58 protein-coding genes (2 of these 58 cut by a window edge) are annotated in these 56375 nt (G+C 59.8%); 31 read left to right on the plus strand and 27 right to left on the minus strand.

All coding sequences use genetic code 11. The features are described from left to right. Positions 1-554: the 5' portion of a tRNA dihydrouridine(20/20a) synthase DusA gene (gene dusA, locus BM155_RS10195; RefSeq protein ID WP_067154955.1), read on the minus strand. It extends 424 nt beyond the left edge of the window; only the first 554 of its 978 coding nucleotides appear in the window; the start codon lies at positions 552-554; its stop codon lies beyond the left edge, outside the window. A gap of 538 nt (positions 555-1092) precedes the next feature. On the opposite strand from dusA, the gene BM155_RS10200 reads away from it, so the two are divergent. After that, on the plus strand, positions 1093-1947 hold the full coding sequence (locus BM155_RS10200; protein WP_254773169.1) for a hypothetical protein: 855 nt from the start codon (positions 1093-1095) through the stop codon (positions 1945-1947). Between the two features lie 8 nt (positions 1948-1955). Further along, on the plus strand, positions 1956-2396 hold the full coding sequence (locus BM155_RS10205) for a DUF5991 domain-containing protein (RefSeq protein ID WP_139223218.1): 441 nt from the start codon (positions 1956-1958) through the stop codon (positions 2394-2396). 19 nt (positions 2397-2415) lie between these two features. Here the strand turns inward: BM155_RS10205 and BM155_RS10210 are convergent, their stop codons facing one another. Then, entirely contained in the window at positions 2416-3624 is a 1209-nt protein-coding gene (locus tag BM155_RS10210) for a glycerol-3-phosphate dehydrogenase/oxidase (protein ID WP_067154949.1), read from the minus strand. Then, the gene (locus BM155_RS10215; RefSeq protein WP_254773170.1) at positions 3608-4369 is read right to left on the minus strand and encodes a glycerophosphodiester phosphodiesterase family protein; all 762 of its coding nucleotides are present in this window, start codon (positions 4367-4369) and stop codon (positions 3608-3610) included. The genes BM155_RS10210 and BM155_RS10215 overlap by 17 nt, the downstream gene beginning before the upstream one ends. Before the next feature lie 348 nt (positions 4370-4717). Between BM155_RS10215 and motA the strand changes: the two genes are divergently transcribed. The 13 genes from motA to BM155_RS10280 all read left to right on the plus strand — a co-directional run bounded on the left by motA (position 4718) and on the right by BM155_RS10280 (position 20299). Next, positions 4718-5581, plus strand: coding sequence for a flagellar motor stator protein MotA (motA, locus tag BM155_RS10220; RefSeq protein WP_067157926.1), 864 nt, complete (start codon positions 4718-4720; stop codon positions 5579-5581). Positions 5582-5586: 5 nt separating this feature from the next. Continuing rightward, a complete protein-coding gene (motB, locus tag BM155_RS10225) occupies positions 5587-6444 on the plus strand; it encodes a flagellar motor protein MotB (RefSeq protein ID WP_067157923.1) in 858 nt (285 codons plus the stop codon). 2 nt (positions 6445-6446) lie between these two features. After that, on the plus strand, positions 6447-8537 hold the full coding sequence (gene cheA / locus BM155_RS10230) for a chemotaxis protein CheA (RefSeq protein ID WP_067154946.1): 2091 nt from the start codon (positions 6447-6449) through the stop codon (positions 8535-8537). Continuing rightward, positions 8534-9037, plus strand: a complete 504-nt coding sequence (locus BM155_RS10235) for a chemotaxis protein CheW (RefSeq protein ID WP_067154943.1) — start codon at positions 8534-8536, stop codon at positions 9035-9037. Before cheA ends, BM155_RS10235 begins: the two co-directional genes overlap by 4 nt. Beyond that, positions 9034-10692, plus strand: coding sequence for a methyl-accepting chemotaxis protein (locus BM155_RS10240; RefSeq protein WP_074902931.1), 1659 nt, complete (start codon positions 9034-9036; stop codon positions 10690-10692). The genes BM155_RS10235 and BM155_RS10240 overlap by 4 nt, the downstream gene beginning before the upstream one ends. 5 nt (positions 10693-10697) lie before the next feature. Continuing rightward, positions 10698-11558: a CheR family methyltransferase gene (locus tag BM155_RS10245; protein WP_067154940.1), complete on the plus strand. Its 861-nt coding sequence runs from the start codon at positions 10698-10700 to the stop codon at positions 11556-11558. A 122-nt stretch (positions 11559-11680) separates the two neighbouring features. Further along, entirely contained in the window at positions 11681-12739 is a 1059-nt protein-coding gene (locus tag BM155_RS10250) for a protein-glutamate methylesterase/protein-glutamine glutaminase (protein ID WP_074902934.1), read from the plus strand. A 43-nt stretch (positions 12740-12782) separates the two neighbouring features. Continuing rightward, positions 12783-14543 carry a methyl-accepting chemotaxis protein gene (locus BM155_RS17700; protein ID WP_067154937.1) on the plus strand — a complete coding sequence of 587 codons (1761 nt, stop codon included), beginning with the start codon at positions 12783-12785 and terminating at the stop codon, positions 14541-14543. A 24-nt stretch (positions 14544-14567) separates the two neighbouring features. Further along, positions 14568-14954, plus strand: a complete 387-nt coding sequence (gene cheY, locus BM155_RS10260; RefSeq protein ID WP_067154934.1) for a chemotaxis response regulator CheY — start codon at positions 14568-14570, stop codon at positions 14952-14954. A 29-nt stretch (positions 14955-14983) separates the two neighbouring features. Continuing rightward, the gene (cheZ, locus tag BM155_RS10265) at positions 14984-15676 is read left to right on the plus strand and encodes a protein phosphatase CheZ (protein ID WP_067154931.1); all 693 of its coding nucleotides are present in this window, start codon (positions 14984-14986) and stop codon (positions 15674-15676) included. A 487-nt stretch (positions 15677-16163) separates the two neighbouring features. Further along, positions 16164-17300: a flagellar biosynthesis protein FlhB gene (gene flhB, locus BM155_RS10270; protein WP_074902936.1), complete on the plus strand. Its 1137-nt coding sequence runs from the start codon at positions 16164-16166 to the stop codon at positions 17298-17300. 5 nt (positions 17301-17305) lie between these two features. Then, the gene (gene flhA, locus BM155_RS10275; RefSeq protein ID WP_067154926.1) at positions 17306-19378 is read left to right on the plus strand and encodes a flagellar biosynthesis protein FlhA; all 2073 of its coding nucleotides are present in this window, start codon (positions 17306-17308) and stop codon (positions 19376-19378) included. Positions 19379-19597: 219 nt separating this feature from the next. Continuing rightward, the gene (locus BM155_RS10280; protein WP_067154923.1) at positions 19598-20299 is read left to right on the plus strand and encodes an RNA polymerase sigma factor FliA; all 702 of its coding nucleotides are present in this window, start codon (positions 19598-19600) and stop codon (positions 20297-20299) included. A gap of 121 nt (positions 20300-20420) precedes the next feature. On the opposite strand, the gene traF is transcribed toward BM155_RS10280, so the two are convergent. The 6 genes from traF to flgA all read right to left on the minus strand — a co-directional run bounded on the left by traF (position 20421) and on the right by flgA (position 25238). After that, entirely contained in the window at positions 20421-21575 is a 1155-nt protein-coding gene (gene traF / locus BM155_RS10285) for a conjugal transfer protein TraF (protein ID WP_175487780.1), read from the minus strand. A 13-nt stretch (positions 21576-21588) separates the two neighbouring features. Beyond that, complete coding sequence (locus tag BM155_RS10290; RefSeq protein ID WP_067154917.1) at positions 21589-21951, minus strand: energy transducer TonB; 363 nt, start codon at positions 21949-21951, stop codon at positions 21589-21591. A 477-nt stretch (positions 21952-22428) separates the two neighbouring features. Beyond that, positions 22429-23673: an EAL and HDOD domain-containing protein gene (locus tag BM155_RS10295; protein WP_067154914.1), complete on the minus strand. Its 1245-nt coding sequence runs from the start codon at positions 23671-23673 to the stop codon at positions 22429-22431. A 60-nt stretch (positions 23674-23733) separates the two neighbouring features. Next, positions 23734-24183 carry a flagella synthesis protein FlgN gene (locus BM155_RS10300; RefSeq protein WP_067154911.1) on the minus strand — a complete coding sequence of 150 codons (450 nt, stop codon included), beginning with the start codon at positions 24181-24183 and terminating at the stop codon, positions 23734-23736. Positions 24184-24187: 4 nt separating this feature from the next. Next, entirely contained in the window at positions 24188-24460 is a 273-nt protein-coding gene (gene flgM / locus BM155_RS10305; protein WP_067154908.1) for a flagellar biosynthesis anti-sigma factor FlgM, read from the minus strand. Between the two features lie 100 nt (positions 24461-24560). Next, positions 24561-25238 carry a flagellar basal body P-ring formation chaperone FlgA gene (gene flgA / locus BM155_RS10310; RefSeq protein ID WP_074902940.1) on the minus strand — a complete coding sequence of 226 codons (678 nt, stop codon included), beginning with the start codon at positions 25236-25238 and terminating at the stop codon, positions 24561-24563. Positions 25239-25394: 156 nt separating this feature from the next. Here flgA and flgB point away from each other — a divergent pair, with 156 nt between their 5' ends. The 11 genes from flgB to flgL all read left to right on the plus strand — a co-directional run bounded on the left by flgB (position 25395) and on the right by flgL (position 35034). Beyond that, on the plus strand, positions 25395-25805 hold the full coding sequence (flgB, locus tag BM155_RS10315; protein ID WP_074902942.1) for a flagellar basal body rod protein FlgB: 411 nt from the start codon (positions 25395-25397) through the stop codon (positions 25803-25805). A gap of 18 nt (positions 25806-25823) precedes the next feature. Continuing rightward, on the plus strand, positions 25824-26225 hold the full coding sequence (flgC, locus tag BM155_RS10320; protein ID WP_067154900.1) for a flagellar basal body rod protein FlgC: 402 nt from the start codon (positions 25824-25826) through the stop codon (positions 26223-26225). Further along, positions 26225-26905, plus strand: coding sequence for a flagellar hook assembly protein FlgD (gene flgD, locus BM155_RS10325; RefSeq protein WP_067154897.1), 681 nt, complete (start codon positions 26225-26227; stop codon positions 26903-26905). Before flgC ends, flgD begins: the two co-directional genes overlap by 1 nt. A gap of 22 nt (positions 26906-26927) precedes the next feature. Further along, positions 26928-28118: a flagellar hook protein FlgE gene (gene flgE, locus BM155_RS10330; RefSeq protein WP_067154894.1), complete on the plus strand. Its 1191-nt coding sequence runs from the start codon at positions 26928-26930 to the stop codon at positions 28116-28118. 83 nt (positions 28119-28201) lie between these two features. Next, positions 28202-28957 carry a flagellar basal body rod protein FlgF gene (locus tag BM155_RS10335; protein WP_074902944.1) on the plus strand — a complete coding sequence of 252 codons (756 nt, stop codon included), beginning with the start codon at positions 28202-28204 and terminating at the stop codon, positions 28955-28957. A gap of 193 nt (positions 28958-29150) precedes the next feature. Then, positions 29151-29933, plus strand: a complete 783-nt coding sequence (gene flgG, locus BM155_RS10340; protein WP_067154889.1) for a flagellar basal-body rod protein FlgG — start codon at positions 29151-29153, stop codon at positions 29931-29933. A 13-nt stretch (positions 29934-29946) separates the two neighbouring features. Then, entirely contained in the window at positions 29947-30618 is a 672-nt protein-coding gene (locus BM155_RS10345; RefSeq protein WP_067154886.1) for a flagellar basal body L-ring protein FlgH, read from the plus strand. An 11-nt stretch (positions 30619-30629) separates the two neighbouring features. Then, entirely contained in the window at positions 30630-31727 is a 1098-nt protein-coding gene (locus tag BM155_RS10350; protein WP_067154883.1) for a flagellar basal body P-ring protein FlgI, read from the plus strand. After that, positions 31727-32044 (plus strand): rod-binding protein, encoded by a 318-nt coding sequence (locus tag BM155_RS10355; RefSeq protein WP_067154880.1) that lies wholly within the window; start codon positions 31727-31729, stop codon positions 32042-32044. Before BM155_RS10350 ends, BM155_RS10355 begins: the two co-directional genes overlap by 1 nt. Positions 32045-32202: 158 nt before the next feature. After that, positions 32203-33822, plus strand: coding sequence for a flagellar hook-associated protein FlgK (gene flgK, locus BM155_RS10360; RefSeq protein WP_067154876.1), 1620 nt, complete (start codon positions 32203-32205; stop codon positions 33820-33822). Positions 33823-33837: 15 nt separating this feature from the next. Further along, positions 33838-35034, plus strand: a complete 1197-nt coding sequence (gene flgL / locus BM155_RS10365) for a flagellar hook-associated protein FlgL (protein WP_067154873.1) — start codon at positions 33838-33840, stop codon at positions 35032-35034. Between the two features lie 115 nt (positions 35035-35149). Here the strand turns inward: flgL and fliR are convergent, their stop codons facing one another. From fliR to fliF, 13 genes are all read right to left on the minus strand, one after another. Beyond that, positions 35150-35935, minus strand: a complete 786-nt coding sequence (gene fliR, locus BM155_RS10370; protein ID WP_074902946.1) for a flagellar biosynthetic protein FliR — start codon at positions 35933-35935, stop codon at positions 35150-35152. After that, complete coding sequence (fliQ, locus tag BM155_RS10375) at positions 35936-36187, minus strand: flagellar biosynthesis protein FliQ (protein WP_367620072.1); 252 nt, start codon at positions 36185-36187, stop codon at positions 35936-35938. 14 nt (positions 36188-36201) lie between these two features. Beyond that, complete coding sequence (gene fliP, locus BM155_RS10380; RefSeq protein ID WP_082817514.1) at positions 36202-36960, minus strand: flagellar type III secretion system pore protein FliP; 759 nt, start codon at positions 36958-36960, stop codon at positions 36202-36204. Then, complete coding sequence (gene fliO / locus BM155_RS10385) at positions 36957-37346, minus strand: flagellar biosynthetic protein FliO (protein ID WP_074902948.1); 390 nt, start codon at positions 37344-37346, stop codon at positions 36957-36959. Before fliO ends, fliP begins: the two co-directional genes overlap by 4 nt. Further along, on the minus strand, positions 37343-37837 hold the full coding sequence (fliN, locus tag BM155_RS10390; RefSeq protein ID WP_067154862.1) for a flagellar motor switch protein FliN: 495 nt from the start codon (positions 37835-37837) through the stop codon (positions 37343-37345). The genes fliO and fliN overlap by 4 nt, the downstream gene beginning before the upstream one ends. Continuing rightward, positions 37834-38877: a flagellar motor switch protein FliM gene (gene fliM / locus BM155_RS10395; protein WP_067154859.1), complete on the minus strand. Its 1044-nt coding sequence runs from the start codon at positions 38875-38877 to the stop codon at positions 37834-37836. The genes fliN and fliM overlap by 4 nt, the downstream gene beginning before the upstream one ends. A gap of 13 nt (positions 38878-38890) precedes the next feature. Continuing rightward, the gene (gene fliL / locus BM155_RS10400) at positions 38891-39370 is read right to left on the minus strand and encodes a flagellar basal body-associated protein FliL (protein WP_067154856.1); all 480 of its coding nucleotides are present in this window, start codon (positions 39368-39370) and stop codon (positions 38891-38893) included. A 276-nt stretch (positions 39371-39646) separates the two neighbouring features. Beyond that, complete coding sequence (locus BM155_RS10405; protein ID WP_074902950.1) at positions 39647-40828, minus strand: flagellar hook-length control protein FliK; 1182 nt, start codon at positions 40826-40828, stop codon at positions 39647-39649. A 10-nt stretch (positions 40829-40838) separates the two neighbouring features. Then, entirely contained in the window at positions 40839-41303 is a 465-nt protein-coding gene (fliJ, locus tag BM155_RS10410) for a flagellar export protein FliJ (RefSeq protein WP_074902952.1), read from the minus strand. Positions 41304-41313: 10 nt separating this feature from the next. Then, the gene (gene fliI, locus BM155_RS10415; RefSeq protein ID WP_074902954.1) at positions 41314-42690 is read right to left on the minus strand and encodes a flagellar protein export ATPase FliI; all 1377 of its coding nucleotides are present in this window, start codon (positions 42688-42690) and stop codon (positions 41314-41316) included. Continuing rightward, positions 42687-43364 (minus strand): flagellar assembly protein FliH, encoded by a 678-nt coding sequence (locus tag BM155_RS10420; protein WP_074902956.1) that lies wholly within the window; start codon positions 43362-43364, stop codon positions 42687-42689. The genes fliI and BM155_RS10420 overlap by 4 nt, the downstream gene beginning before the upstream one ends. Continuing rightward, a complete protein-coding gene (gene fliG / locus BM155_RS10425) occupies positions 43357-44361 on the minus strand; it encodes a flagellar motor switch protein FliG (RefSeq protein ID WP_067154841.1) in 1005 nt (334 codons plus the stop codon). Before fliG ends, BM155_RS10420 begins: the two co-directional genes overlap by 8 nt. Then, complete coding sequence (gene fliF, locus BM155_RS10430; protein ID WP_067154839.1) at positions 44354-46066, minus strand: flagellar basal-body MS-ring/collar protein FliF; 1713 nt, start codon at positions 46064-46066, stop codon at positions 44354-44356. Before fliF ends, fliG begins: the two co-directional genes overlap by 8 nt. A gap of 228 nt (positions 46067-46294) precedes the next feature. Between fliF and fliE the strand changes: the two genes are divergently transcribed. Next, a complete protein-coding gene (gene fliE, locus BM155_RS10435; protein ID WP_067154836.1) occupies positions 46295-46612 on the plus strand; it encodes a flagellar hook-basal body complex protein FliE in 318 nt (105 codons plus the stop codon). A 69-nt stretch (positions 46613-46681) separates the two neighbouring features. On the opposite strand, the gene BM155_RS10440 is transcribed toward fliE, so the two are convergent. The 5 genes from BM155_RS10440 to BM155_RS10460 all read right to left on the minus strand — a co-directional run bounded on the left by BM155_RS10440 (position 46682) and on the right by BM155_RS10460 (position 53469). Next, a complete protein-coding gene (locus BM155_RS10440; RefSeq protein ID WP_067154833.1) occupies positions 46682-47035 on the minus strand; it encodes a flagellar protein FlaG in 354 nt (117 codons plus the stop codon). A gap of 689 nt (positions 47036-47724) precedes the next feature. Further along, on the minus strand, positions 47725-48546 hold the full coding sequence (locus tag BM155_RS10445; protein WP_067154831.1) for a hypothetical protein: 822 nt from the start codon (positions 48544-48546) through the stop codon (positions 47725-47727). Further along, on the minus strand, positions 48543-49115 hold the full coding sequence (locus BM155_RS10450) for an acyltransferase (RefSeq protein ID WP_067154829.1): 573 nt from the start codon (positions 49113-49115) through the stop codon (positions 48543-48545). The genes BM155_RS10445 and BM155_RS10450 overlap by 4 nt, the downstream gene beginning before the upstream one ends. A gap of 22 nt (positions 49116-49137) precedes the next feature. Beyond that, a complete protein-coding gene (locus BM155_RS10455; RefSeq protein WP_074902958.1) occupies positions 49138-52116 on the minus strand; it encodes an O-linked N-acetylglucosamine transferase, SPINDLY family protein in 2979 nt (992 codons plus the stop codon). Positions 52117-52269: 153 nt separating this feature from the next. Then, positions 52270-53469: a FliC/FljB family flagellin gene (locus BM155_RS10460; protein ID WP_067154824.1), complete on the minus strand. Its 1200-nt coding sequence runs from the start codon at positions 53467-53469 to the stop codon at positions 52270-52272. Positions 53470-53684: 215 nt separating this feature from the next. Here BM155_RS10460 and fliD point away from each other — a divergent pair, with 215 nt between their 5' ends. The 4 genes in view from fliD to fliK are tightly spaced (at most 15 nt apart) and all read left to right on the plus strand, a layout consistent with a single transcriptional unit that may run on beyond the window. Then, on the plus strand, positions 53685-55049 hold the full coding sequence (gene fliD, locus BM155_RS10465; protein ID WP_197462984.1) for a flagellar filament capping protein FliD: 1365 nt from the start codon (positions 53685-53687) through the stop codon (positions 55047-55049). A 15-nt stretch (positions 55050-55064) separates the two neighbouring features. Continuing rightward, positions 55065-55463 (plus strand): flagellar export chaperone FliS, encoded by a 399-nt coding sequence (fliS, locus tag BM155_RS10470; RefSeq protein ID WP_067154818.1) that lies wholly within the window; start codon positions 55065-55067, stop codon positions 55461-55463. Positions 55464-55471: 8 nt separating this feature from the next. Beyond that, complete coding sequence (gene fliT / locus BM155_RS10475) at positions 55472-55858, plus strand: flagellar protein FliT (RefSeq protein ID WP_067154815.1); 387 nt, start codon at positions 55472-55474, stop codon at positions 55856-55858. After that, positions 55855-56375: the beginning of a flagellar hook-length control protein FliK gene (fliK, locus tag BM155_RS10480; protein WP_067154812.1), read on the plus strand. It continues 661 nt past the right edge of the window; 521 of the gene's 1182 nt are visible here — the first part of the coding sequence; it begins with the start codon at positions 55855-55857; the stop codon falls past the right edge of the window. The genes fliT and fliK overlap by 4 nt, the downstream gene beginning before the upstream one ends.

The following is a 56375-nucleotide window of genomic DNA, read 5'->3' on the forward strand; positions in this document are numbered from 1 at the left end:
GGAATTTCGCGGTTTTCCTTCGGACTGAGTCCCTTTAGCCAGGCCTTGCGCGCGTGCACGATAAAGGTGCTGACACCCGCGGCGGCCTGGTGTTCCACAAAGCGGGTGAGGCCGGGATAGTCTTCCATATCGTCGATGCCGATGCGGTGCTTGACGGTGACCGGGATGGAAACGGCCGCACGCATGGCCGCCAACCCCTCAGCCACCAATTCTGGCTCCGCCATCAGACAGGCGCCGAAGCGGCCCGATTGCACCCGGTCACTGGGACAGCCGCAGTTCAGGTTGATTTCGTCGTAGCCCCAGTCTTCGGCGATACGGGCGCACTCAGCCAGCTCGCGCGGGTCGCTGCCCCCGATCTGCAGCGCAACGGGGTGCTCAGCGGCGTCGAACTGTAAGTATCGCTTTCTGTCACCGTGCAAAATCGCACCGGTTGTCACCATCTCTGAGTAGAGCATTGCGCGCTTACTCAGCAGGCGCCACATATAGCGGCAGTGCCTGTCGCTCCAGTCCAGCAGGGGGGCAGTACAGAATCGGTGTGGGGAGTGATTGGGCATGTCTCAACTATCGGTTGTGGCGGCCGCGGGGCGCGCAGGTCCACCATTGCGAACGGGGGACATATTATCCCCATCGGGCTGGCGAAAGCACTATGGCGCTTTGGATTAATTTACTAGGGAACCTCTGATTAATTCACTTCCTGACGTAAAAACGCTTTGGAGCCAGATGAGAAGCTCAGGTGATAGGAGGGGTATTTCCAAACCGTCGGATGCAGGGATGTATCCGTCGGAGCTACAGGGAAGTACTCGTGCGTTTTCGAAATGGCCAGCCTATTGCCTGAGCGCCCCGGAAGCGACCATAGTGTTGACGCGAACTAATCAGAGGTCCCCTAGTACTTCCCTGTCGCTTCCCTCGCTCTAGAAATACCCACAGCTGCACCTGGGCTTCTTATCTGGAGCCGGGTGCATTGCGCTGCATGGAGCGGGTAGCGCAATGAGCGAAGCAGGATTTTAGCGCCGAATTTGTGAACGGTTGATTGTTTTAAATAAACGCAGCTTTTTACACTGTTTTCCTTCTGGATTTCCATGGAAAAGGACTATGAAGACTCAGATGAAATTGACCGGATCGGTCGGCTTTCGGGCCCAAAACTTCCGCGATGACGTGCGGCTGGTGCAGGAGCTGCTGAACAGAGCTACCCGCGTTCCCTGGACATTGCTTGCCGTGGATGGCTTGGCTGGCCCGAACACCATCAACCGCATCAAGGATTTTCAGAGAAATGTAGTCGGTTTCTCCAAGCCCGATGGCCGGGTGGATGTGGGCGGCAGAACCTGGCGCAGTCTGGCGCGCTATGCGGAGGAAACGCCGGCACATTTCCGCGGTACCTTCTCGGTGCACCCGACGGAAACCGGTGTGCGCGCTGCGGAACCTGCCGCCCGCCCGGCGACCGACGCGATTGCCTGGGGCGCCAAGGTATCTCCCGCGTTCAAGCGCCGGGTCAGGGAGGTCGCCGCTAACCTCGGTATATCACCAGACTTCCTCATGTCCTGCATGGCTTTTGAAACTGGCGAAACCTTCAGTCCTTCAATTAAGAATGCCGCTGGCAGTGGCGCCACGGGGTTGATCCAGTTTATGCCGCGGACTGCCAAGGGACTGGGTACAACCACCGAAGCCCTGGCCAAAATGACCGCAGAAAAACAGCTGGATTACGTCGAAAAATATTTCCTGCCCTACAAAGGCAAGTTGAAGACATTGGAGGATATCTATATGGCGATTCTGTATCCGGCTGCGATCGGTATGGACCCCGCCGCCGCATTGTTCCGCCAGGGGAGTAAAACCTACGAGCAGAACTCGGGCTTTGACAAGAATAGGGACGGCGTCATTACGCCAGCCGAGATTTCGGTCAAAGTGCGGCAGAAATACGAAAAGGGACTGCAAAAGGGGTATCTGGGATGAGCACTACAATGGCTATGATAAAAAAGTTCTCGATCACGGCGTTTTGCGCCTTACTGTTCGCCCTCGCCGCTTGCCAGTCCCGTGCGGACTGGGAGGGGGTCTATCTGTTCAGCGAATCCCTGGGAGAGGACCCCGGCGGGGCGGTTATGCTGGTGGAGTATCGTCTGGAGCTTGGGGATGACCGCTGCCTGCTGGCGATCAGCGGCTACCAGTCAGACTCCCGTATTCGCTGTACGCTCGATGCCGGTGCTGAATCGGCGACAGTGCGCTTTCGCTCCTACGGCAATGGCGAAGTGAAAAATATCTACGGGGTGCAGGTCTATCAAGTGGACGAGCCGCTGTTCACGTTGCGTCACACACGTGATTCTGGGGTTCTGATTACCGAATGGGGCGCCCTGACGCCGGACTCGGTAGAGGAAAAAACGGGTAACTATTTCGTCCGTCAGTGATTGTGATGCCACGGGGGCATTAAAGGTTGCGCTCCTTTTCCGAAAGGCCAGTGGGAGAGGTGTGCGCCGCCTTCCCGCCGTCCCCGGTATCGTCCTCCTCCAGTGTTAGACGCAATTTTTTCACAACCTTGCGCGCCGTTGCCCGGTAGCTGGTGAGCTTTCCGCCAGCCACCGCCACTACCCGGGGCCGTTTTTCATTGTCGCTACAGATAAGTGTTTCCCGCGGCCGGGAAAAGGGGTTTTTTTCCATTTTCGGCAGTACCCGCAATCCGGTAAAACTATTGCAAATATCTTGTGTCTGCAGCGCGCGGGTCTGGGGAAAGTAGCGTTGCACCGTGCTCAGCAGGTAGCGTTCCTCCTCAATGGTGGGGGCCACGTCCCGCGGATCCCCGGAATAGTTGCGCTCAGTGGTGCCCACCAGCGTTCCGCCCCGCCAGGGCATAACGAACACCGCGCGTCCGTCCTCGGCTTCCACATAGAAGATCTGTTCACCCAGGGATAGGGGGAGCTCTATATGGGTGCCGGCCACCAGCTCGATTGCCGGCAGTCGTGCCTCCGGCGAGCAGAGCGCGTTGGTGCTTTCCACCCAGGGGCCGGAGCAGTTGACCAGAGCGCGGGTGCGCAGTGTGTTGAGCTGACCTTCAGAAAAGTAATCGACGCGCAAGCCGTTGCCGGACAGTTCGGCGCCGATCAGGCTGCCGGGGCAGATAAGCCGGGCGCCGAGTGCGACTGCTGAGTCCACCACATTGCGTGTGAGGGCGGCGTCATCGGTTTGCGCGTCGTAGTAGCTGAAGACCGCAACCAGTCCCTCGCGGTCGAGACCGGCGAGCCCATCCCATTCAGATTGCGGCACGGTGCGGAAGCGGGAATAGGCACCGGTCGCGCCGGTCAGCAGAGAGTAGAGGGTTAATCCCAGGCGCAGCACCCACGCAGACCTTTTACTGTGGCGGTACACGGGAATATAGAAGGGCACCATGCGCACCAGCTGCGGTTTGTGGTCGAGCAACCAGCGCCGCTCGCGCAGACATTCATAGACCAACTGGAACTGACCGCTTTCCAGATAGCGCAGACCGCCGTGGATGAGTTTGGAGGAACGGGAAGAGGTGGCCGCGGCTACGCCTACCTGCTCGAGGATCGCTACCCGATAACCGGCCTTTGCCAGCGCTTCTGCGGCACCGGCGCCCTGTATGCCCGCCCCCACCACCAGGACATCAAAATTCATAGACATCGCTGGCTTCCCGGGATCGCATCAGCAACGGCAGGTTGCCGGTGAGAATATGGTGGGCGCCGCGGGTGCGCCAGTGCACGGCTTCCTCGGCGGAGTTGATCTCATAGACCACCCACTGCCAGGGGCCCGGTGGCAACTTAGCCGTTTCTACACGCTTGTCGCGGATCAAAAGGTAGTCCGGCGCCAGAGTGACCACCTCGGGAGACAGGCAGCGTGCCACACGGTCCACTTTCAGTGCCACCCGGTGCCAGTTGCGGCTGCGCGCCAAGCGCAGGCAGTGGTGGTTTCCGGTTAGCAGAGCAAAGGAGTCTCTCTCGGCCCGCAGCAGTTCCATCAGTGTCTCCACGACCCGCGCAGTACCTAATCGCGTAAGGCAAGTGGCGCTCACTTCGATAAACCAGTCCAGGTGCCGGTGGCAGCTGGCCCAGTCGACCACTTGAATAAGGGGATTTAACGGTAGCTGGCGCAATTCCCGGTCGTGCAGCTGATGAAAGGCGCGCGTGCTGCTGTGGCCGGGCAGCTGAACTTGGTCGTCGTGGAAGCACCAGGGCGTTCCATCGGCACTGAAGCGGACATCTATTTGAATGGCGCAGGTGCCCAGGCCGTGAGCGGCCTCGAAGGCGGCGATGGTGTTTGCCGGTTGGCGGACTTTGTCGCCTCGGTGCGCAATCAGCATAAACGTCAGGTCCGGATAGCGGGTGTTATTGTCTTCTCGGCGCGAGTGGCAGAGAAATCGCAGGTCCATCTAGGGAAGCTCTGATTCGGTCGCCTCGCGATGGTAAAGATACTTTGAGGCTGGATGAGACACCCATCCTGTTGCCTGAGTGCCCCGAAGCCCATGACAGCTCCTGTGGGAATAAATCAGAGGTTCCCCAAAACGGCTTGGCGGTGGCCGCCGGCCTTACTGGAAAAATAGCTGGTGGTGGTGATGTTGCAAGCAGGGGTGGGCCCCGTTTGCAACGCCTGGACAGTCTGTGCCGCCGCGCAGCGAGCATGCGCGCGACTTTTTCTGCCGCCGACCCTCAAGCCCGCCGCCCGTCCGCCGATAGACAGGCTAAAGGCAGTGTATGCAGTCAGCGGAGGGATGCCGGTTGTGTTGATAGTTCTCGGATTTCTTATTGTCGCCCTCTCGGTATTCGGGGGCTTTTCTCTGTCCGGCGGGCACCTTGGGCCGCTGTATCAACCGATGGAAATTCTGATCATCGTTGGTGCGGCGCTGGGGTCCTTTATTGCGGGCAACAATGGCAAAGCCATCAAGGCCACTTTGCGTACCCTTTCGCGCATGAGGCGTACAGGCAAGTACGACAAAGACACTTATATGGACCTGATGGCGTTGCAGTACAAACTGCTCACCAAGATGCGCCGCGACGGTGTTATCGGTATCGAAAACGATATCGAAAACCCGCGAGACAGTGCGCTGTTTGCTGAGCACCCGCGCATTCTGAATGATCCTCTGATCATGGGATTTATTACCGATTATCTGCGCTTGATGGTGAGCGGCAGCATGGATCCTCTGGAGCTCGACGAATTGATGATGCACGAAATAGAGGCTTTCGAGCACGAAGCGCGGATTCCCGCCGATGCGCTGTTTAAAGTGGGTGATGGTCTGCCCGCCTTTGGCATTATCGCCGCGGTCCTGGGGGTGGTGAATGCTCTGGGGGCGGCGGATTCCGGCGTCGCCCAGATCGGGGTCATGGTGGCCCACGCTCTGGTGGGTACCTTTATGGGGATTTTGCTCGCCTATGGCTTTGTCAATCCCACGGCCAGCCGTATCGAGCGTCAGACGCGGGAGCTGGTGAAAATGCTGCAGTGCATTCGCGTCACGCTGCTGGCCAGCCTCAATGGCTATGCGCCGCAGCTGGCTGTGGAATTCGGTCGTAAAACTTTGGATACCGCCGAGAGACCTACCTTCGATGAGTTGGAGGGGTATGTGCGGTCCGGTCTGGTCAGTGCGTGATTGCCGTGGACAAGGTGGAACGCCGCATCGTTATCCGCCGCCCGCGCAAAGGGGAAGAGGCGTATCACGGTGGGAGCTGGAAAATCGCGCTCGCGGATCTGATGACGGCATTAATGTCGCTCTTCCTGGTGCTGTGGATTATCTCCGCTGCTTCTCCTCAGCAACTTGCGGGGCTGGCGGAATATTTCCGTACCCCCCTGGCGGTCGCGCTCAGCAAAGGTGATCGCGACAGCGCCAGCACCAGTGTAATCCCCGGAGGCGGTACGGATCCGGCCCATGTGGACGGTGAACGGGCGCGTGTGGATATGCGTACCCAACGACTGCCCACGGATGTGCGTCGCAGTCTGCTCGAACTGCGCCACCGCATAGAAACGGTGATGGAGGCCAAGGCAGAGCTGCGCGATTTACGCGAACAGACCCGCTTCGAAATGACCCCCGAGGGCATGCGTATCCAGCTGCTGGATACCGAGAGTCGCCCCATGTTCCGCCTCGGCAGTGATCGGGTGGAGCCCTATATGCGGGACTTGCTGCGCACCATGGCGCCGCTGCTCAATGAGCTGCCCAACCAATTGGCGATCAGTGGCCATACCGACAGTCTCACCTATGCCGCGGGCGATATTGGGTACAGCAACTGGGAATTGTCCGCAGACAGGGCCAACGCCTCGCGCAGGGAGCTGGTGGCTGGCGGTCTGGACAGCGCCAAATTGTTGCGTGTCACCGGTATGGGCGACCGTGTGCCCATACCGGGCAGTGCTCCCGGCGATCCTGTAAACCGGCGTATCAGCATCATGGTACTCAGCGATCAGGCAGCGGCGCGGATATTGGCCGGGCACTGGTCCGCTCCCCTCCAAGTGCGTAAGTAAAGATGGATATAACAGAATTTTACGACACCTTTTTCGAGGAGGCCGGTGAACTCCTGGCGGAGATGGAAACCCATCTGCTGGAGCTGGATGTGGACGCTCCCGACCCGGAACAGCTGAATGCCATCTTCCGCGCTGCCCATTCGATCAAGGGCGGTGCGGGCACCTTCGGTTTCGAGGCGCTGCAACGCACCACACACCTGCTGGAGAACCTGCTCGACTACACCCGCCGCGGCGAGCTGGCCCTGCGCCGCGACATAGTGGATACCTTTTTGGAAGCCAAAGACATGCTGAACGACCAACTGGAAGCCTATCGCAGCGGCTCCGAGCCGGACCCGGAGGCGTTGGAGCGGATATGTCAGACGCTGCAGCAGCTGGCTCTGGAGGAAATCGGTGAAGTTGCGGATGTGAACGGTGCTGCGCCGAAGCCTGCAGCTGTAGAAGCAGTGCCGAAGCCCGCAGCTGGAGAAGCTGGGCAGCCGCAGTCCGACGGTGCCGGTGGAGGCTACCGAGTGGTGTTCCTCAATGTGGCCGAAAAGGACCGTCAGCTGCTGATCGAAGAGTTGGGCAACCTGGGGGATATCAAGGGTCAGTCCGGCGGCGCCGAGCGCTACGAGGTGACCCTGTCCACCTCTCTGAGTGCGGATGATATTGAAGCGGTAATGTGTTTTATCGCCGAGCCGGAGCAGTTGGAGATCAGCCCCTTGGCGCAGGCCGGAGCCGCCGCGGATACCGGTAACGCCGGGCAAGCGACTGCGGGCACCGCCGAGGAAAAATCCTCTGAGAAAGTTGAAGAGAAAAAGGCGGCGTCCCCAAAGACATCGAAGCCGGGGCGGAGCGCTGCGGCGAAGGGCGCCGGAGGCGGCGAGTCCACCTCCATCCGCGTGCCGGTAACCAAAGTGGACCAGATCATCAACTTGGTGGGCGAGCTGATCATTACCCAGTCGATGCTCAACCAGGTGGCGTCGGAAGCCGGCGATCAGGTCCACGGGAAGCTGGAACACGGCCTCAATCTGCTAGCCCGCACTGCCCGCGACCTGCAGGAGGCGGTGATGTCGGTGCGCATGGTCCCCATGGACTATGTGTTCAGCCGCTTTCCGCGCCTGGTGCGCGATCTGGCCGGCAAGCTCGACAAAGAAGTGGAGCTGGTCACCGAGGGAAGATCCACCGAACTCGACAAGGGGCTCACCGAGCGCATTATCGACCCGCTCACGCACCTGGTGCGCAACAGCCTGGACCACGGCATCGAGTCGCCGGAGCGCCGCGAAGCCGCCGGCAAACCGCGTTGTGGCCGCCTGACCCTGTCCGCCACCCACCAGGGCGGCAACATTTTGATCGAAGTGAGCGACGACGGCGCAGGGTTGAACCGCGACAAAATACTCGCCAAAGCGCGCAGCAACGGTCTTCCGGTAACCGACAATATGCCCGACGACGAAGTGTGGCAGCTGATTTTCGCCCCCGGGTTCTCCACCGCCGAGGAGGTCAGCGATGTGTCGGGACGGGGCGTGGGCATGGACGTGGTCAAGCGCAATATCCAGTCCATGGGCGGTCACGTGGATATCCTCTCCCAGCCGGGGCAGGGCACCACCATCCGTATTGTGTTGCCGCTGACCCTGGCGATCCTCGACGGCATGTTGATCCGTGTGGGCGATGAAACCTTCATTCTGCCGATCAGCGGTGTCATTGAATCCCTGCAGCCACAAAAGGAAGACCTCTACCCCAGAACCGGTGGCGACCTGCTGCTCAAGGTGCGGGAAGACTACCTGCCGGTGGTGGCGGTGCACCGGGTTATGGATGTGCGCGGCGCCGTCGAAGACCCCACCGCCGCCATCGCGGTAATCGTGCAGGGCAAAGGGCGTCGCTACGCCCTGCAGGTGGATGAGCTGGTCGGCCAGCAGCAGGTAGTGGTCAAGAACCTGGAAACCAATTACCGCCGGGTCCCTGGCGTGTCCGCCGCGACCATTCTCGGCGACGGCAGCGTGGCTCTGATTCTCGACATCGCCGATCTGCACCGCCTCAGCCAGAGCATAAAAGAAAATCCCATCTTCGGGGCGCACGAAGCGGCCCGGAGCCGACAGGAGGCAGAAACAGTATGACCAACACCAGCGCACAGGAGATCGCCGCCGCTGAGAGCGGCAACCGGGAGTTTCTGGTTTTCTCCCTAGGGGATGAGGAATACGCCATCGATATCCTCAAGGTGCAGGAAATCCGCGGCTACGACAACGTCACCCGCATTGCCAATGCCCCGGACTTTATCAAGGGTGTGGCCAATCTGCGCGGTGTGATCGTTCCGATTGTGGATTTGCGCATCAAGTTCCGCCTGTCCAGCGCCGAGTATGACGCGCAGACCGTGGTGATCGTCGTCAACATCGCCGAGCGGGTGGTGGGCATGGTGGTGGACCGTGTCTCCGACGTGATGACGCTGAGTGGCGAGCAAATCAAGGCGGCGCCGGAATTCGGTGTCGGCCTGCCATTGGCTTATATCGAGGGGCTGGGCAATCTGGGTGAGCGCATGCTGGTGCTGGTGGATATAGAAAAGTTGCTCACCAGCGAGGAAATGGCGCTGGTGGATAAGGCCGAGGAGAATCAACAATGAGAAACAATCAGCCGGTCACCCAGCGAGAATACCTACTCAGGGATGACGACATTCTGATTTCCCGCACCGACTTGCGCGGCAAGATCACATACGCCAACCCCGCCTTCGTGGAAGTCAGCGGATACAGTCGCGAAGAGCTGATCGGTGCTCCTCACAATCTGATCCGCCATCCGGATATGCCACCGGAGGCATTCAAGAACTTGTGGGAGACCATCGAGCGTGGGGAGCCGTGGATCGGTCTGGTTAAAAACCGGCGCAAAAACGGCGACCACTACTGGGTCCGGGCCCACGTTACTCCGGTGATCGAAGAGGGGCGCATTGTGAGCTATGTGTCAGTGCGCACCAAGATCGACCGCGACACCTCCGCGCGGGCGGAGGAGCAGTACCGCGCATTGCGCGAAGGCCGCGGCGGCCATCTGGCACTGGACCGGGGGAAGGTGGTACCGCGCGGTCCGCGCGGTTGGTTGCGCCATCTCAGCCTTGCTTCCTTAAAGGTCCGCGTGGCGGCGTTGATAGCGGCGGCGGTATTGCTGCTAGGTGGCAGCGTCGTCCTCGGATGGCACGCGCTGGGGGCGACAGCCGAAGAGACCGCCAAGCTGATATTCGGCGGCCAGCTGGCGCTGTTGCTCCTCGGGGTGCCTCTGCTGGGATTGCAGGCGTTCTTTATCGGGCGCGGCGTGTTGCAGCCGATGCAGGAGGCGGAGACCTTCGCCTTTCATATCGCCGCTGGCAACCTGGACATGTGCCCGCCCAAGGCCGCTCGCGGCGAAGTGGGCCGTCTGGTGAGTGCGCAGGACATTATGCGGCGCAGCCTTGCCAATATCGTAAAAGAGGTCAACAAGAGTGTCGCCGTGGTATCTCCGGCCGCGCGGGATATCGCCATGAGTAATGAAGACCTGTCCCACCGCTCCGAACAACAGGCGGCCTCTCTACAGCAGACCGCATCGAGTATGGAGGAAATGACCGCCACTGTGGGCCAGAACGCGGACAATGCGCGCCAGGCCAGTGACCTGGCTGTGGATGCGTCACAGATGGTACGGGAGAGTGGCACCGCCATGGGCCAGGTTGTGGAGACCATGGGGCGGATCACTGCCAGTTCGGAAAAAATGGCGGCCATTATTGAGACCATCGACAGCATCGCCTTCCAGACCAATATCCTCGCTCTGAACGCCTCGGTGGAGGCGGCCCGGGCCGGCGAGCATGGGCGCGGTTTTGCGGTGGTGGCCCAGGAAGTGCGCAGCCTGGCCGGCCGTTCTGCCGACGCGGCGCAGGAAATCCGCAGCCTGATCGACAGCTCCGCACGGGAGATCGACAGTGGTGCCAGCCTGGTGCGGCGCGCGGAATCCTCAATCGCGGCGGTGGTGGAGTCCGTCACCCGGGTGAGCGATATCATGCAGGAAATTTCCACCGCCTCCTCCGAACAGAGTACCGGAATTAACCAGATCAACCAGGCGGTGGCGCAGATGGATGACATGACTCAGAAGAACGCCGAGCACGTCCAGTCCTCGGCGCGCACAGCCACCGCTCTGCAGTCCCGTGTCGAACAGCTCGCCCAGGCCATATCCGTCTTCCGCATGCCGGAGTTCAATGCAGCGGCAGCACCGCGGCGCGACTTTCCGGCCGATCGTTTGTCGGAGCAGACTGCCACGGAGTAATCGCGTTGACTGCCATTTTATCCGCAACCGCCCCACAGCTTGGGGCGGATGTTCCTGTTGAGCGGGACCTGATACTCACTGACACAGACTTTGCCCGCATTCGCGATCTGATCGCTCAGCGCGCAGGTATTGTGCTCACAGAGCACAAGCGTGACATGGTGTACAGCCGCATTGGGCGGAGAGTGCGTCAGCGTGGTCTGACGCACTTTGCCGACTATTTGGCAGAGCTGGAGCGGTACCCTGATGGCCCGGAGTGGGAATCCTTTGTCAACGCGCTTACCACCAACCTGACCGGATTCTTCCGCGAGGCGCACCATTTCCACCTACTGGCGGAGCACTTCCGCGGCCGCCGCGGACCTGTGCGGGTATGGAGCGCCGGTGCTTCCACCGGAGAGGAGCCCTATTCCATCGCCATGACGCTGGTAGAGACACTGGGGGATAGCGCCGATATCCGCATCCTGGGAACGGATATTGATACCGATGCGCTCGCCCGGGCGCGGGCAGCCGTCTACCCGGAAAAGCAGGTGCGCATGCAGGTGTCCAGCGCGCGGATACAGCGTTTTTTTCTCAAGGGAACAGGGGATCGCGCCGGCTTGGTGCGGGTGCGCCCACAGTTGGCCGGGCGGGTGCGCTTCGAAAAGCTCAATTTGGTTCAGGGCAGCTGGCCGATCAAGGGCAGTCTGGACGCTATTTTCTGCCGCAACGTGATGATTTATTTCGATAAGGCTGCCCAGGCGCGGATGCTGGAGCGTTTTGCCCCTTTGCTCAAACCTGACGGCCTGTTGTTTGTCGGGCACTCGGAGAATTTTACTCAGCTCAGCAAACACTTTCGTCTACGAGGGCAGACGGTATACACCCTGGCGTGAAGATGATCATCTGTGAGGCGGTTGAAGCGAGTTATTGAAAAGCCGGCTAAAGAGGTACGCCACACGGCCGATGAATAACAACGTGGTGCAGTGCCGATAAGGGCCGCGAGGAGAGAATTGATTTGCCCAAGGAAAAAATCAAGGTCCTGTGTGTGGACGATTCGGCACTGATCCGTGGCTTGATGAGCGAAATCATCAACAGCCAGCCGGATATGGAGGTAGTGGCGGTGGCGCCGGACCCCTTGGTGGCACGGGATCTGATCAAGCGCCATAACCCGGATGTACTGACGCTGGACGTGGAAATGCCGCGCATGGACGGCCTGGATTTTCTGGAGCGCTTGATGCGGCTGCGGCCAATGCCGGTACTGATGGTGTCCTCACTGACCCGGTCCGGGTCCGAAATCACTCTGAGAGCGCTCGAACTGGGCGCGGTGGATTTTGTGCAGAAGCCGGAAATGGGCATCCGCAGCGGCATGCTGGAGTACAGCGAACTGATCGCCGACAAGCTGCGCGCCGCCGCCCGTGTACAGCCGCGCCGTGTCGAGGCCCGGCGCCCGGCGCCGGAAGCGCTCAAACCGGTGATGGTATCGAGCGAGAAACTGGTGATTCTGGGGGCTTCCACCGGCGGTCCGGAAGCGATTCGGCGGGTGCTGGAACCGCTGCCAGCCAACTGTCCGGCAATTTTGATTGCCCAGCATATGCCGCCCGGTTTTACGCGCTCATTCGCGGAGCGGCTCAACCGGCTCTGTCGCGTGGGCGTCAAGGAGGCCGAAGACGGAGAGCGGGTGCTGCCGGGACATGTGTATATCGCCCCGGGCGACCACCATCTGCTGCTGGACCGCAGTGGTGCCAATTACCAGGTACGGCTGGATTCGGGGCCGCCGGTCAACCGTCACCGCCCGTCTGTGGATGTGCTCTTTCACTCCGCAGCGGAACTGGCGGGCCGCAACGCCATCGGTGTGCTCTTGACCGGAATGGGCAAGGACGGCGCCGCGGGATTGTTGGCAATGCGCGACGCCGGTGCCCCGACCTTGGCCCAGGACGAAGAAACATCACTGGTTTACGGCATGCCGCGCGAGGCCGCAGCCCTGGGCGCCGCTTCGGAAATCGTCTCCCTGGAGACAGTGGCCCCGCGCATTCTGACACTGGCCGCGGCCTCCGGGCGCGCGCAACGGGTATAGAGAACGAGAACTCTGGAGGACGGACGAGGAGGATACGCCGCCCATGAAGAACCTGATCCGCAATCTCAATATCAACGCGATAGTGGCGGGGGTGCTGGTGTGTTGCACTCTGCTGATGGCGGCCCAGGCCGCACTCCGCGTCGCCACCAATCAAATTGGCGAGGAATCCATTCGCTCCCTGCACCGGATCAACGTGGAGGAACTTCACGAAATATTCCGCGCTATTACGCAGCTTAATCAGGGCCGAATAGAGATGAACCTGGGCGCCGATGAGCTGTCTGCCGGGCGCAAGTTGAGCGCCGGGACCTATCTGGAAGAGGCCGGCCCCCTGCTCAATAGCGCCGGTGAGAAGTTTGCCGCTGTCAGCAAAGCGCACACAGAAAAAGGGACGTCGGATGAATTTGAGCAACTGGCCGCTGCCTTCCCGGAACTGCTCGGCGAGGTGCAGGCCCAGTACGACATGCTGAGTCAGGACAAGCCGGATTTGGACGGCTTCCGGGAAGTGCAAGAGGATGTGAGCTTCCTATACGACGATCTCAACTCGGCGTTAATCGACTATCTGGAAAAGGCGGGAGAGAACAGCGCCGCCATTATGGCGGTCTATCAGGATACGAGCGAAAGCTACGGCATCATCGGCACCGCAGTACTGGCTGCGGTGGTTGTGATTTTGGCACTTATCTACCTGCTGCTGCGCAACGCTGTGGTCAAGCCCCTGGATGAAGCAGTGGATAACCTGCAGTGCATCGCCCAGGCAGACTTGTCTCATCCTATCAGTGACCACGGTCGCAACGAGATCGGCAAGTTGTTCAATGCCATGCGCGAGGTGCAGGACAGCCTTGGCGACATCGTCGTGCAGGTGCGCGCGGGCAGCAACTCCATCTACACCGGCTCCGGGGAAATCGCCCGCGGCAACGCCGACTTGTCCGTGCGCACCGAGCAGCAGGCGGCTTCTCTGGAAGAAACTGCCGCCAGCATGGAGCAACTCACCGCCACGGTGAAGCAGAATGCCGACAATGCGCGTCAGGCCAGCGGTTTGGCCAATGACGCCTCCGGCACCGCGAGTCGCGGTGGCGAGGTGATGCAGCAGGTCTCCAGCAAAATGCAGGGTATCACCGAGAGTTCGCGCAAGGTGGCGGAGATCACCGGCATGATCGACTCCATTGCCTTCCAGACCAATATTCTCGCTCTCAATGCCTCTGTTGAGGCGGCTCGTGCGGGCGAACAGGGCCGCGGTTTTGCCGTGGTGGCGGGGGAAGTCCGCAATCTGGCAGGCAACAGCGCCGACGCCGCGCGGCAAATCAAGGCGCTGATCGAGCGCTCCGTCAGTGAAGTCGAAGAGGGGTCCTTCCTGGTGGCGCAGGCCGGTGAAACCATGCAGGAAGTGGTGGCCGCGGTGAAAAGGGTCACCGACATAATGGACGAGATTTCCGCCGCCTCTCAGGAACAGAGCAGTGGTATCGAGCAGGTCAGTCGCGCTGTCAGCCAGATGGAAGAAACCACTCAGCAGAACTCGGCACTGGTGGAAGAAGCGTCTGCCGCTGCGGCCTCTTTGGAGGAGCAGGCGCGGCGTTTGGAAGAGGCAGTTGCTGTGTTCCGTCTGTCCGCCGAGCATGAGTTCAGTGCTCCGGCCCGAAATGATACCGACGAACCGCAACTGTCGGTGAGCCGTGATGCCGGCCAGGCGCTTGCGGAAAGTAACGGTCAGGATACTGCGGTGCGCCGTGAATCCAAGGCCGCCACACCGGTGGAGAGTTCGCGGCGGGAAACCGTAGCCGCGACGGATGACGAATGGGAAGAGTTTTAATCGACGACCGAGTGAGAAGTACAAATGGATAAGGGTATGAGAATTTTGGTGGTGGACGACTTCCCCACCATGCGCCGGATCATCCGCAGCCTCTTGAAGGAATTGGGCTTTACCAATGTGGAGGAGGCAGAGGATGGCCAAGAGGCATTGTCCAAACTCGCCGCTGGCGGCTTCGAGTTTGTGGTATCGGACTGGAACATGCCCAACCTCAACGGCCTCGATATGCTCAAGCAGATCCGCGCTGATGAGGCCACCAAATCGCTGCCGGTACTGATGGTTACCGCCGAGGCGAAGAAAGACAACATAGTGGCGGCCGCCCAGGCCGGTGCCAACGGTTACATTGTCAAGCCGTTCACCGCCGCCACCCTGGAAGAGAAACTCAGCAAGATTTTTGAGAAGTTGGGAAAATAGCGCCCACCTTACCCTGAGGAGACGTGATTATGAGTGGTGAGGCTCGGCAACCGGCGGCCCCTGAAAACGCGCAGAGCGACGACCTGGTCCAGCGTATCGGCCAACTTACCCGTATGCTGCGGGACAGCATGCGCGAGCTGGGCTTGGATAAGGAAGTGGAAAAGGCCGCCCAGGCCATCCCCGATGCCCGCGACCGGCTCAATTATGTGGCCGCGATGACAGAGCAGGCGGCGGACCGGGCCCTCAATGCGGTGGACCGGGCGCAGCCGCTGCAAAACGAAATCGAATCCCGCGCCGAGGCCCTGGACAAGCGGTGGCAGGACTGGTTTGAAAACCCGAAAGAGTTGGATGAAGCCCGGGAACTGGTCAAGGAGACCCGCGCCTATCTGCAAGCGGTGCCGGCCATGGCTCGCGAGACCAGTAAGGAACTGCTGGAAATCATGATGGCCCAGGACTTTCAGGATCTGACCGGCCAGGTGATCAAAAAAATGATGGAAGTCATCCAGGAAGTGGAGCGCCAGTTGCTGCAGGTGCTGCTGGAAAGCGTGCCCGAGGGTGAGGAGCGAGAGGCTCTGAGGCAACGCCTGGAGAAAAACGCCGCAGAGAGCCGCAAGCGCGAGGAGGATACACTGGTGAACGGCCCTCAGATCCACAGCGATGGCGAGGACATTGTCAGTAACCAGAATCAGGTGGATGATCTGCTCAATGAACTGGGCTTCTAGGGAACCTCTGCTTAATTCGCGTGAACACAATGGTAGGTTCTGGGGCGCTCAGGCAGTAGGACGGATATTTCGAAAGCGCACGAGTACTTCCCTGTAGCTCCGCCGGATACCGCCTTGTATCCGACGGGTTCGAAATATCCGTCCTATCATCTGAGCTTCACATCCGCCCCCGAAGAACCTCTGCCACCAGGAAATGAATTAATCAGAGGCTCCCTAGTAATGCACTGATGCATGCTCAGGTGTGTTTTGCGTGTCTCCGGGGGCGAGACAGCGGGAAAGTCGTTCGAAAACGTACAAATTTCTCTCTGTAGTGCACGCCCCCGGACTCAACGGATTATTCCCCCATACGATGTTGTACTTCTAAACCGCGACGCCAACGCACCCTCCCTTCCCGAATAAGCGCCCGCAAACCCCCGCTTATCGTGCCTTTGCCCGCGGCTGCCATGCCCGACAATGGCCGTCACCCGAGCAATCCCCCCGATGCCCAATGGCCGACGAGACGGAAGACCAGGAAAAAACAGAAGCGGCCACGCCCCGACGCCTGCAAAAAGCCCGCGAGGAAGGGCAGGTGGCCCGCTCGCGTGAATTGGCCACAGTGATGCTGCTGGCCGCCGGTGTCGGTGGACTCTGGGCCCTTGGGCCTCACCTGTTTAGCCGGGTGGGCCTGGTTATGGAACAGTCGTTTCTATTCGAGCGCCGGGAAGCTTTCGACAGTACCGCTATGATCGCCAGCGCCGCCGATTTGGGGGCGCGCATGCTCACCGGACTGTTGCCCTTGTTCGTGTTGCTGGCTGCCGTCGCCTTGGCGGCTCCCAACCTGCTGGGTGGATTTCTCATTTCCGCCAAATCCCTAAAGCCGCAGTTTTCGAAACTGAATCCGATCAAAGGTCTTAAGCGGCAGTTCTCCTCCCAGGCGCTGGCGGAACTGGCCAAGGCAATCGCCAAGTCGCTCTTGGTGGGCAGTGTGGTCGCCGCCTTTCTGATGACCCGCCGCGGCGAGTTTATGGCGCTTATGGACATGCCGAGGGAGCAGGCCTTGGCTGCCGCGCTGCGGCTTGCGGCCCAGGCCTGCGGCCTGATGGTGTTGTCGCTGATCGTGGTGATACTGATCGACGTGCCCTACCAACTGTGGAGCCACGCCAAAAAGCTGCGTATGAGCAAGGAGGAAATCCGCCGGGAGCACAAGGAAACCGAGGGGGACCCGCAGCTCAAGGCCCGCATCCGCCAGCAACAGCAGGCCATGGCCCGCAGCCGAATGATGAGCAAGGTGCCGGAAGCGGATGTGATTGTCACCAACCCGACCCACTACGCCGTCGCGCTGCGTTACGACGAAACCCGCATGGCGGCACCGCGGGTGGTGGCCAAGGGGGTGGACGCGGTGGCCGCGCGCATTCGCGAACTGGGGGCGGAACACGATGTGCCCTTGCTCGAGGCTCCGCCACTGGCGCGTGCCCTTTACCGCCATGTGGACCTGGACCGGGAAATTCCCGGTCAGCTCTATACCGCTGTCGCGGAAGTATTGGTGTGGGCTATACGCCTGCGCCGCGCCCGCAACGGTGATGGTGAATTCCCCGAGACGCCGGCCGATTTGCCGGTTCCTGAAGAGATGGAGGTTACCCCGTGAATCCGATGAGCCGGTATCTGGGTATGGAGGGGCTTGGCAGCCCCGGCGGCAAACTGCTGGCGGGGCCGGTGCTGATCCTGTTGATCATGGCAATGCTGATACTGCCGTTGCCACCCTTTGCCCTGGACCTGTTCTTCACTTTCAATATCGCGCTGTCACTGATGGTGCTGCTGGTGAGCATGTTTACACTGCGGGCGCTGGACTTTGCCGCCTTCCCGGCAGTGCTGCTGTTTACCACCCTGTTGCGTCTGGCCCTGAACGTCGCCTCCACCCGTGTCGTTTTGATGGAAGGACACCAGGGGGGCGCCGCTGCGGGCAAGGTGATCGAAGCCTTCGGCCAGTTCCTTGTGGGGGGCAACTTCGCCGTGGGGCTGGTGGTCTTCCTGATTCTGGTAGTCATCAATTTCATGGTGATTACCAAGGGGGCCGGCCGCATCGCCGAGGTGGGGGCGCGCTTTATGCTCGACGCCATGCCCGGTAAGCAGATGGCGATAGACGCCGACCTCAACGCGGGTCTGATCGGTGAGGAAGAAGCCCGCGCGCGCCGCGCCGAGGTGGCGCGGGAAGCGGATTTCTACGGTTCCATGGACGGCGCCAGTAAATTCGTGCGCGGCGACGCTGTCGCGGGTCTGGTGATCATGGCCGTGAACATTATCGGTGGCTTGCTGATCGGCACCATGCAGCACGATATGTCATTTGCCGATGCCGCGCGCACCTATACCCTGCTGACGATCGGCGACGGTCTGGTGGCACAGATTCCGGCCCTGGTGATCTCCACCGCCGCTGGTGTCACCGTGTCCCGCGTCAATACCGACCAGGACGTGGGGCAGCAGATGATCGACCAGCTGCTCACCAATCCCAAAGTACTTTTTCTTGCCGCTGGTGTCATGGGGCTGTTGGGACTGGTGCCGGGCATGCCGAATTTTGTTTTCCTGCTGTTCACCGTCTTGCTTGCCGGCATGGCATGGATGATTGGCCGCAGGCGGGACGACCGCCTGGCGGAAGAGCAGATGCAGGCGGAAGCGCCGCAGCAGCAGGAGCCTCCCGAGGCGAGCTGGGACGACGTGGAACTGATCGATACCCTGGGCCTGGAAGTGGGGCACCGCCTGATTCCCCTGGTGGACCAGCGCCAGAAAGGCGAGCTGCTGGGACGGATTAAAAGCGTGCGCAAGAAATTCGCCCGCGAGGTGGGCTTCCTGCCGCCGGTTGTGCATATCCGCGACAACCTGGAACTGGGACCCAACACCTATGTGGTTACCCTCAAGGGGGCCGAAGTGGGCCGCGGGGAGTCTTTCCCCGGGAAGTGGCTAGCCATCAACCCCGGCCAGGTTACCGGCGAGCTGGCGGGCACCCCTACCGAAGACCCGGCGTTTGGCCTGCCGGCGGTGTGGATCGACGACGATCAGCGCGAGCACGCCCAGGTATATGGCTACACAGTGGTGGACGCCGGCACCGTGGTGGCGACCCATTTCAATCACTTGCTGCACCGCCACGCTGCCGAGATGCTCGGCCGACAGGAGGTGCAGCAACTGCTCGACAAGCTCGCGGGCGAAAACAAGAGTCTGGTGGAGGAAGTGGTGCCCAAGGTGGTGTCCCTGACAGTTCTGCAGCGCATCTTGCAGAACTTGTTGGACGAGGATGTCCCCATCCGCGATCTGCGCAGCATCCTCGATACCTTGGCGGATTGCGAGGGGCAGCAGCAGGACCCCATGGGTCTCACCGCACGGGTCCGCCTGGCCTTGGGGCGGGCCATTATCCACCACTGGTTCCCGGGGCGGGATGAGCTGCGGGTGATCGGCCTGGACAGTCGCCTGGAGCAGGTACTGACCCAGGCACTAGAAGGAGGCGGTGCCCTGGAACCGGGACTGGCGGATACCCTGATGGCACAGGCCGCGGCGGCGCTGGAGCGCCAGGAGACCGCCGGCGAGCCGCCGGTGTTGGTGGTGCCCCACGGGCTGCGCCCGCTGCTGGCGCATTTCCTGCGCCGGCGCCTGCGCCACCTGACGGTGATATCCCAGGCGGAGATCCCCGACGACCGCCACCTGCGCGTGACCAACCTGATTGGCGGCGCGGCCTAAGATGCCGCGCCCTCCCGCGCTTCGCCCCGCGGCAAGGTTGAGATCTCCACTGTGGGCGAGAGTGACCGCCAGCGGGTGAACTTTCAAATAGCCAGCAACAATTCCCTCTATTCCCCGCATAGAAATTGTCACCGACTGCAAATAATGGTTCCTCTCCCGCCTGTTTCAGCCGGGCGCAGAGGCAGTTAGAGGAGACAGTAGCACAAGCCGGGGAATCGCATGTATACGGCACAGGGAAAAATAAAACGAGACACATTGCTGGAAGAACACCTGCCCATGATCCGGCGCCAGGCGTTGGCCTTGCAGGTAAAACTGCCCTCGGGGATAGATCTGGATGACCTGATCCAGGCTGGTACCCTGGGCTTGCTCGACGCGCTGCAGCGTTTCGATCCCAGTGCCGGAGCCAGCTTCTCCACTTTCGCCAGCCAGCGCGTCCGCGGCGCGATGATCGACGAACTCCGTACCCGAGATTGGTTGCCGCGCAGTGTGCGCCGCAATGCTCGGGCAGTCGAGCAACAGTTGTACAAACTCGAGCAGCGTCTTGGCCGCCCCGCCAGCGAGCGGGAGATTGCCGCGGAAATGGGTATGAGCCTGCAGGAGTATCGCCAGTTGCTCAGCGATACCAACAACGGTCATTTGCTCCCCTATGAGGAGTTGGTGGCGGAGAACGGTGAACCGGAAGCCGGTCCGGAAGGGCCCATGTCTCCCTTTGCTGCTCTGCTGGACAGGGAGCAGCGCGAGCTTCTGATAACTGCGATAGATGCGCTGCCTGAGCGGGAAAAGCTGCTGATGGCCCTCTACTACCAGGAAGAATTGAATTTGAAGGAAATTGGCGCCATTCTCGGTGTCACTGAATCCCGTGTCTGCCAGTTGCACAGTCAGGCAATCAAACGTTTGCGCGCTCGGCTGGCAGCCTTGTAGGGCGGTGACGGGCGGTCTGCCCGTCCCGGCTAGATCCTCTCACAGGATGGAAGGAGGAAGGACGGCCGCTGCGCGGGTCATGCTCTACCGTGCAGCGACCGCTCCAATCCCCTGTTTTTGATTACAGATCCACCCCGAACTCCAGTGCCGCACCCAGGGTATCGTCCGAAGACTTGATTGCGGCCAGATGCAGATGTAGCACGTCGAAGGGGGAAAAGCCGATGCCGGCGCTGATGGTATCGTCGACTGTACCCTCCAGGTCGTGGCGATAGCCCAGGCGCAGTTGCGCCCAGTCCGCCATATCCAGTTCGACCCCCGCTCGAGCGAACCGGGCCTCCTCGCCTCCGGGCAGTCGGCTGGCGGTGAAGTCCAGATCAAACAGAGCGGTCAGGATGTCGCCGTTGTAACCGATGCCGCCGCTGACCAGGGTTTCCAGCGGGACAGGATTGCCGCCGACAGTTTCGTAGTCCTTCTCCACCAGATTGCGCGCTGAGAGGCCGAAGCGTGTTTTGCGCCAGGTCAGGGTAGCGCCCAGGTCCAGGTTTAAGTCGCTGTCCTCGGTGGTATAGGTGTCCGCATCCAGCTCATCGATATCGTAGTCCGCGGCCGTGGCCGTGTACTCGATAGTCTCTATTGTCTGGTGCTTGGGGGTTATTCCCAGGGACAACTGCCAGTCGGGGTTGCCGATGGGAATGGTGCGCGCCAGGACAAGCCCCAGTTCGCGAACCGCATAGCCGCTGGCGGTGGCGGATGATGTCAGGTTGTCCTCCAGAAAGGGCTCAAGCTGCAGGTTATCTAGGTAATTGCGGTCCTCGTCGCTGTAGTCAAAAGTGGCGGAGAGCAGCAGGTTCTGCCGCGCGTAGAGCACGGCGCTGACCAGCTCGTTGGGGATCGCCACACTGAATTGCGCGCCGAATTCGCCGCTGAGCGCGCCTTCTGACAATTCGGAGAGCAGCGCTGAAACACCCTGTGCGTCTTCGACAGTCACCAAAGCGCCATCCAACTGATCGAGACGCTCCTGCAGTTCATCGCCCACATCCAGAAAGTCATTGCGCTCGTCGGCGATGGCGCCAAAGTTCAGAAAAGTGCCGAAGTCGTCGCCGTCGCGGAAATGGATCGCGTTGGCCGGATTGAGGATAGCGCTGGTAGTGTAGTCACCCCCAGCTACGCCGGCACCACCCATGGCGCTGGCGCGGCCGCTGAAGATCTCGGCACTGGCGGTGCCCGATACAAGAAACAGGGCACCGGACAGTGTGGCCAGTTTTTTTGTCATCATTTCCTCGCTCCGATCAGCTGGAAAGTTTGAAGTTGATGGGTACGACAAACTCATAGCTGTCGATTCCCAGCTCAGCCGGGATGGCAGGGTAAGGGTTGGCGCTCTCAACACTGCGCAAGGCCGCCCGGTTCAGGCTGGAGTAGTTGGATTCTTTTAGTACCTGGATGTTTTGCACCTGACCTTGGGCGTCGATAGTGACCTGCAGCTGTACCACGCCCTCCCATTTGCGCTCCTGCGCGCGCCGGGGATAACGGACGTGCTGGGCGGTGTGCTTCTTCAATTGGGTTGCGTATTGGTTGAGCGCGTCGTTGGCGCTTGCAGTGTTCGATGCCGCGGCGGTTACTGCCAGGACAAATAGGAGTTTGAGCAGTTTCATGGCTTGATTCCCCGGTGAAAGTGTTTCGGACTTGAGTCTTAGGAGATGTGAAATTGCGGCGCCAAGCGACGCCGGTGGGCCGAAACGGTCCACACTTTCACTATCGGCGGAATAAAAGCGGGCTTTAGTAGAGAATTGGGGCGCAGCCGATAATTCGCTTAGGGAACCTCTGATTAATTCGCGCGAACACTATGGTAGCTTCCGGGGCGCTCAGGCAATAGGATAGCCATTTCGAGAACGCATGAGTACTTTCCTGAGGCTCCGACGGATACATCCCTGTATCCGACGGTTTCGAAATGGCCAGCCTACACCTGAGCTTCTCTTCTGGCTTCAAAGAGTTTTTACCGTCAGGAAGTGAATTAATCAGAGGTTCTTTAGGGAAGTCAAAACACTGCGCCCTGAACCTGTCTGGAACCGTCAGAGCGCTCGTGGGCTCCGCAGTGGCTGCTCACCGGGGCGGAGCCGGGAGGCTATGTGTCAGTCCGCGGAGCTCATCGCTTTCTGAACCTGTTGCGCCCAGCCAATGGCGTGGCGGTAGGCGGCCTCGTAGAACCGGGTATCTTTCAGCAGGGTGAGTTCATCGAAGAGGCCCTGCTCGTAGCGTTCCACCTCACCGAGGACTTCACCCAAGCTGCCGCCGCGCGCCAACAGGGCGCTTTTGACTTCTTTGCTCAGGGGTACCTGCTCCATCAGTTCCGGCATGGAAATATCCATCAGTGCATCCAGCTGCGACAGCAGGCCGACAATAAAATAGTTAACAGTGTCGCTGTGCCCGGCAATTTCCGCCAGAACCTCGCACATGCGGCCGCGCACCAGCATACTGCGGGTGAGTGCTTCCGGCTTGTTGTGCTCACCGGATACCAGGAATAAGTTGGCCCAGCGCTTGATCTCTTCAAGGCCTACAAGTGCGATGGCATGGGATAAGGAGCGTACTTCACGGCGCAGACCCATGGCGGCGGAGTTGACGACCTTCAATATGCGGTAGGTGAGGTTGGCGTCCTTGAGCGCGATTTGCTCCAGACGCATTGGCGATGCTTCCGGGCTGTGTAGCTCTGACAACAGTTGCAGTAGCAGTACCTTGTTACCGCTGATCTTCTTGCCCTTGATTGGGGTGGGGGCGCTGAGAAAATTGCCTTGGTAGTAGTCGAACCCCAGATCCGCACAGCGCTCGAACTGCTCGCGGTTGTCGACCTTGTCCGCCAGAATCTTTACGCCATTTGCCCGCAGTTTGCGTACCGCCCGGTCGAGGGCAGCGTCGTTTAATTGCCGGGTGTCCACCTTGACGATATGCACTAGCTCCACCAGTACATCCAGTTCGACGTCGTCGGGGTCGTAACCCGCCATTGCGAGGCGGTAACCGCGCTGAGCCAGGAGTTTAAGCTGTTCTACACGCTCGGAAGTGAGCAGCATACCTTCCGGCACTTCCAGAATATATTGATCCTTGGGCAGGTCCGGAAGCTCGGGGGCCAGGATCACTTCATCGGTGACTTTGAGGAAGCCGGGTACCCGTTGCATGCGGCCGTCCTGGAACAGCTGGGTATAGGTGCCGAGAATGACTGCACTGCTGGCTTCTATATCCGATAGCGTCGCCCCGAGGGATGGCTGCTCTCCCTGCACCAGCAGGTCAAGGGCGACAACCTCCTGGCCGCGGTTATACACGGGTCGGCAGGCCAGACTCACTTCCAGCAGATCATCATCAATAACATCTGGTAATCGTGTCACGCTGTCGACTCTCCTGGCGCTGACATAAAGAGTAAATCGGGGAAGGGGGCCAAGCCGGCCTTATGCCCGCGAGTTGATGCGCCCGGATTGGGCCTGGGCCCGGCCGTCCGGGCCGTAGAGATCTTTACCCGCTGCTGCCTGAAGGAAATCCAGCAGGCGGCGGTTGTGTTCCGCTCGAAGATCGATCAGGGCGCCGTTGCCCCGGTTGAGTTCCGCCACCTCGGCGGCGCATTCGCAAATGGCGCGCCATAGCGGCAGGCAGCCGGCGTCGTTGGCGGCGCGCTCGTCCCCCTCGCGATTGTCGCTGTAACCCAGGCGGAGCAGAGCCTGGCGGCGATGGCGTTCAAAATCTTCCACTGCCCCGAGCTGCGCCTGCTTTCGCTCCGCCAGCTGTGACAGCCTAGTGCCGTCCACTCGGCCTTCCAGCAGCACGCCGCGCTCTTCCCGCAACAGTTCCAACAGCTGTTGCAAGCGGGTCATCTGTTGTTCCAGGTGGTCCGCCAGTGCCATGGCGTCACGTTTCCACCAGTTCGCGAAGGCTTTGAATCAGGCCGTCGGCAATCTTGTCCGCGCGGATTTCCAGGCGTCCTTCGGCAATGGCCTGGCGCAACTCTTCCACCCGCACGGTGTCGATATCTTGACTGTTGTCGGCGCTCGCCTGACGCAGGCGGCTGACATCGGCGGAGGCTTCCGCCGCTTCGGTTTTGGGCGCCGGTGCTGTTTCGTTGCGTCCGCCCTCGTGCGGAGCCTTGGCGGCGGTCAACTGGGCGATATTGTCGATTTTCAAGGGGGAATCTCCATCATGTTTCGTTGGCTATATCGGCCCGTTTTAACGCTTCTTTAACTGACAGCTGTGGCGTTTGTCGCAAATCCGGCGTGATCTGGCGCTAAAAATTGACCTGTGCCTGCCCCGGGCCACTTACCACTGCAAATATTTGTCTTCTGTCCGCCAGACGCACCCGTATTTTTTCACCGAGTGCACCCTCCTCCAGGGCGATCCCTTCGCGGGCGATGCGGAATCCCTGGCCGCGCGCCTCGACGGTTACCGGTTGGCGCCGCAGCACCAGGGGAACAGGCTTTAGCTGCTGTTCTTGCAGCACCGTACCGGCATTCAATGGACGGCTCGCGATTTGCCCGACTATCTGCTCCCGCTCCAGCACTGCGCCCCGGGGCAGGTTGCTCAGATCACCTCTGGTTCTGCGCAGCATGTCCGCGTCGATCCGGGTGCCGGCCTCTATCCGCCGGGCGCTCACCCAGTAGTCACCGATGATCGATATCTTTGCCTGCAGGTAGCGGACTCTGCCGTCGGCGCCGCAGCGCACGCCGACGGTGACCAGGCCGCGTAGCTGTTGCCCCTTGCCAGGCAGGAAAGGCCTTGGATTTTCACAGTGCGGCAGTCGCGCGGGTGCCGGTTGTACTTCAATCCGCACTTCCCGGCCCGGTTGTGTGGCCTGCCGGCTGAGAAATTTGCGCACGGCATCTGTCGCCGGGTCCGTTGTCGCGGCGGCACAGAGGGACTGCGCGAACAATAGCAGTGCGATCAGCGGACCGCGGAGTTCGTTCATCTAATTGGCTGCTTATCAGTTTGGGCAGATTGTAAGTGGCGGAGGCTGGGATGAAGAGCGGAAATGGGGGCAAAACCCCGGCTTGTTTTTCCCTTTGGCTTTGCTTTCTCGGCGGTAGCCTCGAATGTGACCAAGTAAGACTCTGGGAGTTACGGCATGATCGATCGACTCGCCGCCACCCTGAATTTCGATCGGGAGGCGCTCAATCTGCGCCACGAGCGCCAGAAGGTGCTGGCCGGCAATATCGCCAACGCGGATACGCCCACCTACAAGGCCCGGGATTTTGATTTTTCCCGGGAGCTGGCGCGCGCTGTAGAGCGGGGAGGCGCGGAAGGGGGCCTGACGGCGCGTACCACCTCGCCGCGACATCTGTCCGCAAGCGCATCATCGACGACATCCCTGGATTTGCTGTACCGGGTTCCCGATCAACCGAGCCTCGATGGCAACACGGTCAATATGGATGTGGAGCGGAGCTACTTTGCGGACAACTCGGTCCGTTATCAGGCCGCGCTGACCATCCTCAACGGCCGTATCCAGGGGCTGAAGTCCGCCATGCAGTCGGAATAAAAGGGGTAGGAGAGGCCAATGTCAATGTTTTCGATTTTTGAGATTTCCGGTTCGGCCATGACCGCCCAGGCCCAACGCATGAATGTGACCGCCAGTAACCTGGCCAATGCGGACAGCGTGGCCGGTCCGGATGGCCAGCCCTACCGCGCCAAACAATTGATATTTGAAGCGCGCGGCCGCGAAGGTATGGGTGGCGTGTCGGTGCGTGGCCTGGTTGAGGATCCGTCGCCGCTGCGGCTCGAATACCGCCCGGACCACCCGTTGGCAGACGACGATGGCTATGTGCAAATGCCGAATGTGGATCCGGTTGGCGAGATGGTCAACATGATTTCCGCTTCCCGTTCATACCAGGCCAACGTGGAGGTAATGAACACCAGTAAGCAATTGATGCTGAAAACCCTGACCCTGGGAGAAAACTGATGGCTGTCACTAATGTGATCGACAGCGCGGTGCGCGACGCGCTCAACACCACCGCAGGCGCTTCGACCCAAAACGCCGGGCTGGAGCTGCAGGAGAGTTTTATGACGTTGCTGGTGGCCCAGCTGCAAAACCAGGATCCGATGAATCCGATGGAAAACGCGGAGATGACCTCCCAGCTGGCGCAGATCAATACCGTCACTGGTATCCAGAATTTGAACGACACGCTGGAGGGCATCACCGGGCAGCTGGATGCCAGCCAGTTGATGCAGGCCACCAGCCTGATCGGCAAAGGCGTACTGGTACCCGGTGACCGGGTGTTGGTGGGAGAGGAGGGTGTTACCACGCCCTTCGGTATAGAGCTGCCGGCAGGCGCCGATGATGTGCGTATCACCATCCGCGACGGCAACGGGGAGGTGGTGCGCAGTTTCGAACCCTTCTCCCTTTCTGCCGGTACCGAATCCTTTACCTGGGATGGTACTACCGATGAGGGCACCCTTGTCGCGGAGGGCGCCTATACGGTTTCCGTGCAAGCCTACGCCAATGGTGAGCCGGTGGATGCAACTGTACTCAACTATGCCCTGGTCAATGGCGTCAGCCTGGACGACCAGGGCGCGCCGCTGCTGGATCTGGGCGGTGTTTCCGAACCTGTCGATCTGAGCGACATACGTCAAATTCTCTGATAAACATTTCAAGGAGCAAACCATGGGATTTTCGCAGGCGCTGAGCGGCCTTAACGCCGCCGCCACCAACCTGGATGTGGTGGGAAACAATATCGCCAACTCGGCAACGGTCGGCTTTAAGAGCTCCAGTGTGCAATTCGCCGATGTCTACACCGGCGCCCTTGCCGGGCAGGGCACCCGGGTTTCCGCGGTGTTGCAGGACTTCTCTAACGGCACCTTGGAATCCACGGGTCGTAACCTGGATCTGGGGATCAACGGTAGTGGCTTCTTCCGCTTCACTCAGGGTGGAGAGGTGCTCTATTCGCGCAACGGCCAGCTGATTCTGACCAGCGACGGTTATCTGGAAAATGCCCAGGGGGCGCGCCTGACCGGCTTCCCCGCAGGCGTTGGCACTGGCGGCCAGCCGGAAGAGCTGCAAGTCCCCGCGGGGGCAATGCCGGCTTCAGCCACAACGGAGGTGGAGGCATCGTTTAACCTCGACGCGACCGTCAGCATTATCGATCGCGCAATCACCCCATTTAGTGTGGCGGACGCTGACAGTTACTCCTACGCCAACACCGGGACCGCCTATGACTCACTGGGTGTGCAACACACCATGACAACCTATTTCACCAAGACGGCGGACAATACCTGGGAAGTGCGCGTGGCGGTGGACGGTGTCGATGATACCGTCAACGTGGGGCAGCTGATTTTCACCAGTAACGGTACCCTGGATGTCGCTTCGAGCACCTTCCCCACATACAGCTTCACCCCGGCTGGTGGCGCTGATCCACTTAATTTCACCATCGCCTTCGATGGCACCACGCAGTTTGGCAACGATTTCTCCCTGGATTCCCTGAGTCAGAACGGCTACACGTCCGGCGCTCTGGTGGGCATCAGCTTCGATGAAGACGGCAATATCATCGGTAACTACGCCAACGAGCAGAGTCAGGTGCTGGGTACCGTGGCGCTGGCCAATTTCCGCAACGAAGAGGGGTTGACCCCGGCAGGCGACAACGTCTGGGTGGAATCCGGCAGCTCCGGTCAGCCGCTCTTGGGGCTGGCCGGAACCGGGCAGTTCGGCACCCTGGAGCCGGGAACGGTGGAAGTGTCCAACGTGGACCTCACCCGGGAGTTGGTGGACCTGATCGTGGCCCAGCGCAATTACCAGGCCAATACCCAGACCATCAAGATACAGGACGAGGTGCTGCAGAGCGCGGTGAACCTGCGCTAACGGCAGTTCGTTCTGGTGCCCGGGCCGATGCAGTAACGCGAATCGGCCCGGGCGCAATTGCCTGAAAGAACGAGAGCACAGTTATGGATCGCATTCTCTACACCGCCATGAGCGGCGCCCGTCAGAGCATGGAACAACAGGCGGTGGTCAGCAACAACCTGGCCAATGTTTCCACCTCGGGCTTTCGCGCCCAGCTGCACGCGCTGCGCGCCGTACCGGTGCAGGGGGATGGCCAACTGCCCACGCGAGTTTCGGTTATGGCCTCCACTCCCGGCGCCGACTTCAGCGCCGGACCGGTGAACGCCACTGGCCGCGACCTGGACGTTGCCCTGCAGGGCAATGCCTGGCTGGCGGTGCAGGCTGCCGACGGCAGTGAGGCCTATACCCGCCGCGGCGACCTGCAAGTGGACGCCAACGGCATGCTCACCACTGCCGGCCGCCCGGTGATCGGGCAGGGCGGGCCCATCGTAGTGCCCTTGGGTGCGTCTCTGTCCATGGGTGCGGACGGCACCCTGAGCGCGATTGGCGCCGGTGAGGACCCCGAGGCTCTGGCGCAAGTGGGCCGCCTCAAGTTGGTCGATCCGGGCGAGACGCGCCTAGTGCGCGGCGAGGACGGCCTCTTCCGCGCTCCCCCGGATGCCGCCGACAACAGTGCTCCGCTGCCCGCGGATGAAAACGCGCGCCTGATCAGCGGCGCGCTCGAGGGCAGTAACGTCAACGCGGTGGAATCTATGGTCGCCATGATCGACAACGCCCGGCGCTACGAAATGCAAATCAAAGTGATCGAGAGCGCTGACGAAAATGCCCGGCGGGCGGACAACCTTTTATCCATTGAATAAACAACCAAGGGGAAGGCTGCCCGGCCAAAGCCTGTGGCCGCCTGCTGCCGGTGGGTGCCTTGCGGACACGCCGTGAATATGTCCATGTCGGCTTGCCTGCGAGCCCCCTCTCGCAGACAGTCCCGCAAGGCAACCACCGGCAGCATTCTTCGCATCGTTTTGTGGCGCCAACCCGCCCTGAGAGGAAAAGAAAATGATCAAATCACTGTGGACAGCCAAGACCGGCCTCGAGTCACAGCAAGTAAAAATGGATGTGATTGCCAACAACCTGGCCAACGTCAGCACCAACGGCTTCAAGAAATCCCGCGCTGTATTCGAGGACCTTCTTTACCAGAACCTGCGCCAGCCCGGTGCGCAAAACGATATGCAGAACACCCTGCCATCGGGCATGCAGGTGGGCAGTGGTGTGCGCCCGGTGGCCACCGAGCGGCTCCACACCCAGGGCGGCCTGGAGCAAACCGGCAACTCCCGCGACCTGGCCATCAACGGCAAGGGATTCTTTCAGGTACTTCTGCCTGACGGCACCACCGCCTATACCCGTGACGGCAGCTTCCAGCTGGACGAGAACGGCCAGATGGTGACTTCCAGCGGTTACCCCCTGGAACCGGCGGTGATTATTCCGGAAAACGCCCTGTCAGTGACCATCGGCAAGGATGGCGTGGTATCGGTAACCGAGCCGGGTTCCAGTGAGAGTGTGGAAGTGGGCCAGATTACTCTATCCACTTTCGTCAATCCGGGGGGCCTGCAAAGCATCGGTGAAAACCTCTACCTGGAAACTTCCGCCTCCGGTATGCGCACCGAAAGCATGCCCGGCTTGAACGGCGCTGGCAGCCTCTACCAGTCCTACGTGGAGACCTCCAACGTCAACGTGGTGGAAGAGATGGTCAGTATGATCCAGACCCAGCGCGCCTACGAGATCAACAGCAAGGCGGTGCAGGCATCCGATGAAATGCTCTCCCGCCTGGCCCAGTTATAAGCGGATCGGGACCATGCTGTCTGTAGTTAAGAAGATCACCGTCGCGGCCCTGATCATGCTCAACGCTGGTTGTGCGTATCTGCCGCGTTCCTCGGTGGTGAGTCAGGAAGAGTGGGTGTCGGTGCCCGTGCCGCCACCGGCGAAACCCAACGGTGCGATTTATCAGGCGGACCGGGGCTACCGGCCGCTGTTCGAGGACCGCCGCCCGCGCATGGCGGGAGACCTGCTTACCGTGGTGTTCAACGAACAAGTGAGTGCCTCCAAGAGCGCGGAGAGCAACGCCAACCGGTCCGGCACTGGATCGCTCACTTCGACGGTGGTTCCGGATGGCCTCGAAAGCCTGACGGATTACGGCTTTGATATCGAGGGCAGCAACGACTTTGAAGGCGGTGGTGGCGCAAGCGCGGAAAACACCTTCACCGGCACCATGGCGGTGACCGTGCTGGAGGTGCTTCCCAACGGCAACCTGCGCGTACGCGGTGAAAAGCAGATAGTGATCAACCAGGGCACTGAGTACATCCGGTTTTCCGGCATTATCGATCCGCGTGAGATTTCCAGCGCCAACACCGTGCTCTCCACCCAGGTGGCCGAAGCGCGCATTGAATACGTCGGCGACGGCTATATCGACGAAGCGCAGCACATGGGCTGGCTGCAGCGTCTGTTCCTGAACCTCTCCCCCTTCTGACGGCAGCGACGATGAGATTCCCATTCCCGAACTGGATACTGTTGTCACTGGCGCTCGCCGCTGTCGCGGCGCGCGCTGAACCTTTGCGTGAACTGGCGGATTTCGCCGGTGTGCGCGACAACCACTTGGTGGGCTACGGCCTGGTAGTGGGGCTGGACGGCACCGGCGACCAGACGATGCAGACGCCCTTTACCACACAGAGCCTGATCAACATGTTCTCGCAGCTGGGAATTACCATTCCCGAGGGCACCAATATGCAGTTGCGCAATGTGGCCGGGGTGATGGTCACCGCGGAGCTGCCGCCATTCGCGCGGCCCGGCCAGCGCGTCGATGTGGTGGTGTCATCCATCGGTAATGCCCGCAGCCTACGCGGGGGAACGCTGCTGATGACCCCTCTGAAGGGGGTGGACGGCCTCACCTATGCCGTTGCCCAGGGCAACCTTCTGGTGGGCGGGGCCGGTGCCGAGTCCGGTGGTTCCAGCGTACAGATCAACCAGCAGGCGGGCGGCCGTATCGCAGGTGGTGCCCTGGTGGAGCGCGAAGTGTCCCTGGATCTGGGGGCCAGCGCGTTGGAGCTGCATCTGCGCGAGGCGGACTTCGGCACGGCGCAGCGCGCGGTGCGCGCCATCAACGCCGAATTCGGTCGCCCGGTGGCGGAGGCGGTGGATGCCCGCGTTATCCGCCTGCAAGGCCCCGGGCGCCCCAATGAGCGGGTCAACTTTATGGCGCGGGTAGAAAGTGTCCAAGTTATGCCGGTGGAGCCGCCAGCGCGGGTGGTGCTCAATGCCCGCAGTGGCTCGGTGGTATTGAACGGCCGCGTCACCCTGGGCCCCGCCGCCGTGGCCCACGGCAACCTGTCGGTGGTAATCAACACCGATTTCGGCGTCAGTCAGCCAGCGCCCTTCGGAGAGGGGCAGACGACGGTCGTGCCGAGCAGCGATATCACTGTCCGCCAGCAGATGGGCTCCCTGCAGTTTGTCGAGGGCGCGGATCTGATGGAAGTGGTGGATGCGCTCAATGCCCTCGGCGCCACGCCCCAGGATCTGATGTCGATTTTGGAAGCCCTCAAGGCGGCGGGTTCGCTGCGCGCGGAACTGGAGATTATCTGATGGATAACGCGTTGGTGAGCGGACACTTCGCTCTGGATGTACAGGGGCTGGAACGGCTGAAAAACGAAGCGGCGGAGGACCCGCAGAAAAACCTGCGGGCGGCCGCGGAACAGTTCGAGGCGCTCTTCCTGCAGCAGTTGATGAAGAGCATGCGCGAGGCCACCCCCCGCTCCGGGCTGATCGACAACACCGGCATCCGGTTTTACGAATCCCTGTACGACCAGCAGCTGTCCCAGCACTTGGCCGGACGGGGCCTTGGATTGGCCGAGCAGCTGGTCGAGCAGTTGTCCAGCCGCACAGGCAGCGGTGGCAAATAAAAGTAGTGGCCAAGACTCAAGCCGGGGCGCTTACCGGCCGATAACTGATATAGGTCTTGTGATTATTAAAGCCGGCACGGGCGTATGCCCCAGCTGCTGCTTTCCCCTCTCCGCGGCAGCTGTGCCTTCGCGGAGCAGCTGAAAAGGAAAGACTAACAATGAGTATGTTTTCGATTGGCTTGAGCGGCCTCAACGCCGCCCAGATCGCACTCAACACCACCAGCAACAACATCAGCAATGTCTATACCGAGGGCTACAACCGGGAACTCACTCTGCTCGGCGAGCGCAGTGGCGGCCTCGGTGTGCAGGTCAACGACGTGCAGCGCCAATTCGACGACTTCGTGGCCAACCAGCTCAATGGAGTTAGCAGTACGGCAAGTGCGCTGGCCAGTTACGAAGTGCAAGTGTCCCAGATCGACGATCTACTCGCCGATAGCGATGCGGGCCTGGCCCCTCTGATACAGAATTTCTTCTCCTCAATCGAAGATCTTACAGCCGCCCCCTCCGACCCGGCTGCACGCCAGGGAGTAATCGGAGCGGCGGATACGCTGAGCGCCCAGTTCCGCGCCTTTGACGACTACCTGCAGGATATGCGCGAGGGCGTCAACGATCAGATTGCCGATGAGATCACCCAGATCAACAACACTGCCGAGCAGATTGCCAGCCTCAACCGCGAGATAGCTCTGGCCAAGGCCAAACACGGAGAGGCGCCCAACAGCCTGCTCAACCAGCGCGATCAGCTGGTGGCGGATCTTAGCGAACGCATTGATGTGCAGCTGACGGTGCAGGAAAGCGGCACCTACAACCTGTCCATCGGCAATGGGCAGCCCATAGTGGCGGGGTCCCAGACCTTTAGCCTGGAGGCGATAGACTCCGCCGCTGACCCCAGCCGTACAGTGGTCGGCTACCACGACTCCGCCGGCAACCTGATCGAACTCAAGGAAGGCATGATTTCCGGCGGTTCCCTGGGCGGATTGTTGACCTTCCGCAGCGAAACGCTGGACAAAACCCAGAATCAGCTCGGTCAGCTGGCTGTCTCCCTCGCACTGGGCGTGAACCAGCAACACAACGCTGGGGTGGACCAGTACGGCAATCCGGGCACGGATATGTTCGCTATCGGCCAGCCGCGCACTTTCAGCAATGCGGACAACAGCGGCACCGCCACGATCAGTGCGGTTTTTGACGATATTACACAGCTCACCGCCAGCGATTTTGAACTCACAGTGACCGATGCCGCCACCGGTCAGTTCGAGATCACCCGCCTGGATACTGGTGACACCTTCACCGCCACCCTCGATGCCAGCGACCAGCTGACCTTCGGTGGCGTAGTCGTCACTGTCACTGGCGCAGCGAGCCTGGTGGACGGCGACAGTTTCCAATTACAGCCGGTGCGCAATGTCGCCAGCGGTATGGAAAATCTGATCCAGGACGGGGCGGAAATTGCCGCGGGGCTCGGCGGCGGCAGTGGTGACAACGAAAACGCACTCGCACTACAACAGCTGCAGAACGCACAGTTGGTTGGCGGCTCGGCCACCCTGAACGGCGCTTATGCGGCCATGGTCAGTGATGTGGGTAACCGCACCAATATCGTCCAGGTAAACCTGGAGGCACAGGAGGGGCTCACTGAGCAGTTGCGCGCGCTGCAGTTATCGGACTCCGGCGTGAATCTGGATGAAGAGGCCGCCAACCTGATTCGTTATCAGCAGTATTACCAGGCCAATGCCCAAGTGATCCAGACGGCTGCGACCGTGATGGACGCCATCCTGGGCCTGAGATAAGGAGATTCGGACGCCATGCGTATCAGCACTGTTACCGTTTATGAACAGAGTATGAGCTCCATGAACCGCCAGCAGGGCGAGTTCCTCAAGGTGGGGCAGCAGATCGCCTCGGGCCGCCGTGTGGTCAACCCTTCCGACGACCCCCAGGCCGCCTCGCAAGCCGTACAGGTGTCCCAGTCCCTGGCGATCACCGAGCAGTACACCGACGCCCGTGTCAGCGCCCGCAATGCACTTTCCCAGGAAGAGAGCATTCTCAATGGCGTCAGCGATGCCATCGCCAGTGCCAAGACCCTGATCGTGCAGGCGGCCAGCGACACTTTGAGTGACGAGGACCGCGTTTCGGTAGCGAGCGAACTGCGGGGTATCTACGAGACACTGATCGGCCAGGCCAACGCCACCGACGGCAATGGCCGCTACCTTTTTGGCGGCTATCAGGATGATAGCGCGCCTTTTGTCCGCAGCGGCACGGGGAACGTAATTTACGTCGCCGATAACAATAGCCGCGAAGTACGCATCGACGCCTCCCGTTTAATGCCGGTGGCGGACAATGGTATCGAGGTATTCCAAAGTGTAACCGCCAGCGCCGGCTATGTGGCCGAGGCGGATTCCGCCAATACCGGCAGTGTCACCTTCAAAGGGCCCAATGTGGTGGACGAGACGGACCCCGGCTACGGCGGTGCCTTCGATATCACCTTCTCTGTGGTGTCCGGAACCGCTACCTACTCCATTAACGGCGGTGCGCCGCAACCCTACGCGTCGGGGCAGGCACTCAGCTTTGGCGGCCTGACCATGATTCTTGAAGGCGAGCCCGCCGACGGTGACCGAATTACTGTCGACCTGGCGCAAAACATGAACACGGATCTGTTCGCCACTTTCGAAAAGGCTCTGTCAATTCTGGAACAGCCGGCCAGCACAGACAGCGAAAAGGCCGCGCGCGCGAATACCTTGAACACCGTGATGCGGGAGTTCGACAACAGCCTCGATAATGTGCTCACCGTCCGCGCCTCTGTTGGGGCCCGCTTGAATGAGCTGGATGTAGTGGACTCGGTGGCAGCAAACCGGACCCTCAACTACCAGCAGGAATTGTCGGATCTGGTGGACCTGGACTACGTGGAGGCCATTGCTGAATACAGTCTGCGCCAGGTCGGCCTGCAGGCAGCACAACAGGCTTTTGTCGATATCAAAAGTTTGAGCCTGTTCGACCGTCTCTGATTGCCTTCCGCTCGCTGGGCGGCGGGAAGCCGCCCAGATCAACCTCGCCACCTCCTTAACAAACCACCTGGGAATTGACTTCTGGACTGTGAAAAGACTCTGGAAGCCAGGCCCGCTACAGCGGTGCCAGCGTCTCCACCAGCTGCTGCAGAAAAAGCAGTCCGCCACCAAACAAGTGTTGTAGAAAGCGGCCGAAGTCGGTCATCAATACGGTCAGTAACAAGAGTCCCAGTGTCAGAGAGGTGGGGAAACCCACGGAAAAGACCGTCAGCTGTGGCGCCGAGCGGTTGAGAATACCGAGGGACAGGTTAATGATCAGCAGCGCGGCCACCAGGGGCAGTGCCAGCAGCAGGCCAGAGGCAAAGATAGTGCCGCCGTAGCGCACCAGAAGTTCCATACCGCCGGGATTGAGGCCGGTATAGCCGATGGGCAGGGTGTGGAAGCTGGAGGCGAGGATGTCGATAACAATCAGGTGGCCGTTTACCGCCAAAAACATCATCAAGGTGATGGTGTTGAAAATGCGCGACAGCACCACTGTGTTGACCCCATCTGGAGTGAGGAAGGTGGCGAACGCCAACCCCATCTGCAGGCCGATATATTCCCCCGCCGCTTGCACCACGCTGAACATGACCCGCAGTGCGAGTCCCATGGCCGCGCCTATCAGCGTTTGTTCAACAATGATGCCGAGCCCCGCCCAGGACCACACCGGCGCCTCGGGCATGGGGGGGAGACCGGGTGCCACGGCCGCGGCGAGCAAGGCCGACAACCCAACTTTCACCCGCGCAGGCACCGCCGAGTGGCCGAGCAGCGGCGCGGCCATCAGGAATGCGGAAATACGCATAAATGGCCACAGAAAGGCCACCAGCCAGGCGTGCAGTTGCGCGTAGGTGAGCTCAACCACTCAGGAGACCAGAAAAGGGATACTTTGGAAAAGTGTGCGGGTGTAGTCGGTAATCAACGAGAGCAGCCAGGGGCCGGCGATTACCAGCACCGCGAACACCGCCAGAATTTTTGGAATGAATGACAGGGTCATTTCGTTAATCTGAGTCGCCGCCTGGAAAAGGCTGACCAGCAGCCCCACTAGCAGGGCGGTAAGCAGCATGGGCGCGCCCATATAGAGCGTGGTCATCATCGCCTTGTAGGCGATGCTCATAACAGTTTCCGGACTCATACGAAGAAGCTCTGCGCCAGTGAGCCAATCAATAGTTGCCAGCCGTCCACCAATACAAACAGCATCAGCTTGAAGGGTAGGGAGATGGTGGCGGGGGGCACCATCATCATCCCCAGGGACATCAGCACGCTGGCCACCACCAGGTCGATAATCAAAAAGGGAATAAATATCGTAAAGCCGATTTGGAAGGCGGTTTTCAGTTCGCTGGTGACAAACGCCGGGAGCAGTACCCGCAGTGGGGTATCTTCCGGGCTCTGCAGCGGCCCGGCTTCGGCCAGGCGCGCGAACAGGGCGATATCCGGTTCGCGGGTCTGGGCCAGCATAAACTGTCGCAGTGGCTGAATGCCGCGCTCCAGTGCCTGTTCGAAACTGATTTCATCGGCGCTGAGCGGCTGCCAGGCCACGGTGTAGATTTCCTGCAGCACCGGCGACATCACGAAGAAAGTCAGAAAGAGCGCCAGACCCAGAAGCACCTGGTTGGGCGGAGTTGCCTGGGTACCCATGGCAGTACGCAACAGTCCCAGCACGATGATGATGCGGGTAAAACAGGTCATCATCAGCAACACCGCCGGGATAAAGGCCAGACTGGTGAGCAGCAGCAGTGTTTGCAGTTTGATGGACCACTGCTGACCGCCGTCCGCTGTGGGTTGACTGGTAATGCCGGGCAGGCCGGTCTGCGCCCAGGCGCCGTCGGCGAAGGCGAGACTGGCCAGCAATGGCAGCGCCAGCAAAAACACTTTCAGTACCGGCTTCACGGTTTGCTCCTCCGCCCGTTGAGGTTTTGGCCCAGGGCACGGGCGAAGCGCTGGGCAAAGCCCTCGCCGTCTTCCTGTGTGCCCCGAGGGGCTTGCGGCGGTGCCGGTAGCTGGTGCAGTTTGCTGACGCTGCCGCCACCGACGCCCAGTACGAGCCAGGTGTCCTCTATTTCCACTACTACAACCCGCTCGCGCGGGCCTACCGGGCGGCTGGCGATAATGTTAAGGGCTGGATTGGCGCCGCTTTGGCCTGTGGTTCCGAGTCGTCGCAACAGCCAGCCGCACAGAACGATCAGACCGATCAGCGCGACCAGCACCAGGGCGGTTTTGCCCAAGAGGGCCATACCGCTGACGGCCTCGCCGGCGTTGGCGCTCGCGGGGTTCATCGGTTCAGTTTCTGCACGCGTTCCTGTGGGGTAATGATCTCGGTGATTCGGATACCGTATTTGTCATCCACTACCACCACTTCGCCCTGGGCGATCAGGTAGCCATTGATCAGTATGTCCATGGGTTCGCCCGCCAGGCCGTCTAACTCGATGACCGAACCCTGGGCCAGTTCCAACAGTTGTTTGATGGTGATGCGGGTTCGGCCCAGCTCCACACTGAGTTTCACCGGTATGTCCATCACCATTTCCAGATCGCGGGCAGCGGTGCTGCCATCGCCCTGTTCCAGCGGCTTGAAAATCTGCTCGCCCACACTGCGCGCGGCGGTGTCGGCGCTCGCTGCGGAGGCCCCCTGTTCGGCCAGGGCTTCAGACCAGGGGTCGGCATCGCTCAGCTGTTCAGTCATGGCTGCAGCCCAGCTGTCTTCGGTGGTGTTTTCTTTTACGGTTATTTCTTCAGCGTTGTTCTCTGCGGTTTTTTCGGCGTCGCTCATTGCTCGCTCTCCTCGCTCTTGGGCATTGCCCCTTCAATGAAATTGCCGGCACCGAGCAGCGTCCGTCCGCCGCTGCGCTCTATCAGCCGGGTGACGCGCAGGGCACGCTGGCCGTTACGGCAGCCGTATTCACATTCCAGTACAGGTACACCGTCCACCCGCGCGGTCACGGTTTCCGGCAGCTCCAGTGGCAGGATGTCACCCTGCTGCAGTTTCATGACCGCGCCGATACGGCTCGGCAGGCTGGCGAATTCCGCCACCAGTTCAATTTTTGACTGGCGTATTTCACCTGCCATGCGCTGGTTCCAGCTTTTATCGCGCGCGCTGCGCGCATCCAAAACGGGATTAGTCAGCAGATCGCGCAGTGGCTCGATCATCGAATAGGGCATACAGATCTGGAAACGGTCGGACAGATTGCCCACATCCAGATTAAAGGTGGTGTTGACGATGACTTCGTTGGGTGAATTGGTGATATTGGCGAAGCGCGCCTGCAACTCCGAACGCAGGTAGCTGATATCCAGTTCGTACACGGACTGCCAGGAGTCTTGATAGGCGCCGATGGCCAGGCGCAGTATGCGCTGGATTACCCGCTGTTCCGTATTGGTGAATTCGCGACCCTCCAGGCGGGTTAGGAAACGTCCGTCACCACCGAACAGACTGTCCACCACCATAAACACCATGCTGGGCGGAAAGACCATCAGGCCGGTGCCGCGCAGGGGCTTCATGGAAATCAGGTTCAGATTGGTGGGCACCGGCAGGTTGCGGGCGAAGTCCTTGAAGCTCTGGTAACGGACCGATTCCACGGTGATATCGGCGCTGCGCCGTATCAGGTTAAACAGGCTGACGCGGAAATGCCGCGCGAAGCGCTCATTGATGATGTCCATCCCGTGCAGCCGCTCCCGGATCACCCGCTGCTGGGTGGCGGGATCGTAGGGTCGCATATGGGGGACATCGCTGTTGCTGTCGGCACTGTCGGTATCGCCGGGGCCGTGCAGCAGGGCGTCGATTTCTTCCTGGGAGAGTAGGTCGTCCTGAGCCATGGTCCGACCTCCGTTATTGCACGATGAATTCGGTGAAAAGTACGTCGTCGATGTGCAGCTGCGGCTGGGACTCGGCCATAGGCTCGGCCAGCGCGGCGAGAATAGCGGCGGTTAATTCGCGCTTGCCCTCGGCCGTGGCCAGTTTCTGTGGGTTCTGGGCTGAATGCAAAACCAGCAGGCGGCTGCGCACCTGGGGCATGTGTTTGAGGAGGAACTCCTCGGTATCTTTATCAGCCACTTGCAATGACAGGCCCACATACAGCAGGCGACCGTAGAAATCGTCCTGCAGGTTTACAGTGAAGGGGTCTATTTTGACGAAAATCGGGTCGGATGGACGCTTGGCTTTCGTAAGCGTTACAGCGGAGGTGGGTTTGCCGCCGCTCTCGATTTTCATCAGCAGTACCACGTTTATCGCTACTACCGCGGCGAGCAGTACTGCTGCTATTACCGCCAGCCACACCAAACCGCGGGATTTGCCAGATGTATCAGCCATTCACTTGCGCCTTATAACGAAAACTTCCCAATGGATGCCAAAGGAGTATGCCGGTGGCACAGATTTGGGAATTTGAAGAAAAGGGCGGCGTATTGGGCTTATCTCGGCGTTTAGGGAATTTCTGATTCATTCACTGCCTGCCCGTGCGGATACTGCGCGCCCAGGTAATGGAATTGATATATCGACACCGCCGGACACAGGGAGGTAACCGGAGGGACGAAAGGGAAAGTTTTTGCGTCTGCGAAGGGGCGCTCCCATTATCTGCGGGCCCTGAGGTCACGCATATAAATCCACGCCTCCGGTGCGGCTGGTGGGTACCTTGATGTCTGCAGCCGCGGACGCGATTTCGGGTGCAGTTTCACTGCCGCCAATGTCACCTTCCCGGTAATTGCGTTCCGGGGATTGCTGTTGGTTCTGTTGTTGTTCGCCTACCGTGGCTTCTCCCAGTGCGATGCCCTGTTGCGCCAGGGCATCCCGCAGTTGCGGAATCGCCTGTTCCACCGCAGTGCGCACCGAAGCCTGGGCGGCGAGGAACTGCACCTTGGCGCCTTGGTCGTCCAGGGTCAGGTTGACCGACAGCGGGCCCAACTCGCGCGGGTTCAACTGCAGCTCAATCGTCTTGTCGCCCCGCTGAGCGATTCCTACGAGCTGCTGTTCCAGCTCGCGCCCCCAGGCATCGCTCGCCAGGGGGGATTGCAAAGTCAGGGGTGCACTGCTTGGACCGACTTGTGCCGCAGCCGGTGAATTGGTGGTTAAGGCCGGGGCTGCGGCTGGATGAGTGGCATTGCCCGCGTCCGCCGCGGACATCAGCCCCGACACCGCACTCTCCGAGGATGCCAGCACGGATGGAACCGCTCTTTCCTGTACTGTATCGGCGCCGGCAGTGGTTACTTGCGCAGGGGGGGCATTTGTGGGTTGTGTGCCGGCGCTGACTGCAGCCATAGCCGCGGCTGTATCTGACGGGCCAGCCGCGGAGGAAATTTGGGCGGAGACTTCTTGTATTGCCGCACTTGTGGCTGGATGTTGGCCGGGTTGCAGACCACTTATAGTCGGCGTTGCGGCGGCGTTCTGCATGATTGCCGAGGGGGCCTTCCCGGTGTCTGTGGCCGGGGCAGTGGAGGCCGTCTTCGCGTCGGGCGCCGCAGTGGAGGACACAGTGAGGGGCGCGGCCAGCGCGGAAGCCAGGAGTTCGTCATCTGCGACCTCTTGTGCGACTGTTTCCGCATCAGTTTTCAGCGCGGCGCTTGCCGTTGCGGAATCCAGTGTGAGCGCCGTGAATTTTTCCCGCGCCGGGGCTGGAAGGATTTCGGACAACAGTTCTGCGCTTACGCCTTCCGGTTCGCGGACAGCTGCCGCAAGTGCCTGGGCGAAGGAAGCACCATCTTCGCCGCCGGCGGTACTCGCAAAACCCTTGTCGGTATTGGCGGACAGCGCGGTGAGTAGTGCGGTGATATCCATTTTCTCTCTCCTAGACGAGGCTGGGCTCTTCCGCGGACTGGCGCCGCGCGAGGATATTCTGGGTGATTTCGTCGGACTGCAGGCGTTCGCGCCGCTGCTCCTGTTGGCGCTCCCGCTCGGTGCGGCGCGCTGCCAGTGTGTTGTAGGACGATAACTGCCGCTGGCGTTGGCGCCAGTGATCGCGGCTGGCGGCAATCCTTTCCTGCTGCTGATCCAGGGCCGCCTGGGCGCGGGCGATGGCGCCGTCGAGCGAGCGGATAAAGCGGTTGTAATCGTCCAGGGCGGCGGAGCTGATACCGCGCGCCATCGCCTCCTGTAAACGCTGGCAGTATTCCCGGCGGTACTCTTGCAGAGTCTTCAGCTGGGCAGCGGTGGTTTCGCCGCCGCGCTGCTCTTCTGCCAGCAGGCGCCCTGCGGCGTCGCGGGCCTTGCGGCTCTGATCGATCAGTGTGTTCAGTGGATCGGATGCCTTCATGGTTCACCCCCTATTGAGTGTCACCGAGTAAAGCGGTCATGGCCTGCCGGGCGTCGTCGATATTCGCGCGCTCGCCGATGCTTTGGCGCAGGAAAGATTCCATACGCGGATATAACTGCACGGCTTCATCCAACAGGGGATCCTGACCGGGGCTGTAGGCGCCGACACTGATCAGGTCCCGGTTGCGCTGGTAACAGGAGAACAGCTGCTTGAAGCGCTGTGCATTGCGCTGCTGGCCGGTGTCGGTAATCGCGGTCATGGCGCGGCTGATAGAAGCCTCGATATCGATGGCCGGGTAGTGGCCGGCTTCCGCCAGGGTGCGCGACAGCACGATATGGCCGTCGAGGATGGCGCGCGCTGCGTCGGCGATGGGATCCTGCTGGTCGTCACCTTCCGTCAGCACCGTGTAAAAAGCGGTGATAGAGCCGCCGTTCTCGCCGTTACCGGCCCGTTCCACCAGTCCGGGCAGCTTGGCGAATACCGAAGGTGGATAGCCCTTGGTGGCCGGTGGCTCGCCGATGGCGAGGGCGATTTCGCGCTGGGCCATGGCGTAGCGGGTCAGTGAATCCATGATCAGTAGTACGCTCTTGCCCTGGTCGCGGAAGTACTCCGCCACGCGGGTGGCGTAGGCGGCCCCCTGCAGACGTTGCAGCGCCGTGGTGTCCGCCGGGGCTGCCACCACGACCGAGCGGCGCAGGCCCTCTTCACCGAGGATATTGTCGATAAAGTCTTTGACCTCGCGGCCGCGCTCGCCGATCAAACCCACCACGATGACGTCGGCGCGGGTGTATCGGGCCATCATGCCGAGCAGCACGGATTTACCCACGCCGGAGCCGGCGAAGAGCCCCAGGCGCTGGCCCCGGCCCACGCACAGGAGGCTGTTGATCGCGCGTATGCCCACATCGATCTGTTCGTGGATGGGCGTGCGCGCCAGGGGGTTCAGGGGCGCGGCGGAGAGGGTATCGAGTTGGTCTTCCGGCAGCGGAAGGCCACCGTCGAGGGGGTGGCCGCTGCCGTCCACAATCCGGCCCAGCAGGGCATCGCCCAGGGGAAAACGGCGCGCGCCACTGCCACCCAAAGTAAACACACGGGCACCGGGAGTGAGGCCGCCAATCTCTTCCAGCGGCATTAAAAACACTCTGTCACCGGCGAAGCCCACCACTTCCGCTTCGGCGAAAGCGGCTTCCGCCCCAGCCGCCCGCGGGCACAGTTCGATGCGGCAACCACTGCCCAGGGGGACCTGCAGCCCCACGGCTTCCAGCACCAATCCCGTTGCGCGCACGATCCGGCCACTGGCCCGGTAGGTGGAAAACTGCTCCACCCGCTCGGTGCAGTCGCCTAGGGCGCGGCGCCAGCGCTCGCTGTGGGGATTGGCGACCGCGGTCATTGCGGTGTTTCTCCGCGATCGGCGGTGCCGCGCAGGCGCTTGTATACCCCTTCCTGCAGCTGTTGCCAGCGGGTTTCGAGGCTGGCGTCCAGCTCACCGGAGGGGCCAGTCACCCGGCAGCCGCCACGGCTCAGGCGCGGGTCGGGCCGCGTTTGCCAGCCACTGGCGGCGAGTTCGCGTTCCAGCTCCGCCTCCACCAACGGCAGGTCTTGCGGATGTAGCCACAGGCGTGAGCCGCCGTTGAACAGCGGTTCCTCGCGCATCAGATGGCGCACCACTTCGACCACTTGCTGCGGGCGGGCCTCCAGTGCTTCGCCGGCCAGCTGCCGTCCCACGGCAAGGGCCATTGCCGCCAGATCAGCCGCAATCTCCTCGTCGTGGCGGGCCAGGGCATCGCTAAACGCCTGCGCCAGTCCGGCGAGAGGTTGCAGTAGTTCCCTGCGCTGGCGTTCGCTCTCCGCTTCGCCGGCGCGGCGGCCTTCCTCCAGCCCTTTGGCCAGCCCTTCCTTGTGCCCGGCGTCGAATCCGGCCTGCCAGCCTTCGCGGCGGGCCTGCTCGCGCGCCGTCTCCAGCCGTGCACGCAGTTCGGCGCGGCGCTCGGCGGCACGGCGCCGCTCGGCCTCGCCGTCGAGTTCGCCCATGCGCCAGGCGCGCCAGGAGAGGGCATCAGACATAGACTTCGTCCCCGCTGGTCAAAACAATTTCGCCGCTGTCGGCGAGGCGTCGCACCACCTGCAAAATAGTTTTCTGCTCCCGCTCCACCTGGGAGCGGCGCATGGGGCCTGCGGTCTCCATTTCTTCGCGCAGCAATGTGCCGGCGCGGCTGGACATATTGCGCAGGAATTTCTCCAGCAGGTCGTCGTCGGCGCCCTTAAGGGCGACAACCAAGGATTTGGTGTCGATTTCCTTGAGCAGCAGTTGTATCGAGCGGTCGTCGAGTTCGATAAGGTTTTCGAACAGGAACATCTCGTCGATGATCTTCTGCGCCAGGTCCTCGCTGTGGGCGCGTACACGCTCTATGACGGTTTCCTCGGCGCTGGAGCTCATCAGGTTGAGGATTTCCGCAGCAGTGCGCACGCCGCCCATCTTGGCGCGTTTGAGATTCTGCCCATCGAGCATACTGGTCAGCACTTCGGTGAGCTCTTGCAGTGCCGCCGGTTGCACGCCATTGAAAGTGGCGATACGCAGTACCACGTCATTGCGCAGCCGGTCGTCGAACTGTTCCAGGACGGCGGCGGCCTGACGTCGCTCCAGATGCACCAGAATGGTGGCGATAATCTGTGGGTGCTCGTCGCGGATCATTTCCGCCACCGTGTTGGCCTCCATCAGATTCAGCGCGTCTATACCGGTTTCGGCAGCGTGCTGCTCGAAGATATCCTCAAGCAGGCTGGAGGCGCGCTCATCCCCCAGAGCCTTGGTCAGCACCGCGCGGATGCGGTCGCTGGAATAGAGGTTCAGGGCGCTGTACTCTTCGGTCTCGTCGTAAAAGTCCTGCAACACCTGGCGCATTTCCTCGTGGGAAACGGTGGTTAGTGAGGCCATTTCCTGGCTGAGTTCTTGCACTTCACGCGTGGAGAGGTGTTTGAACACCTCGGCGGCGCTATCTTCGTCCAGGGCCAGCAGCAATATGGCACTGCGGCGCAGGTTGCTCATTGTGCTTTGATCAGTCATTCCGGTTCATCCAGCTGCGCACGATCATGGCTACCATCGCGGGGTCTTCTTTGGCCATTTCCTGCAGCTCTTTCAGGTTCTGCTCGTAGGCTGAGGAGCGGCGCTTGCGGCGCGGCGGTGGGATCTCTTCCTCAGCTTCAGCTTCTTCAGGTCGTTCAGCGTTATTGGTGTTCTGCACGGTGGCGCTCTGGGGTACAGCCGTCGGAGCGGGTGGTGCAATTGCTTCGGCGTTCAGTCGTGCGTACCTGTCTACCAAGGGACGCAGCACCAAGCGGTACACCATCAGGACTGCCAGTGCCGCAAGCAGATAGCGGGCCAGGCTGAGCAGTGCTCTTTGCCAGAAGGGATCCTTGTACCAGGGAATATCCTCCGGCAGCGCTTCTCCAACTGGTGCGAAGGGACTGTTGACGATCTGCAGACTGTCGCCGCGGTCTTCGGAGTAGCCCATGGCTTGGCGCACCAGGTTTTCCACGCGCTCCAATTCGGCATCGGAAAGTGGAACCTGCTCAGTAGCGCCCTCTTCTGTGACAGCCTCGCGATAATTGACAACGACTGCCGCTGACAAGCGCAGTATCCGTCCTCGCTGTCGTTGAATATGGGTGATATTGCGGTCCAGCTCGTAGTTGACCAGCTGCTCTCTGCGCAGGCGGCCTCTGTTGTTTTCTTCGCTGTCTGTCTGTTCGGCTTCGTCGTTATTGTTGTCTCCGTTTAAATCAATCGGAGACGCGGCGGCCCCGGGCGGGGTGTTGGTGAGTGCGCCGGGAATACCGCCGATGGCTTCCGGGTCGCCGTCGAAGTCTGTATTGCGGTGTTCACTGCGCACGGCCGCGGGGAGGCCGTCCTGGTTGGGGGTGTAGCGTTCGCTGGTTTCCTCGCGCTGGTCAAAATCGATTTCCGCCGCCACCTGCGCGCGGATATTGCCATTGCCGAATATAGGAGCGAGGATATTTTCGATTCGTTGGCGGTAGTGTTGTTCTATATCGCGCACGTATTCCAGTCGGCTGCCATCCAGGCCGAGGTTGCCGCCGGGACGGGACAACAGGCGGCCGTTCTGATCCACCACGGTGACATTTTCCATCGTGAGGTCCGGCACGCTGCTGGACACCAGGTGCACTATGGCATTGACCTGCCCGTCGCCGAGACTGCGACCCGGTGCCAGAGTGAGTACTACCGAGGCTTTGGCTGGTTCGCGTTCGCGGATAAATACCGAGGGCTTGGCCATGGACAGGTGCACCCGCGCCCGGGATACAGGGCCCAGGGATTCGATGGAACTGGCCAGCTCACCTTGCAGACCGCGCTGGAAATTCACCTGCTCGGCAAACTGGCTGACACCGAAGGCCTGGTTGTCCATGATTTCGAAGCCGGCGTTGGCCCCTTGGGGTAGCCCCTGCTCGGCCAGCTGCAGGCGCAGCTTGTAAACTTGGTCGCCGGGTACCAGCAGGGTGCGGCCGCCCTGTGTGAATTCATAGGGCACAGCACGGCTCTCCAGTTCGCTGATAATGCGGCCGCCGTCCTCTTCACTGAGATTGCTGTAGAGCACCCGGTATTCTGGTGCGCCTGCCCACATCCACAGCGCGACCAACAGGGCCACGGCAGCGCTGCCTGCAACGAGCAGCGGTATCAGGGGATTGGTAAAGAGCCGGGCGGACAACTGGCTGAGTGCCGGTGTCGCGGAACCGGGGTTGGTTTGGATTGCGCCGCTCATACCACTTCCCTCCGGGGCTGGATACGGCTGGGCGCGGGGTTTAATGGTGACAAAATAGAAGGCATTGCTGCTCTAGTCGATCCTGGCGGCTAATAACTCCTCGCTGATTATGGCGGGGGGCATCGCGGACAAAGGAAAGAAAAGCCCGTTTTTTTGCCCCTAATTGGCCGCTTGGTACCGGGCGGCACGCTGTTACCTTTGCCCTGAAAGGTAAATGAGATAGCCATAATGACCAGCCCAGTAATCGACGGCGTATTGGAGCAGATGCGTGGCCTCGCTGCAGAGGCCCGGGGTGGCAGCGAACGAATCGACCTCAAAGTGGGCGGCGGCTTCGCCGATGCTCTGCACGACAGTTTGAAGAAAATCAACCGGTTGCAGAACGCCAGCGGTGAGATAAGTCGCGCCTTTCAGTCCGGTGAACCCGGTGTGGCTCTGCATGACGTAATGATTGCCAGCCAGAAAGCGAGTATCGCCTTTGAAATGGGGGTGCAAGTGCGAAATCGGCTGGTGACTGCATACAAAGACATCATGAATATGCAAATCTGACCGGCTGGTGCGGTTGTAGCGGATTTACCCTCAAGCGTGCCGGCAGTCTATCTTGGCCAGCGTACCGTATCAGACTTGAAGGCTCAGTAGGCGCCCTCGCACTTCCTCTAAACGCTGGGCGGCATTGAGCGCCTCTTCCGTTGGAATCTGCCGAATTACTTCCCCGCTTTCCCGGTCCACCAAACGGATAATGATGCGGTCACTGTCCTCGCTGGCCTCGAATTCCACACCATAGCTTCTTAATACTTCGTTAACTTGTTGCACCGCTTTGACTAACTCTTGCTCTGAAACCGCGTAAGAGTCCGATGTGCTTTTCTCTCCATCCGGCGCCGCAGAAAATTGTGCGAGAACCTTTTCCACCCGCTGGCGGGCGGCCAGATAGGAAAGTTGAGCGGGAGTATTATTGTCTACAGGAGAGGGCATGGTAATAATCCTTCCGTTTTACTGATGATACTTTGTACAGGTTATCGACAGAAGGATAAGAAACTTTATTTAGCGCTGGTGTTCACAGCAGGTAAAAAAAAGCCCCCGGGAGGGGGCGAAGCACGGTCCGAATTTGGGGGAGTATGGAGAGGGAACCGCGCAGTGAAAGAAGGCCCAGGGTTAGCCAACTTTCAGTATCTTGACTTCCTGCTAACAAGTATCGGCAGTGATCGCGGTAACTTTAGAGGGGTGGTGATAAATTTTATTGGGGAACCTCTGATTAATTCGCGAGAACACTACGGTAGCTTCCGGGGCGTTCAGGCAATAGGACGGATATTCGAAAACGCACGAATACATCCCTGTATCCGACGGTTTCGAATATCCGTCCTATCACCTGAGTTTCACATCCGCTCCCGAAGAACCTCTGCCACCAGAAAGTGAATTAATCAGGGGTTACTTAGTATTTTAGATTGATCAGAGCGTGGGCAAGAGAAAAAATCTGCGTAAATGGGTGCTTACACATCCGTGTGCTGCAGTTCGAAACTTCCGCCTTTTCGACTGAGTGCTTTTTTAGGGCTGGATCAGTACCTTTCAAGAGCGAATTGGAAAGTCGTTCTTCATCCCTGGAACGAATTAATCAGGAATGTGAGTTCCATGAAGTGAATTCAGTTTTTTGTCGATCAGGATTGTCAGATAAATGCGTTTTTAGTTTCTTCCTCGATAAAGGGTGATGCGATGGCTCTGTCAACAAATAAGGGGTCAAAAAATGCCACCCTATTTAGGACGTCGGCTTCTTCATCCTGGAATGCAATGGATTCGCTATTGCGCACCCGAGATTTGTTCGGGTTATGATGCACGGAAATAATTTCATGATGTTGTTTTATGGCGCGATCTTTGTCGGAAATATTCAGGCCAAAGAAATTGCCAATATCAACAACTTTATCGAAATCTTGAAAGTCTTTGGTTGTCACCCAATAGAATTTCCCGTTTTCATTTTTATAGATGCTTTCCGCTTGCATCTGCCTGGCGTAGGAGTCCAGGACGCCCCAATAACAAAGTTGGTAGTCCGTCAAACTCTCAGGCTCGTGGATCGGTAGGCTGCCAGGGACGCGGGGATCGGCGGAATAGTGAATGCCTCTCTGTGTTCGCATTGGGGTGCTTCCCCGTTCGTAAAGGCTCGATGCGGTTTTTCTGAAGTTTCTATTCAAAAACAGTAGTCCAGGCATTACTCCCAGTCGAAGCAGTGGAATTAAAAATCCTTTGCCAAAAACATTGCTCGTTTCCACATAATTCTTTTCCGGGTATTCGTTGATAACGGCGATTTTGCTTTGCAGGAAAGCAATGGCCTTCTCCGGTGTTTGTTTGACGGTAGGAAATAGATTGGCGTAGTTCGGTTCCGGCTCGTGCAGAGACCGTATGTCATCGAATATCTTAAATACTTCTGTCAAAAAGGTGGTGCCAGTTCTTCCATGAGTTACAGTGAAAATCAGATTTTTGTTAGTTGAAATCATAGCGGCTCCCCGGTGATTTTCTTAACGGGTTTGGCCGGGTGGCCGGCGACAATCGTATTGGCAGGGACATCGCCGATAACCAAGCTTCCTGCTGCAATAACGGCGTTTTCACCGATGACGGCCGGTCCCAAAACGGTGACGCCAGATCCCATCCATACTCCCTTTTTGACATGGATATCACGGCCGCTATCTGGCACTGCCGTGAGGCGTTCATGGCCTGTCTTTTTGTAGTCATGAGTTCCGGTAAGCAACATGCACCGGTGGCCAAAAAAACAATCCTCCTCGATGGTCACCTGTCCGGAGCGGGTGTTGATTAATAAGTCGTTGACGGAAATTGTCGCTCTATTCAGGTTAACCCTGTTCTTGTCGCCCCAGACCCGTATTTGTCTCAATTCGTAGTCCGCAATATAGGGCATCAAGAGTTGCGCAAGAACAGCAAGCTCTTTCTTCTTTACTGTTCTGAGAAGTTTGAGAAACTCACTGTCTTCACTGCTCGATGTATTGGTGTTGTTTTTCGGTGGCAGGCTGCGTTTGACCTTTTCGGTTTTGGTGTCGATGACAGGTATCATGATCCGTGCTCAAAGTCTGTTATTAGTGAATATTCATCAACCGGTCGATATCCTGGCTGATTGTGTCTTCCGTGTTATCTGCCGGTGGAGCCAGATTGTGAGGGGTTTGTTTTTCCAATGATTCGCCCATTGAGGCCTTGGTTGGAACCATACCTTCGGCGATCAGATATAGTTCCGCTTTTTCGGGGTCCACATCTGCCAATAGGGAATAAGTGAGGTCTTGCACGCCGTAAACGGTGTGCAGTAGAAATGCCAGCTTTATTTTTTGCCCGGCACTCAGCTGCGCCATGCGTTTGTGACTGGGCAGGAAAAGCGCGTCGGCACTTTCCAGCTCAGTTGCCTGGTGTTGCAGCCAGTCATCCCTGTCTGGCAGGTGGCTCTTGTGGTGGAAATCGTTTAAGCGGTAGAAGCGGAAGCCGTTCCGGCACATCCAGTGGCTGATCTCGCTGAGATTGGGCTGCCGTTCGTGGGTTGGATGGAAAGCAACCCGCACCTGCACCATCAGTGTATCCCGCAGCGCTTTTTCACCGTGTTCCAGAATTTTGGTGGCATCGCTGAGATCGTCCAGAATCAGCCAGTCCAGACTTTGCAGTCCTTGGATGCTGTCGAGCGCAATGGTATTGATGGGGAGCGAGGTCAGCACTTGTGCCCCCTGACGTCTTTCCGCAGGGAGTTGCTCCGGTGGTAATGGTTTCAGGGTGCTGCTCATCTCCGGAGCCAGGCATGCGTGGAGGGTTGCTGGTTGGCCATCGCCAAGCAGGGCGTGGGGGAAAAGCTGCAAGTTTTCGTGGTCTTTGAATTGTTCCGGATTTTTCACACGGCTGCCGGGATCAAAGGCGATGACAGCAAAGGTGTTGAGATCCAGCAGTTTTTCGAAACCGGTTTCCCGCACGAGCTTGGTGGTGTTGTCGATGGCAATAATTTTCCCCTGGAGTTGCCAGTCGAAGTCAACGGCGGCTTTGGCGGCGGCGGATTGCGGCTGTGATTCGGTGGATGCAATTTTCGGAATCTTGACATTGACAGGCTCGCTTTCCCCTTCGAACCAAGCCCGCCCGTCTTTGTTAAATGTCAGTGCCGCAGGCATTTTGTCTTCACAATACCTCTGCCAGATGGCGCGTAGGGCGATACCAAGATGCTTGGCAAATCGCTTGTAGTCACACACGGGCGAACGCTTGATTTGCCTGCGCAGGCTGCGCCGGATAGTGGTCAGGCTGGCGGGATCGGAAGCCAGTTCTACGGCCAGTGCCTCATAGCGCTCCCAGCTGTCGACGACCAGCTCGGGCAGACCGGCGTTGGTCAGGTGGGTGGCGGAATGGCGCCCGGCAAAGCTGGGGCCCGGCAGTGTAATCACCGGCACTCCCATCAGCAGTGCCTCGCAAGTGGTGAGACCGCCGGAGTAGGGCCAGGGGTCCAGTGCGATATCTACCCGATTATAGGCTTGCAACAACTCGCGGTGTTTCGAGTGGCCCTCCAGAATCAGGCGGTGGCGTTCTATACCCAGCCGCTCCATCGTTTGACAAGTCCGCTCGGCAAACTCATCGCTGTCAAATTGCATTCCCTTGAGGAATAGACGGCTGTCCGGAACCCGGTGCAGTATCGATGCCCATTTGCCGAGGATAACTTCGTTCAATTTGGATGGATTATTAAAACAGCCAAAGGTGACGTAGCCGTTATCCAGAGCAGGCAGCGCCGACGGTTCAGGTGCATCCCCGCGGGGCATATAACAGATATAGTCGTCCGGAAGGCGGATCAGTTTTTCCGTATACAGGTGATCCACGCCGGGAGGCGTCTCCACCGCATCGGATATCAGGTAGTCCATGGCCTGCAGGCCGGTGGTATTGATCAGCCCACCCACCCATTTCACCTGTAATGGCGCGGGTTCGAGGGCTACGGCCCGGAGCCGGTTTCCCTCCGTGTGGCCACAGAGATCCAGCAAGATATCGATACGGTCGCTGCGTAGTTTGTCGGCTAGTTGAGGTTCAGTGAGATGAGTGACAGACATCCAGTGATCCGCCCGCTGTTGCATGCGCTTAGTCAGGGGATCGACCATGTCGTTCATGGTATAAGCGAATATTTCAAAGTCTTCCCGCGGTAATGCCTCGAGCGCGGAGGTGATCATTTGCCCCACTGGATGAATGCGGAAGCCCGCTGAAATCATGCCGATGCGCAGGCGGCGGTCACTGGACAGATCGGCCGGGCGGGGTCGGGGCTTGCGTTCTTTCGGTTGGAAGCGGGTATCCCACTCGAGGTGCGCTTTAAACAGGTCCTCCGCGGAATATGCTGGGTTGTAATGCATCGACATCAGGAGATTGGAAAAGGTTTTGTCCTGATCGGGTGCCAGTTCCAGGGCTTTGCGATAGTAGGCTTCCGCTTCTTCAAAGCGCCCGACATTGCGGTAGGCACTGGCCAGATTGGACAGGTGGGCGGGATCGTCGGGATATTTGGCCACAATTGTTTCGTGGATGCGGATTCCCTCGCCAAAGCGGGTCAGCTGGATCAAGGCATGTGCTTTGCGGGAAAGTAGGGTGTCATCGTCGGCAAAATCGCGCTCTGCAATTGCGATGTGCTCCAACGCTTTTTCAAATTCCCCGGCGTCGTTGTGCAATTTGATCAACATCAATCTCGCCTGTTTGAAGGCGGGCTTGATCTCCAGCGCTTTTTCAAGGTGGGCGACAGCCTCGCTGGCATGCCCCAGACGGTACATGGCCTGGGCCATGGTGTTGTGAAGTTCCGGGTCATCCGGGGCCAGAGTCAATGCCTTTTCCAAGACGTCGAGGGAAGAATGCCGCTGTCCCGATTCCAGCAGTACCGAGCCCAGGGATTTCCAGGCGAAAGGATCGAAGGGGTGCTTGCTGGTCATTTCACGGGCCAGTGCTTCTGCCTTATCCCATTGCCTTGCCTGGTAGAGCGCGATGAGTTTTTGTTGCTGTTTTGGTGCCACGGCATGACGGGTTTGATGCCGTGTCTGGCTGATGCGTGCGTGCTGGCGAATTTTGCTCATGGGCGAGATTGTCCGACTGCTAGAGAGTGCTAGAGAATCTGGGTAAAGGACAGGATGCCCGAAGCAAAACAGGCAATAACCAAAGAAAAGGGGGCCCGAAGGCCCCCTTTTCTCTGTATCGGACCGGAGGAATTCCGGTCACTCTGTTGGCAATTAGCCCAGCAGGGACAGCACGTTCTGCGGTACCTGGTTGGCTTGAGCCAGAACGGAAGTGCCGGCTTGCTGCAGGATCTGCGCGCGGGTCATGTTGGAGACTTCGACAGCGTAGTCGGCGTCTTCAATACGTGAGCGGGCAGCGGAGAGGTTAGTCTCGTTGGTCTGCAGGTTAGTGATGGCGGACTCGAAGCGGTTCTGGATAGCACCCAGGTCAGAGCGCAGCTCGTCGACGGTTTCCAGGGCGCTGTCCAGGGCAGCCAGACCGTTGGAAGTGCGGCCGGTGGTCAGGTCGGACAGGCTGATGCTGGCGGTGTCGATGCTGAACGCGGCAGTTGTCGGGCTGGTGGTAACGTCGGCGTCGCTCGGTTCCAGCGCAATGTAGAAAGTTCCGCTGGCACCGTTGTCCAGGTCGAAGCCCAGTGCTTTCAGGGAGTTGGACTCGGCAGTTGAGTTGGCAGTGATGGTGACTTCGGCGTACCAGTTGCCGGCTTCATCGGTCTGTGCAGTGCCAGTGAATACAACGCTACCGGCAGTGACACCCAGGCGAGCGGCCAGGTCGCCGGCATTGCTTTCGCTAATGCTGGAGTCGGCGATCATGGTGGTGGTGCCAAAGGCATCCTTCATCGCAGCGGTGGTGCCGCCAGATTGAGCAGTCATTGCGCCTTGCGGGCCGTTGACGTTGAAGCTTGCGAGCCCCAGGGTGCTGGCGGTGATTTCCTTCAAGCTGATGCTGATGGTCTCGCCGTCGTTGGCGCCAACTTGGATGGAGAGAGTTTGGTCGTCGGCCAGTACTTTAACGCCGTTGAAGTCGGTCTGTTCAGAGATGCGGTTGATCTCGGTCAGGCGCTGATCGATTTCCGCTTGGATAGATTTCAGGTCGTCGGGAGAGTTGGTGCCGTTTTGAGATTGAACGGTCAGCTCGCGGATACGCTGCAGGTTTTCGTTTACCTGGTTCAATGCACCTTCCGCAGTCTGGGCCACGGAGATGCCGTCGTTGGCATTGCGCTGAGCCTGGGACAGGCCAGTGATCTGAGCGCTCATACGGTTGGCGATGGCTTGGCCGGCGGCGTCGTCTTTGGCGCTGTTGATGCGCAGACCGGAAGACAGGCGCTCCATAGAAGTTTGCAGGGCGCTTTGAGATTTGGAGAGGTTTTGTTGGCCAATCAAAGCCGTAATGTTTGTATTGATTACTGACATATCGATGTCCTTTGGTGTTTCACCGTTTGGTTTTCTAAAGCAACGGCGCAGGCCGTTACTCCGTTTTTCGGCAGCAGCGCGTCACGCTTTAGGGTGAGATGAAAAAAACTCCGCGCTTATTAAGGAAGAGGGTAAGGGTTCTGGCCGCTTCGAGTGGTTAAAGTCCCTGTTGCCGGTGCCGATATTGAACGGTAGCGGAAAAGCACAGAGGAATAATGATGGCCACTATTTCATCTTTGGGTATAGGTTCGGGGCTCGATTTGAACGGGCTGCTTGAGCAACTCGAATCCGCGGAGCGGCAGCAGCTGACTCCGATCGTGGCACAACAGCAGAGTTACCAGGCGAAGATTTCTGCGTTTGGTCAGCTGGAAAGTGCTCTGGATAGCTTGCGTCAGGCCGCCACGGAATTGAGCGAGGTGGACGGTTTCGCCGACGTAAAAAGCAGTCTGAGTGGGGATGGGCTCTCGGCAACTGTCGGTGATGAGGCCGTGGTGGGCAGCTACGAGATAGACATCACTCAACGAGCCAGAAGTTACAGCATCGCTACATTGGGCGTAGCCGACAAGGAGGGGACCCTCGGAGCGGGAACCATCTCTTTTACCCTCGGCAACGGCGACAGCTTTAGTGTCGCGGTGACGGAGAACGAAAGCTCCCTGGAAGGCATTCGTGATGCAATCAATGCGGCCGATAACGGCGTGGTGGCTTCCATCGTCAACGACGGCAGCGCTCAGCCCTACCGGCTGGTATTGTCCTCGGCGGAGACGGGAACTGAGGCGGCGATCGCGTCTGTGGATTTCGGTACGGGCGGCCTGGGGGATCACCTTTCACTCGATGCGGCTACTGAAGTTTCGGCCCAAAACGCCCAGTTGACTGTCAACGGTATTGATATCACGAGCCAGGGCAATCGTGTGGAGGATGCGATCCAAGGGGTAACCCTGGATCTGGAGGAAACCGGAAGCGTATCGCTGGAAATCACCCGCGATACCTCCGCCATCGAGGGGAAAATCAAAGGCTTTGTTTCCGCCTACAACAACTTGCAGAACACCATATCCAGTCTGACCAGCTACGACCAGGAGAGCGGCACTGCGGGGGTGTTAATTGGCAATTACACAGTGCAAAGCGTGGAGTCGCGTCTGCGGAGTACCTTGACGGATGTGCTGACCAGCAGCGGTGCTTTCAAGTCCCTTTCCGACCTGGGGATTACCCTGGAAGTGGAGGGCACCTTGTCGCTGGACGAAGACGCGCTTGGTGATCTGGTGGCGGAACAGCTGGACGATTTGACGGATTTCTTCGCTGGGGTTGCCGATGAGGACGGTTTGGCGGACCGTCTCGATACAGTGCTTGGCGCTATGCTCGATGACGACGGTACCTTGGATAGCGTCACCTCCGGGCTGGAGAGCAGCATCGAAATGTTGCAGGAACGCTATGAAGATACAGAAGCGCGGATCGACAGCACTATCGAGCGCTACCGCACCCAGTTCGCCGAGCTCGACAGTCTGATCGCGCAGATGAATTCAACCAGTACTTATTTGACACAACAGTTCGAGGCACTCAGCGCGCAGCTAGGCCAGTCGGACTAGAAGAGGAGGGGATCTATGTATCCTAACCGCGCCGGCGGCGCCGCCGCCTATGCCCGGGTCGGAGTGGAAAGCGATGTGCTCTCCGCCAGCCCTCACCGCCTGATCACACTCCTGTTCGAGGGGGCGGACAAGGCTATCCGGTCAGCCGGGGTACATATGCGCGATGGTAACAAAGCGGAAAAAGGCAAGGCGATTTCCAAGGCGCTGGATATTGTCAATCGGGGCCTTCTGGCCGCGCTGGATCGCGAGCGCGGAGGCGAGTTGGCCGAACGCATGGCATTGCTCTATGACTATATCGCCCGCCTGTTGCTCAAAGCCAACCTCCACGATGATGCTGCAGCGCTGGAAGAGGCCCGGCATTTGCTCGGTGAGTTGGGCTCCGCGTGGCGTGAAATCGACACCGATGGTAAATAGGAGGTGTGATGACGGCGCTCAAACCCTTTGCGGGAAGCTCCCTGAATTCCCCTCAGCGGCTGTTGGCTGCCTATGAGAGCTTGTTGGCACGCTCCACCCGCATGCTCGCCTGCGTGCGCGAGCACAATTGGTTTGAATTGGTGGAGGAGCAGTCCTGTTATGTTGTCGAGGTGGAACTTATCTCCAAGGCAGAGAGCGCAATAAAGCTCAGCGAGGCGGAAAAGGAACACAAGGCCAAGTTACTGGAAAAAATACTAGAGCAGGATATGGAAATCCGCCAAAGGCTGATTGAGCGACGGAACCAGCTTCAGAAACAGATGGGCACGGCGCAGCGACGCCGCGATCTCGCACGTTCTTACGGTGTTCGCAAAGGTTTTGATCAAGGGGCTTCGTGAGCGGCATCACCTCGATACTGGATACTCTTTTGCACCAAGTTCTGGGCAAACGGGTGGATACGGCAACGCCGCGGCCGCTGACCGAACCGGTGCGGCCGGCTGTTCCTGCGCAGGCGGTGCAGGCGCTGCGCAGTGAATCCGATCCGCAATCCCGGGCGCCATTGACGGAGCAAGCGCAAGCTGCCGGGCGGAGCCGGGAGAAAGCCAGCGCTTTGCCGGTAAAGGCGAACACCGCTGCGAGTACCTCCGCGCGCACCAGTTTTAGTGTTGCAGCCCGGACCATTGCCGATCTGCTGATGCGTTACCCAGCCCCCCCGTCCGCGATTCGCCCGCCGGCGCCACTACTTCCAGTGAGTAAAGGCGGAGAACCGGAGCCGCTGGCGACACAGCTGCGCGCCAGCGTCGAGCGCAGCGGGCTTTTTTACGAATCGCACCTGGGGCGCTGGTTCCGAGGCGGGGAAAGCGGTGAGCAGCTATCTAGGGAGCCGCAGATGCGCCTTACCCGAGTCTTACCGCA

This window comes from Microbulbifer thermotolerans, from assembly GCF_900112305.1.
GTDB lineage: Bacteria > Pseudomonadota > Gammaproteobacteria > Pseudomonadales > Cellvibrionaceae > Microbulbifer > Microbulbifer thermotolerans.

What these genes read in the sequence shown, in the direction of transcription:
- BM155_RS17700 (WP_067154937.1), top strand. Translation starts at nt 12,783, where the DNA reads ATGAAGAACCTGATCCGCAATCTCAATATCAACGCGATAGTGGCGGGG.
- fliN (WP_067154862.1), bottom strand. Translation starts at nt 37,837, where the DNA reads ATGAGCGACGCCGAAAAAACCGCAGAGAACAACGCTGAAGAAATAACC.
- flgA (WP_074902940.1), bottom strand. Translation starts at nt 25,238, where the DNA reads ATGAACGAACTCCGCGGTCCGCTGATCGCACTGCTATTGTTCGCGCAG.
- flgK (WP_067154876.1), top strand. Translation starts at nt 32,203, where the DNA reads ATGAGTATGTTTTCGATTGGCTTGAGCGGCCTCAACGCCGCCCAGATC.
- BM155_RS10335 (WP_074902944.1), top strand. Translation starts at nt 28,202, where the DNA reads ATGGATCGCATTCTCTACACCGCCATGAGCGGCGCCCGTCAGAGCATG.
- BM155_RS10450 (WP_067154829.1), bottom strand. Translation starts at nt 49,115, where the DNA reads ATGATACCTGTCATCGACACCAAAACCGAAAAGGTCAAACGCAGCCTG.
- BM155_RS10240 (WP_074902931.1), top strand. Translation starts at nt 9,034, where the DNA reads ATGAGAAACAATCAGCCGGTCACCCAGCGAGAATACCTACTCAGGGAT.
- fliM (WP_067154859.1), bottom strand. Translation starts at nt 38,877, where the DNA reads ATGGCTCAGGACGACCTACTCTCCCAGGAAGAAATCGACGCCCTGCTG.
- flgC (WP_067154900.1), top strand. Translation starts at nt 25,824, where the DNA reads ATGTCAATGTTTTCGATTTTTGAGATTTCCGGTTCGGCCATGACCGCC.
- BM155_RS10445 (WP_067154831.1), bottom strand. Translation starts at nt 48,546, where the DNA reads ATGATTTCAACTAACAAAAATCTGATTTTCACTGTAACTCATGGAAGA.
- cheA (WP_067154946.1), top strand. Translation starts at nt 6,447, where the DNA reads ATGGATATAACAGAATTTTACGACACCTTTTTCGAGGAGGCCGGTGAA.
- BM155_RS10210 (WP_067154949.1), bottom strand. Translation starts at nt 3,624, where the DNA reads ATGTCTATGAATTTTGATGTCCTGGTGGTGGGGGCGGGCATACAGGGC.
- fliS (WP_067154818.1), top strand. Translation starts at nt 55,065, where the DNA reads ATGTATCCTAACCGCGCCGGCGGCGCCGCCGCCTATGCCCGGGTCGGA.
- BM155_RS10420 (WP_074902956.1), bottom strand. Translation starts at nt 43,364, where the DNA reads ATGTCTGATGCCCTCTCCTGGCGCGCCTGGCGCATGGGCGAACTCGAC.
- BM155_RS10345 (WP_067154886.1), top strand. Translation starts at nt 29,947, where the DNA reads ATGCTGTCTGTAGTTAAGAAGATCACCGTCGCGGCCCTGATCATGCTC.
- BM155_RS10280 (WP_067154923.1), top strand. Translation starts at nt 19,598, where the DNA reads ATGTATACGGCACAGGGAAAAATAAAACGAGACACATTGCTGGAAGAA.
- cheY (WP_067154934.1), top strand. Translation starts at nt 14,568, where the DNA reads ATGGATAAGGGTATGAGAATTTTGGTGGTGGACGACTTCCCCACCATG.
- flgE (WP_067154894.1), top strand. Translation starts at nt 26,928, where the DNA reads ATGGGATTTTCGCAGGCGCTGAGCGGCCTTAACGCCGCCGCCACCAAC.
- traF (WP_175487780.1), bottom strand. Translation starts at nt 21,575, where the DNA reads ATGATGACAAAAAAACTGGCCACACTGTCCGGTGCCCTGTTTCTTGTA.
- flhA (WP_067154926.1), top strand. Translation starts at nt 17,306, where the DNA reads ATGAGCCGGTATCTGGGTATGGAGGGGCTTGGCAGCCCCGGCGGCAAA.
- fliD (WP_197462984.1), top strand. Translation starts at nt 53,685, where the DNA reads ATGATGGCCACTATTTCATCTTTGGGTATAGGTTCGGGGCTCGATTTG.
- BM155_RS10440 (WP_067154833.1), bottom strand. Translation starts at nt 47,035, where the DNA reads ATGCCCTCTCCTGTAGACAATAATACTCCCGCTCAACTTTCCTATCTG.
- fliE (WP_067154836.1), top strand. Translation starts at nt 46,295, where the DNA reads ATGACCAGCCCAGTAATCGACGGCGTATTGGAGCAGATGCGTGGCCTC.
- BM155_RS10215 (WP_254773170.1), bottom strand. Translation starts at nt 4,369, where the DNA reads ATGGACCTGCGATTTCTCTGCCACTCGCGCCGAGAAGACAATAACACC.
- flhB (WP_074902936.1), top strand. Translation starts at nt 16,164, where the DNA reads ATGGCCGACGAGACGGAAGACCAGGAAAAAACAGAAGCGGCCACGCCC.
- BM155_RS10405 (WP_074902950.1), bottom strand. Translation starts at nt 40,828, where the DNA reads ATGGATATCACCGCACTACTCACCGCGCTGTCCGCCAATACCGACAAG.
- flgG (WP_067154889.1), top strand. Translation starts at nt 29,151, where the DNA reads ATGATCAAATCACTGTGGACAGCCAAGACCGGCCTCGAGTCACAGCAA.
- fliQ (WP_367620072.1), bottom strand. Translation starts at nt 36,187, where the DNA reads ATGAGCATCGCCTACAAGGCGATGATGACCACGCTCTATATGGGCGCG.
- fliG (WP_067154841.1), bottom strand. Translation starts at nt 44,361, where the DNA reads ATGACTGATCAAAGCACAATGAGCAACCTGCGCCGCAGTGCCATATTG.
- flgB (WP_074902942.1), top strand. Translation starts at nt 25,395, where the DNA reads ATGATCGATCGACTCGCCGCCACCCTGAATTTCGATCGGGAGGCGCTC.
- BM155_RS10300 (WP_067154911.1), bottom strand. Translation starts at nt 24,183, where the DNA reads ATGGCACTGGCGGACCACCTGGAACAACAGATGACCCGCTTGCAACAG.
- BM155_RS10355 (WP_067154880.1), top strand. Translation starts at nt 31,727, where the DNA reads ATGGATAACGCGTTGGTGAGCGGACACTTCGCTCTGGATGTACAGGGG.
- cheZ (WP_067154931.1), top strand. Translation starts at nt 14,984, where the DNA reads ATGAGTGGTGAGGCTCGGCAACCGGCGGCCCCTGAAAACGCGCAGAGC.
- fliT (WP_067154815.1), top strand. Translation starts at nt 55,472, where the DNA reads ATGACGGCGCTCAAACCCTTTGCGGGAAGCTCCCTGAATTCCCCTCAG.
- BM155_RS10460 (WP_067154824.1), bottom strand. Translation starts at nt 53,469, where the DNA reads ATGTCAGTAATCAATACAAACATTACGGCTTTGATTGGCCAACAAAAC.
- fliJ (WP_074902952.1), bottom strand. Translation starts at nt 41,303, where the DNA reads ATGAAGGCATCCGATCCACTGAACACACTGATCGATCAGAGCCGCAAG.
- fliF (WP_067154839.1), bottom strand. Translation starts at nt 46,066, where the DNA reads ATGAGCGGCGCAATCCAAACCAACCCCGGTTCCGCGACACCGGCACTC.
- BM155_RS10290 (WP_067154917.1), bottom strand. Translation starts at nt 21,951, where the DNA reads ATGAAACTGCTCAAACTCCTATTTGTCCTGGCAGTAACCGCCGCGGCA.
- fliI (WP_074902954.1), bottom strand. Translation starts at nt 42,690, where the DNA reads ATGACCGCGGTCGCCAATCCCCACAGCGAGCGCTGGCGCCGCGCCCTA.
- flgL (WP_067154873.1), top strand. Translation starts at nt 33,838, where the DNA reads ATGCGTATCAGCACTGTTACCGTTTATGAACAGAGTATGAGCTCCATG.
- BM155_RS10200 (WP_254773169.1), top strand. Translation starts at nt 1,093, where the DNA reads ATGAAGACTCAGATGAAATTGACCGGATCGGTCGGCTTTCGGGCCCAA.
- flgD (WP_067154897.1), top strand. Translation starts at nt 26,225, where the DNA reads ATGGCTGTCACTAATGTGATCGACAGCGCGGTGCGCGACGCGCTCAAC.
- BM155_RS10205 (WP_139223218.1), top strand. Translation starts at nt 1,956, where the DNA reads ATGGCTATGATAAAAAAGTTCTCGATCACGGCGTTTTGCGCCTTACTG.
- BM155_RS10455 (WP_074902958.1), bottom strand. Translation starts at nt 52,116, where the DNA reads ATGAGCAAAATTCGCCAGCACGCACGCATCAGCCAGACACGGCATCAA.
- fliL (WP_067154856.1), bottom strand. Translation starts at nt 39,370, where the DNA reads ATGGCTGATACATCTGGCAAATCCCGCGGTTTGGTGTGGCTGGCGGTA.
- fliO (WP_074902948.1), bottom strand. Translation starts at nt 37,346, where the DNA reads ATGAACCCCGCGAGCGCCAACGCCGGCGAGGCCGTCAGCGGTATGGCC.
- BM155_RS10350 (WP_067154883.1), top strand. Translation starts at nt 30,630, where the DNA reads ATGAGATTCCCATTCCCGAACTGGATACTGTTGTCACTGGCGCTCGCC.
- BM155_RS10235 (WP_067154943.1), top strand. Translation starts at nt 8,534, where the DNA reads ATGACCAACACCAGCGCACAGGAGATCGCCGCCGCTGAGAGCGGCAAC.